A 56885-nucleotide genomic window follows, 5' to 3' on the forward strand; every position below is an offset into this window, starting at 1 on the left:
CGACGCCGATGACGCCAGCGCGCGCACCACCACCCTGGACTCGGTCAACGTCCAGGCCGCGCAGGCCACCGTGCCGGGCTCATTGGACGAACAGCGCCTGTCCAACGGCGTCAACAGCGTGATGAGCAAGCAGCAGATCGACGCGATTCCCTCCGCCGGCATCGCCGACGTGGTCGCGCACCTGCCCGGGCTGTCCGCCTACAGCGACATGCACCTGGGCCAGGCCACCACCGGCGAAAATGCCTACGTCAGCATCCGCGGCCTGGATGCCAGCTACAACAGCTACCGTCTCAACGGCTTCGGCATGCCCGAGACCGATTCGTCCACGCGTGCGATCTCGCTGAACATGCTGGCGCCGTTCGGCATCCAGTCGGTCAAGGTCTCCAAGTCGCCGACCCCGGACCTGCCGGGCGACGCGATCGGCGGCGCGATCGACATGCGCACACCCAGCGCGTTCGACTTCGATGGCGACTTCTACGGCAAGACCACCGCGCAAGGCCAGTTCAACGCGCTCGCTTCCGACCTCGGCGGCAAGCACACCGGCGGCACGCTGCAACAGGAGCTGGCCTGGAAGTTCGGCGACGACCACGCATTCGGCGTCTATGCCTCGGCCTACTACGGCAAGAACAACAACATGGCGCAGGCGCCGGCGCCCAATAGCGCCTACTTCCCGGCGGATCCGGCGCAGGCCAAGGCAGTGGATCTGCGCGATGTCGGCCCGCTGCTCAGCGCCCGCTACAAGTACAGCGTCTACACCAGCCAGATCGAGCGCTACGGCGGCAACCTCGCCTTCGACTGGCAGGGCGAGCACACCACCCTTTTCGCGCGCGCCATCTACGGCAGCTACAACGTCACCGGCCAGCAGGACCAATCCAGCGCACGCCTGGAAACCGTCAACAGTCAGCCGACCGCGGTGCGTGGCGGCTACTTCAACACTCACGACATCAAGGAAACCCTGGCCACGCTGCAGTTGGGCGGTCAGACCACGCTGGATCGTCTGCGCTTCGATTACGGCAGTTCCTTCGGACGCGGCACGCGCAGCCGCCCGGACTACGTCGCCGCAAGCCTGTACGGCTTCACCCCGGGCAGCTTTGCGTTCGACCTGAGCGACCCGACCTATCCGAGCATCGGCCCGAGCTCGCCGGCCCTGAAGAACTTCTTCTACAGCCTGGATTCGGCGCTGTTCTGGAAGACCCAGGGCCACGATGCCGGCAGCCACGACAACCGCGCCAGCGCGCATGCCGACATCAGCTACCGCGTGGACGGCGACGTGCTCGACGAGGTCAAGACCGGCCTGTCGCTCGACCACGCCGACCGCGGCTCCTACGATCACCCGTTCTTCCACAAGGACGGCAATTTCGTCTACAACGGCCCGTATTTCGGCGGCACCAACTACGTGTTCCCCAACGCCGGCGGCCCGCCGCTGAGCGCCCTGCCCGGCCGCCTCACCTACGCCGCCTTCGATGGCCACTACGCCGGCCCGTTCAAGATCCTCGACCGCGACTGGGTGCGTGCGCAGGCGGTGCCGTACAAGTACGTCAACGATCCCAATGGCGCCGGCATCTATACCGCCAACGACTACAACGCCAACACCACCTCCAGTACCGAGGCGATCTACGCCGGCTACGCGATGGCCACGCTGCATGTCGGCGCGGTGACCATCCTGCCCGGCGTGCGCTACGAACTGACCCGCTACTCCGCCGATGCCTGGCAATCGAACGGCGACGGCATCAACGGCCGCTTCGTCGGCAGCGGCCGCAGCTATGGCGAAGTATTGCCGGGCATCAGCCTCAACTACCGTCCGGACGAGCTGACCGTCTACCGCGCCTCGCTGCGGCGCAGCTTCAGCCGCCCGGCGTTCGGGCTGATCTCCGGCGAGACCGTGTACACGGTCGACCCCACCCAGAAGGTCATCGGCATCTCCAAACCCAATCCCGACCTGCAGCCGAGCAAAGCCGACAACGCCGACCTGTCCGCGGAGTTCTACGACCGCAACGGCGGCGTGCTCAGCGCCTCGACCTACTACAAGCGCATCACCGGCTTCATCTACACCTCGCAGTCGGCGACCAGCAACGACAACACGCTCGGCGGCCTGGTGCCGACCGGTACCACCTTCGAGGACGGCGTGCCGGTGACCATGCCGCAGAACGGCGGTACCGCGACGCTGTACGGCGTGGAACTGGCCGGCAGCAAGCGCCTGCAGGATCTGCCTGGGTTCTGGAGCAACTTCGGCGTTGCCGCCAACCTGACCCTGCAACACAGTTCCGCCGACAGCAAGCGCACCGACCAGCCCGAAAAGACCTGGCTGCCGCGTGCGCCCGAGCGCATCTACAACCTGGACCTGTTCTACGACGACAGCCGCCTGCGCGCCGACCTGAGCTACAACTACACCGGCCTGCAACTGCTCGGCCTGACCAGCGACCGGCTCAACTACTACCTGCAGCCGGTCAAGTCGCTGGACTTCACCGCCACCTACCACCTGCCGCACGGCATCGACGTCGGCATCGCTGCCAAGAACTTGCTGAATTCGGCCACGTTCTACGAGACACAGGGCAAGTCCACCCGCTACATGGCCTACGACCCCGGTGCCGACGGCGCCTACGTGGAAACCGGGCGCGTGTACATGCTCACGCTGAGCTATACCTACTGACGCTGCCCTGCCTCCGCCGCTGCGGCGAGTGCCTTGCGTGCAGACAGCACGCAAGGCATTGGGCAGGATGCACCAGCGCCGCGCCCCGCCGTCAGAAGCCACTCCTGGCGCCGAAGCATCGAGGGGTGCGGCAATCCTCCGCAAGCTGCATCGCGCTTCCTCGGGCTGAAGGCCCGGGCATCTAGGGACATTTCCCGATCCCGCACATATCGGCACGCAGCGACAGTGGCTGCGCGACGACCATGTCTGCATGGCGCGCAAGCCGACCATCCATCCCATTGCGACCAAGGATTCCCTTCGATGAACATGCGCCCATCGCTCCGCGCTCTTCTGCTCGTGCTGTCGACACTCCTGCCCTTTGCTGCGCTGGCCGCTCCGCCCGCCACCGTCGCCAGTTGCGCGGGCATCGCCGCCGCCTATCCGACGGACCTCGGTCCGCGTTGCAACAGCAACTACGCGAAGATCAATCACCAGCCGCAAGACGCCGCACAGCGCCTGCAGACCTACTATGCGCGCGTTGAAGTGCTGAAGATCTTCAGGAAAGCCCTGCTGTGCAATGGCCTGTATGGCGCCAAGGCTTCGGAACAGCAGCGTTTCGGCAGCGGCGAAGACGGCCATCTGCAGGCACTGGCCAATCTCTACCAGAACATGCAGAACGACCCGAACCGCCCCGCGGCGCTGTATACGGCTGCCGATCTGAAAGACATCAAGATGAACAAGCCGCAATGCAAATGAGGCAACGCATTCGCACCGAACGCCAGGCGCGCTGAGGTCGCTGGCGTCCCCTTGCGGTTCGGCATCGGCCGCCTCCGGGCAGCCGATGTCATTCGCGTGTAAAATTGCGGGTTTTTGACCACTCACATGGCGAAAGCCCCTCCACGGGCGCCCGTCCCGGGCCCGGCCTTCATTCGCCTGCTGGCGCGCCTGAGCGATGCGCCGATGCCCGCGTCCAGCCCCGCGCTCGCCGACCGGCTCGGCCAATGGATCGACTGGAACCGCGCGGTGGCGGTGTCACGGGCGTTGGACGGCAAACTGCCCGAGCCTGCCGAGGACACCCCCGAGGCGCCGGAACCGTCGGCCCTGGAGGCCGAATGCGGCCGCGTGCGCGCTGCGCTGGAAGAGAGCATCGCCCTGGACATCGCCAAGGAAACCGGCAAGCCCGTGGGCAAGCGCCAGCACGACCCCGACGCACCGATCGACTACGCGCCGTTCCGCCAGCGCTACCAGGCGCTGCAGCGCGCGATACTGACCGCGACCGGGCGCCTGCGCGGCCTGCTGCGCGATGCTCTCGTTCCGCTCTCGCCGGACATGGCCCGGCTTGCCGAGGTCGATGCGGTGATGGAACTGACCCTGAGCCCGCGCGAGCAGACCCTGCTGGCGACGGTGCCCAACCTGCTGGAAGCGCATTTCCAGCGCCTGCGCGCCGCCGCGGCGACGCCCGCCCCCGATCCATCCCTCACCGACGTTCCGCCAGCGCCTGCCGACACGGCCTGGCTGGACCTGTTCCGCCAGGACCTGCACAGCGTGTTGCGCGCCGAGCTGGACGTCCGTTTCCATCCCATCGAAGCGCTGCTCGCCGCGCTTCGCAGCCGTTGATCCGATCCTCATGCCCAAGACCCTGCTCCATTCCGTCCTGTTCCTCGCCGGCCTCGCCGTGGTCTGCTGGATCGGCGTCGGCTATCTCGGCTCCAACCCGCTGGGCGCCAGCTTCGCCGCGCTGATCGGCCTGTGCTACCTGGCCGGCATCGCCGAGCTGTACCGCTATCGCCAGGCCACGGCGACCCTGCGCACCGCGCTGAGCGACGCCGAGACCGCGCGCAGCGATCTGGGCGGCTGGCTGCAACGGCTGCACCCGAGCCTGCGCAACGCGGTGCGCCTGCGTATCGAAGGCGAACGCGCGGCCCTGCCGGTGCCGGCGCTGACCCCGTACCTGGTCGGCCTGCTGGTGCTGCTGGGCATGCTCGGCACCTTCCTGGGCATGATGGCCACCCTGCGCGGCACCGGCCTGGCACTGGACAGCGCCACCGATCTGAATGCCATCCGCGCCTCGCTGGCGGCGCCGCTGAAGGGCCTGGGCTTCGCCTTCGGCACCTCCATCGCCGGCGTCGCCGCCTCGGCGATGCTCGGCCTGCTCGCCGCGCTGTGCCGGCGCGAGCGCCTGCAGGCGGTGCAGCACCTGGACCTGCATGCGGCCACCGCGCTGCGCACGCATTCGCTGGCCTACCAGCGCAACGAGGCGTTCAAGCTGCTGCAGGCACAAGCCACACTGATGCCGAGCCTGATCGAACGCATGCAGACGATGATGGCGGCGCTGGAACAGCACAGCGCGGTCAGCGGCGAACGCCTGGCCAGCAGCCAGGACGCCTTCCACAGCCGCACCGAGGCCGCCTACACGCGCCTGGCCGGCGCGGTCGAACACGCCCTGCAGGCCGGCGTGGCCGCGCACGCGCGGGCGTTCGGCGACGCGCTGGAACCGGTGGTGCAACGCACGCTCGACGGCGTGGCACGCGAGACCGCCGCGCTGCAGGACAGCGTCGGCCAGGCGGTGCAGCAGCAGCTGGACGGCCTGGCCAATGGCTTCGCCCAGGCCGCCGAACAGGCCACGCAGCGCTGGGACAGCGCGCTGGCCGAGCAGCAACGCGTCAATGGCGCGCTGCTGCAGGAACTCGGCAGCGCGCTGCAACGCGCCGGCGACGGCATGGAGCAACGTGCCACCACGCTGGTGGAGGCGACCGCGGCACGCCTGCAGGGCGCCAGCGACGACGCCAGGCAGGCCTGGAGCGAGGCGATGGCGCAGCAACGCGAAGCGAACGACGGCCTCGCTGCACGCCAGGCACAGGCACTGGACGCAGTGGCCAGCCGCCTGGATGCCACCGCCGAAGCTGCCCAGCAAGCCTGGAGCACGGCACTGGAACAGCAGCGCGAGGCCAACGCGGCCCTGGTCGCACGCAACGCGCAGGCACTGGACACCGTGGCGACGCGGCTGGACGCCACCGCCGAAGCCGCACAGCAGGGCTGGGACGCTGCGATGGCACAGCAGCGCGCGATCAACGACACCTTCGCCACGCACACGACGCAGGCGCTGGAGACGGTGGCGACCCGCCTGGACGCCACCGTCGAGGCCGTGCAACAGGCGTGGAGCGCGGCGCTGGCGCAGCAACGCGAGGTCAACGAGGCCCTGGCCACGCGCAACGCGCAGGCGTTGGACACCGCCGCGGCCAGCCTGGAACACCGTGCCGCCGCCCTCGCCGAGACGCTGCAGCAGGCCCATGCCGACCTGCAGGAGGCACTGGAAGCGCGCGACCAGGCGCGTCTGCGTGCCTGGACCGACAGTTTCGCCAGCATGGCCGCGACCCTCGGCGGACAGTGGGAGCACCATGGCGAGCGCATCGCACAGCGCCAGCAGGAGATCTGCAGCACCCTGCAGGAAACCGCGGCGGCGATGTCCGAGCAGGGCCAGGCACAGGCGCGCGACACCATCGCCGAGATCGAACGGCTGGTGCAGGTGGCCTCGGAAGCGCCGAAGGCCGCGGCCGACGTGGTCGCGGAACTGCGCCAGAAGCTGTCCGACAGCATGGTCCGCGACACCGCCATGCTCGACGAGCGCAACCGCCTGCTGGCCACGCTGCAGACCCTGCTGGAGGCGGTCAACCACGCGTCCACCGAACAGCGCAGCGCGGTGGACGCCCTGGTCGCGACGTCGGCCGATCTACTGGAGCGCGTCGGCAGCCGCTTCACCGACCAGATCGACGCCCAGACCGGCAAGCTCGACGACGCTGCCGCGCAGGTCGTCGCCGGCGTCACCGAGGTGGTCAGCCTGGGCGACGCGTTCTCCGGCGCGGTGCAGGCCTTCGGCGAATCCAACGCCGCCCTGCTGGAACGCCTGCAGGGCATCGAGCAGGCGCTGGACAAGTCGCTGACGCGCAGCGACGAGCAACTGGCCTACTACGTGGCGCAGGCGCGTGAGGTGATCGACCTGAGCATGCTCTCGCAGCAGCAGATCACCGAGGAATTGCGTCAGCTCGCCGCGCGCCAGGCGCCCGACCAGGCCGACGCGGCATGAGCGACGAACTGGAACTGGACGCCGACAACGGCGCCCCGGTCTGGGCGGTGTTCGGCGACCTGATGTCGGTACTGCTCGGCGCCTTCGTGCTGATCCTGATCGGCGTGATCGGCGTGCAACTGCAGCTGTCGAACAAGCTGGATGCGGAGATGCGCCAGCGCCAGCTTGAAGCGCAGCAGCGCAAGACGCTGGAACAGGCGCTGGCGGCACCGCTGGCAGCCGGCCGGGTGACCTTGGTCGACGGCCGCATCGGTATCCGCGGCAACGTGCTGTTCGCGCTGAACTCCGACCAGTTGCAGCCGGAAGGCCGCGACCTGCTGAAGAGCCTGGCCGCGCCGCTGGCCGGCTACCTCAAGGCGCGCGACGAGATCCTGATGGTCAGCGGCTTCACCGACGATCGCCAGGTGCGCGAGAGCAATCGCCAGTTCGCCGACAACTGGGAACTGTCGGCCGAGCGCGCATTGACCGTGACCCGCGCGCTGATCGAGGCCGGCGTACCGGCCGATGCGGTCTTCGCCGCCGCCTTCGGCGCGCAGCAGCCGGTGGCGCCGAACGTGGACGAGGCCGGACGCGCCAGCAACCGCCGCGTGGAGATGGCGCCGCTGCCGCGCATGCGCAAGAGCACAGCGACACCGCATGCGCCCTGATCGGATCGCCGCCGCCGATCGCCTCGCCGCCTGGCGTGCTGAGCATGCCGAGCGGCTGGACCCGCTGCGCTTCCGCTTCCTCGAAGCGCTGGCGCGCCGCACCGAGGCGCAGCAGGGCAAGGCGCGGGAACTGCTGGAGCAGAAGCTGTCCGCGTTGCTCGACGCGTACGCCGCGGCGCTGGCCGCGGCGCCGCAAGGTGCTGGCGATGCCGAGGCCGACGCCGCGGTGCGCGCGATGCAACCAGGCCCGCTCGGTGCCTTGCTGGCGCAGTACCGGCCTGCGACTGCGGCGACCACCGCCTGCAGCGGCCAGGACACCGACGTCGGCGCCCATGAGGATGCCGACACCGAGACGTCCAAGGCGACCGGCGCAATCGATGCAGACGCCGCTGCGCCGTCGCACGCGCCGGCAGCAAGCGCCGCAGCGCGCCTCGCCGCACCACAGTTGCCCGCGGTCGAAGACGCACGTCGGCTGTGGACAGAACTGCGCAGCCGCAGCCAATTGCGGCAGTCGCTGCAACCGGCCCCCGCCGACGCCGGCCCGCTCAACTCCGGCGTGCTGGTGCATCGCGCATTGGCGTTGATGCGCACGCTCTCGCCCGGCTACCTGCAGCACTTCCTGTCCTACGTCGACGCGCTGTCCTGGTTGCAGCAACTGCAGGAGGCGGGCGCACTGGCGACGCCGCAGAAATCCGGCAGCGCCGCCGGCAAGCCTGCGACGCCGCGCAGCAAGCCGCGCAAGCGCGGTTGATCGCATCACCGATGCGCATCGCGCCGATTGCGTGGTCGTAGAAGCGTCCCTTTCCTCATCCGACACACCCACACAGGCAAGAAAAAGGCCGGCATGCGCCGGCCTTTTTCGTCACCATCGTGGCTCTCGGCTTACAACGCCTTCGCCGCCGCCACCACGTGTTCGGCGGTGATCTGGAAGTGCTTGTACAGCACGTTCGCCGGCGCCGAGGCGCCGAAGCTGTCGATGCCGACCACGGCGCCGTCCAGGCCCACGTAGGCGCGCCAGAAGGCGGTGACCCCGGCTTCCACCGCCACGCGCTTGCGCACCGCCGACGGCAGCACCGACTCGCGGTAGGCGGCGTCCTGGCGATCGAACACGTCGGTGCAGGGCATCGACACCACGCGGGTCTTCAGGCCCGCGGCATCCAGCGCCTGCTTGGCTTCCACCGCCAGGCCCACCTCCGAACCGGTGCCGATCAGGATCACGTCGGGCGTGCCGCCTTCGGCATCGGCCAGCACGTAGCCGCCGCGCTCGATCAGCTTGATCTGCGCCTCAGTGCGAGCCTGGAACGGCAGGTTCTGGCGGCTGAACACCAGGCAGCTCGGGCCGTCCTTGCGGGTGATCGCGGCCTTCCAGCTCACCGCCGACTCCACCGTGTCGCAGGGGCGCCACACGTCGTTGTTGGGGATGTAGCGCAGCGACGCCAGATGCTCCACCGGCTGGTGGGTCGGGCCGTCCTCGCCCAGGCCGATCGAGTCGTGGGTGTAGACGTGGATCGCATGCGCCGGGATCAGCGCGCTCATGCGTACGCCGTTGCGTGCGTAGTCGCTGAACACCAGGAAGGTGGCGTCGAACGGAATGAAGCCGCCGTGCAACGCCAGGCCGTTGGCGATGGCGGTCATGCCGAACTCGCGCACGCCGTAGTACACGTAGTTGGCGTTCGGGTCGTCGCTAGCGACCGACTTGCTGGCCTTCCACAGGGTCAGGTTGGAATGCGCCAGGTCGGCCGACCCGCCGACCAGTTCCGGCAGCAGCGGCGCGAACGCCTCGATCGCCATCTGCGAGGCCTTGCGCGAGGCGATGGTCTGGCCTTCGGCGGCCTGCTTGGCGATGTAGGCGTCGGCCTGGGCGAGGAAGTCTTCCGGCAGCTCGCCGTGCGAACGGCGGGTCAGTTCCGCGGCTTCGGCCGGGTACTGCTTGGCATACTTGTCGAAGGCCTGCTCCCACTCGGCCTGGCGCAGCGTGCCGGCACCACCGGCGCGCCAGCCGTCGTAGATCGCCTGCGGGATCTCGAACGGCGCATACGGCCAGTTCAGCGCCTTGCGCGCGCCTTCCAGCTCTTCCTTGCCCAGTGCGGCGCCGTGCGAGGATTCCTTGCCGGCCTTTGTCGGCGCACCGAAGCCGATGGTGGTGCGGCAGCAGATCAGGGTCGGCTTCTCGCTCTCGGCGATCGCCGCCTCGATCGCGGCCTTGACCGCATCGGCATCCTGGCCGTCGACATCGCGGATCACGTGCCAGTGATAGGCCTCGAACCGGGCGGGGGTGTCGTCGCTGAACCAGCCGGCGGTGTTGCCGTCGATGGAGATATGGTTGTTGTCCCAGAACGCCACCAGCTTGCCCAGGCCCCAGGTGCCGGCCAGCGAGGCGGCTTCGTGGGACACGCCTTCCATCATGCAGCCGTCGCCCATGAACACCCAGGTGCGGTGGTCGACGATCTGGTGCTCGGGGCGGTTGTAGCGCTGCGCCAGCAACTTCTCGGCCAGCGCGAAACCGACCGCGTTGGCGAAACCCTGGCCGAGCGGACCGGTGGTGGTCTCCACCCCGGGGGTCTCGCTGCGCTCCGGGTGGCCGGCGGTCTTGCTGTGCAGCTGGCGGAAGCGCTTGAGCTCCTCGATCGGCAGGTCGTAGCCGGACAGGTGCAGCAGCGCGTACTGCAGCATCGAGCCGTGGCCGTTGGACAGCACGAAGCGGTCGCGGTTGAACCAGTGCGGATTGTTCGGGTTGTGGCTGAGGAAGTCGTTCCACAGCACTTCGGCGATGTCGGCCATGCCCATCGGCATGCCGGGATGGCCGGAATTGGCGGCCTCGACCGCATCGGCGGCAAGGAAACGGATCGCGTTGGCGAGTTCGCGGCGGGTAGGCGTCGTCATGAGGGATCTGTCGGAAGCGGGCGCGTGGCGTCGGGCCCACTATTGTCCCACAGGCGGGGATTGGGGATTGGTAGCGTCACCGGCTGGACGCCTGAGATGACGCAGGAGCGGCTTCAGCTGCGACAGGCGTTCACCGCAAGGCCAATCGCGGCTGAAGCCGGTCCAACGCCTGGCCCGTCAGGCCGCGACGCTGCCGCCTTCATCAATCCCGAATCCCGACTCCCGAATCCCCGCCATCCTCCCCCTTGGCCACCATCGTGGTCAGGGCCAGATCGCCGGTCACGTTCAGTGCGGTGCGGCACATGTCCAGGAAATGGTTGACGCCCAGGATCATGCCGATGCCGACCGGGTCCACCCCGACCATCGCGCAGATCAGCGCCACCACCGGCAGCGAGCCGGACGGGACGCCGGCGGTGCCGATGCCGCCGAGAATACAGACCAGCATCACCATGCACTGCTGCGCGATGCTCAGCTCCACGCCGAAGAACTGCGCCAGGAAGATCACCGTCACGCCCTCGAACAGCGCGGTGCCGTTCTGGTTGGCGGTGGCGCCGACGGTGAGCACGAAACGCGAGACCTTGTGCGGCAGCCCCATCTGGTCGGCCACGCGCAGCGCGGTCGGCAGCGTGGCGTTGCTGGACGCGGTGGAAAACGCCATCACCGTCGCCTCGCGGGTGGCGCGGAAGAACCACAGCGGCGAGCGCCCGGCCAGGCGCACCGCCACGCCGTAACTCACCACCATGTGCAGGCCCAGCGCCAGCACCACCACGCCCACGTAGGCGCCCAGCCGCACCAGCAGCTCGAAGCCGAACAGCGCCGCCAGGTTGAACATGAAGCAGGCCACCGCATACGGCGCCAGGCGGATCACCAGCCCGATCAGGGTCATCGAGATCTCGAACACGCCCTCGATGCCGCGCCGCAGCGTCGCCACCTTGGCGTCTTCGCTGAGCACCATGCCCACGCCGAACATCACCGCGAAGAACATCAGCGACAGGATCGCGCCGTTGCTGGACGCGGCAGCGACCACGTTGTCGGGCACGATCGACAGCAGCATGTCCATGCCGTGCGGCTGGTGCCTGCTCTGGTCGACGATCTGCGCGGTGCGCTCCACGTTCTGCTGCAGCAGTTGCTGCGCCAGCTCGCGATCCACGCCGATGCCCGGCTTGAGCACGTTCACCAGCACCAGACCCAGCAGCACCGCCACACCCGACAACACCACGGTGTAGCCCAGCGTCTTCCAGCCGATCCGGCCGAGCGCGCGGATGTCGCCCATCTCCGAAATGCCCATCACCAGCGCCGAGAACAGCAGCGGCACGATCAGCATGAAGATCAGGTTGAGGAACAGCTTGGAGAACGGCGTGGTGAGGTACTTGGTCAGCGCCTGCACCCAGGCCGCATCGCCGCCTACGCTCATGTGCACCGCCAGCCCCAGCACCAGCCCCAGGACGAAGCCGATCGCCATTTTCCAATGCAACGGCATGCCGGTTTCGGCCTTCACGGGGGTGTCGGTCATGAGTACGCCTTGCGAAAAGGAGCGCTCAGCTTAACAAACCATGAGCAGACATCGACCATCACACGATGGCACAGGTTGCGCGATGCGCGCATCGGCTTGCCGCGTCTCACCTGCAACGTCGGATGGCGCTACCCAAGACTGGCGAGTCACGATCCCGCGATCGCAAGGTCGAGCCTGGCTGCACGCCCCCCGCTCAAGCCTTGCGGGTCGGGTACAACGGCGGCAGATCGTCTTCCGCCGCGCCGCGCGAGGCGACGCGCCAGCGCGGCCCCGACGCGAACGCCGCGCGCAACGCGGCGCGCGCCCCGGTCACATCGCCGCCACCGCCCCAGCGTGCGTGCTGCATGCGCAGCACCGCGTCGCGCTGCGCCGGATCGTCCAGACGCTGCACCACCGTATCCAGGTCGGCGACGCCGGCCTGCGCGCACAGGATCGCGGCGACCTCGTCCAGACCGCCGCTGTCCAGGGCCTTGCGCAATTCCGGCAATGCGGCGCGCGCCGTCGCGGGTGCCGATGTCGCACCCGGCGCAGCGTTGGCCGCCGAGCCCGGCAGCGCTGCAACGCCGCGTGCACGGCGCAAGCGACGCCAGGCCCAGACCAGGGTCGCCAGCCACAGCACCGCAAAGCCCGCGGCCAGCGCCATCCACAGCGGCGACGAGGCGAGCCATCCCCGCAGGGTATGCGTCGGCGCCACCGCATTGTCGGCGGGAACCGCGCTCAGCGTCGGCGCCGCGGGGGTGACCGGGGCGGGGGCCGGCGCAGGCACGCCTTGTCCGGGCTGCACCTGCAGGGTCAGATCCGGCAGGCTGGCCTCGCGCGCAGCGCCAGCGCCCACGTCCCACCACGGCATGCGCAGGCCGCGCACCAGCAATGGGCCCGCCGCCTGCGGCACGATCGAGTAGCGACGGCTGACGGTCACCTGCGGCCCGCCGTCGACGAAGCGTTCCTGCACCTGCGGCGGCTCGGCGAACACCTGCGCGCCATCGACACTGGGCGTGGGCAGTTCGGGGAACTGCGCCTGGGTCGCGCCGCGTGCCGTGGCCTCGACCACGATGTCGGCAGCCTCGCCGGCCTTGGCACGCTGCGGCGTGGCGGTGTAGCGCAGGCGCAGTTCGTGCAGCGGCAGCCACGGCTGCGGCGCATTGGCCGGCTGCGCGCGCACCTGCAGGGTCTGCGCGGTACCGCGCGCATTGAGTTCGCCGCCGCGGCCGAAGTAGTCGTCGAAGAAGCCGGTGGGGCCGCGGCCGCTGAAACGCGCGCCCGGCAACAGCAGCGAGCCGCTGCGCTCGGGCACCAGCAGGTAGTGCCGCTCGACCACCGTGTACATGCGCCCGTCGATCTGACGGCGGTTCTGGATGTCGTCGCCGACGCGCTGCAGCGACGCGCCGGCCGGCGCGTCCAGGTCCAGTTCGCCCGAGCTCAGCGGCACACCGAGATACAGCCGCACCACCACGCCCACGCTCTGCTGCACGTAGGGCCGCGCGTCGTCGACGACGGTCTGCACGAAGACGTCGGCGTTGCCCACCTGCGCGGGCACGTCGGCATTGGCGGTGGCCGGCACCGCGGCGCTGGCCGCGGCCACCTCCAGCCGCAAGGGCGCGGTGCGTTCGTTGCCGACCTGCAGCGACGGAATCTCCAGCGTGCCGGTGCTGCGCGGCGTCAGCATCACGCCGAACAAGGACTTCGACGAGACCGCGCCGTTGACGATCTGCATCTGCCGGCTCTTGACCTCGTTGCTGAGCGCGAAATCCGCGCGCAGCGGCGCGTAGTCCGGCGTGGCCGCCGCCTGGTCGGTCTCGATGTTGAGGGTCACGCCCTCGCCGGCGCCGACGTTGTCGCGATCCAGCCACGCGCGCGTGGCGGCAGCCGCCGGCAGCGCCAGCAGCAGCGCGGCCAACACCATCAGCACCGCGCAGGCACGGGCCCCCTGGCCGAGTCGCTTGAAGTGGATCATGGTTCTTGTTCCCGCTGCCTGCGTTCGTGTTCCAGCCTGAATTTGGCGCGCAGCAGATTGCCCGGATCGTCCGGCACCCGCCGTAGCCACGCCTCGACCGCCTGACGCTGCTCGCGTTGCTGCGGCGTCTCGTTCGCGGCGGCAGCGGCGCGCTCGGCGGCCTGTTTGTCGGTGCCGCCCTGCTGTGCCATCGCCTGCTGCATCTGCTGGCGCTGCGCCGCATCGGCCTGCTGTTGCGCCTGTGCATCGCCCGGCTTCGGCGGCGCCTGCCGCGCGTCCTTGGCGCCATCGCGTCCCTGCTGGCCGTCGCGCTGCTGGCCGTTTTGCTGCTGGTTCTTCTGCTGCTGGTTCTTCTGCTGCGGGTTCTGCTGGGCGCCGTTCTGCTGCTGACCCGCCTGCTGTTGACCGTTTTGCTGTTGACCGTTCTGTTGCTGGCCGTTCTGCGACTGCCCGCTCTTCTGCTGCTTGCCGTCCTTGCCCTGCTGGCCGGACTTGGAGTCCTGCGACGACTGGCGCTTGCGCGCGGCCTCCACCGCGGCGCGGTTGGCGATCGCATCGGCCATGCGCGGATGCAGTTTCAGCGCCTTGTCGTAGGCGTCGATCGCCTCGTCGTAACGGCCCTGCCGTGCCAGCGCATTGCCGAGGTTGTACCAGCCGGCGTCGCTGTCGATGCCTTCGAACTGCTGTTGCGCGGCGGCGAAATCGCCCTTGCGGTAGGCCTGCACGCCTGCATCGAGCCGTTGCTGGCGGACCTGGTCGGCACGTTCCCACCACCCGCCTGCGACAGGACCAGGTGCCGGTGCCGGCGCTGGCACCTGAGCCTGCGCATGCACCCGTAGCGGCATCGCCAGCGGCGCCAACACCAGCAGCAGCACCGCGGCGCCACCGCGACGGCGGAACGCGAGCAAGGCCAGCAGCATCAGCGGCGGCAGCAACCAATAGCCTTGATCGAGCCACACGCGGCCATGGCTTTCGTCGGCCGCCGTGGCGTCCGCTTCCTGCGGCCGCAGCACGCCCAGCGCGCGCAGATCCGTATCGTCTGGCATCAACGCCGCGTAGCGGCCCGCGCCCGCTTCCGCCAGCGCGCGCAGCGCGCCCGCATCCAATTGCGCGTGCGACAGCCGACCCTGGTCGTCGCGGTAGGCCGCGCCCTGCGCCGTGCCCAGCCCAAGCGCGGACACGTGATAGCCCTGCCTGGCCGCGCGCGCCGCGGCCTGCTGCGCCTGCGCGTCGGCCTGGTCGCTGAGCACCAGGATGTCGCCGCGGGAGAAGCCGGCCTGGCGCAGCAACTGCGCCGCCCAATCGATCGCCAGGTCGGTGCGCTGCCCCGCCACCGGCATCACCTGCGGCGACAGCGCGTCGAGGAACAGGGCCACGTTCGCCGCATCGTCGGTCAGCGGCGCCACCGTGTACGGCTCGCCAGCGTAGGCCACAAGCGCCACTTCGCCGCCGGCGCGCTCGTGCAGCAGCCGCGCCAGCTTGGCCCGCGCCTGCAGCAGCCGCGACGGCGGCAGGTCGCGCGCGTCGATCTGCGCGGACAGGTCCAGCGCGATCACCAACGGCGTGCGCGCCTGCCACAGCGGCTGCTGTTCCTGGCGCCAGCTCGGTCCGGCCAGCGCCAGCACCGCCAGCGCATAGCCCAGCGCGCCCAGCAACAGGCCAGCGCTGCCCTTGGCATCGCCACGCGCGAGCAGATGCGGCAACAGATGCGGGTCCACCGTGCGCCGCCAGATGTCATGGCGCCGCCGCCGGCGCCACCAGCTCCAGCCGAGCAACGGCAGCAACAGCAGCGCCCACAGCCATTCGGGGCGCAACAGGTGCAATGCCTGGAGGAACTCCATCGCGCGGGTCATTGCCGCCTCCAGGGCCAGATGAAGGACAGCAACGCCAGCGCCAGCGCCGCCGCCAGCGGCCAGGCGTAGCGCTCGATCCGCGGCCGCACCGCCGGACCGGCCGAACGTACCGGCTCGAGCCGGTCCAGTTCGGCATAGATCGAGGCCAGCTCGGCGGTGTCGCGGGCGCGGAAGAAGCGCCCGCCGGTGTCCTGCGCGATCTTGCGCAGCGTGTCCTCGTCGACCTGGTCGTCGCCGCCGCTGCCGGGGATCGGCAGGCCGAACAGGGACATGCCGCCATCGCCACCGAAGGCGATGGTGTACACACGCACGTGTTCGGCCTTGGCCAGTTCGGCGGCCTTCAGCGGGTCGAGCACGCCGGCGGTGTTGACGCCGTCGGTGAGCACGATCAGCACGCGCTCGCCCTGCTTCTGCTCGCGCAGGCGCTTGACCGCCAGCGCGATCGCGTCGCCCAGCGCGGTCTCGCGCCCGGCCAGGCCGACCACGCTGTCGCGCAACTGGTCGCGCACCGTGGCCAGATCCGCAGTCAACGGAGTCAGCGCATACGCCTGCTGGCCGAACACCAGCAGGCCGATGCGGTCGCCATCGCGGCGATCGAGAAAGTCGGCCAGCACAGCCTTGGCCGCGGTCAGCCGATCGACCACGCGCCCGCCCAGGGTCATGTCGGGCTCGCTCATGCTGCCGGACAGATCCACCGCCAGCATCAGCTGCCGCGCCTGCTGCGGTGGCGCGATGGGTTCGCCCAATTGCAGCGGCCGCGCCGCCGCCGCGCACAGGCAGAACCAGGCCAGCCAGGCCAGCCACACGCTGGCGCGCCACAGCCCGCCGCGTGCCGGCGCGGCGGCCACGGCCTGCAGGCGTTCGCCATAGGGCACGCGCAAGGCCGGCGCATTGCCGCGCCGTGCCGGCAGCAGCAGATTGGCCAGCAGGGGCAGCGGCATCGCCAGCCACATCCACGGCCAGGCGAAGCCGGCCAGCAGGTCGCTGAGGCTCTGCCACGACGACGACACCAGGCTCATCGCCGTCCTCCACGCCGCGCCGCCATCAACGCCAGGAAGCGGCGCCGCGCCAGCGGCAGGAGCGCCTGCACCTGCGCCGGGTCCACGCTGGGCCGGTAGCCGCCATCGAGCAGCACACGGCCAGGGCCGGTGGAGAAATCCTGACGCTTGTCACCACCGTCCAGGAAGCGCAGCCAGTCCTCGCCCTGCAGCGTCGCAGCGGCCGGATCGCGGCGTTGCGCCGCACGCCGCAACAACTCAGAGACCGCGGCCACCTGCGCCGGCGGTTCGCCCGTACGCGTCGCCGCATCGAACTGACGCTGCCAGCGCTGCTCGCGCCGGCGCCGGCGCATCCATACCAACAGCGCCACGCCGAGCGTCAGCAGCAGCACCGCCGCCAGCATCCACCAGCCCGGTGCGGGCGGCCACCAGGCCGGTGCCGGCGGCAGATGCACATCGCGCAGGGGCAATTGCTGCGGGCTCATGCCGACGCCCCCCGTTGCACCGGCAGCAACCACGACTCGCTGGGTGCGTCGCTCAGCAACACCCGCACCTGCACGCCGCGGCCCGGCAGTTCCGCCGCCAGGGTTTCCAACGGCTGCACGAATTGCGCACGCCAGCGCTGTTGCGCGGTACTCGCCAGCAGATCCACCTCCACGCGGCGGCCGCTTGCCCAGAACGGCAGGGCGGCACGTGGCGGATGCACTTCCAGCGGATCGGCGAGCAGCAGCAACTCCACTTCGTTGTGCAGCGCCAGCCCGGCCCAGCGCGCTGCGGGCACGGCCTGCGCACTGGCCGGATCGGCCAGCACGGTCAGGCGCGATCCCGGGCGCAGCAGCTTGGCCGCGTGATCCAGCGCCATGCTCAGGCCGGCATCGTCCTGCGGCGGCTGCGCATACCAGCGCGCCAGCGCATCCAGCACGCGCAGCACGCCGCGCGGCCCGGCAGCGGGCGGCACCGGCGCTTCGCTGCGGCTGCCGCGCAAGGCGGCCAGGCGATCGCCCTGGCGCTGCGCCGCCCACGCTGCCACCGCCCCGGCACGCGCCGCCTGCACCGACTTGAAGCGCACGCGCGTGCCGAAGTACAGCGACGGCGCGGTGTCGGCGACGATCAGACTGAGCCGTTCGCGCTCGGCCTGGAACAATTTGGTGTGGGTGCGGCCGCTGCGCGCAGTCAGCCGCCAGTCGATGTGCCGCACGTCGTCGCCGGCCACGTACTCGCGCGACTCGGCGTACTCCATGCCGCGCCCGCGCATCGGCGACGGGGCGGCGCCACTGAGGCCATGGCGGCCTCGGCGCGGCGGCGGCATGCGTGCGACCGCGGCGCGCAGGGCGACCAGCTCGGCCAGGCTGGGACGGATCCCCGCCTCGGCCGGCGCGGCAGCGTGCGGCATGCCCGGCGCAGTCGGCTGCGGTGCCATCGTCGTTACTCCGCGCGGAGGCGGGCGGCGGGCAACAGCCGTACCTGGCGACGTCCGCTCACGGCGGCGGCACCTTGTCCAGCAGGGCGGCGACCAGACGATCGCCGTCCCAGCCTTCGGCGGTGGCTTCGTAGCTGGGCAGCACGCGGTGGCGCAGCACATCGGCGGCGACCGCGCGCACGTCGTCGGGCGTAACGAAGTCGCGTCCGGCCAGCCAGGCGCGGGCGCGGGCGCACCGCTCCAATGCGATCGAACCGCGCGGACTCGCGCCCCAGGCGATGCGCCGCGCCAACGCGGCGTCGTAGCCGCTGGCATCGCGCGAGGCCAGCACCAGTTCGATCAGATAGCGCTCCAGCGGCGGTGCCATGTGCAGCGCCAGCACCGCACGGCGTGCCGCGAATACGTCTTCCAGCGGCATGCGCGGCGGCGGCGCCTCGCCGGCCTCCAGCGTCTCGCGGGCGCGCTCGCGCGCCAGGCGCAGGATCTCCGCCTCCGCGGCCGCTTCCGGGTAGCCGATCCGCACATGCATGAGGAAGCGGTCCAGCTGCGCCTCCGGCAGCGGGAAGGTGCCCTCCTGCTCGATCGGGTTCTGTGTCGCCATCACCAGGAACAGCTTCGGCAGCGCATAGGTGTGCCGGCCGACGGTGACCTGGCGCTCGCCCATCGCCTCGAGCAGGGCCGATTGCACCTTGGCCGGCGCACGGTTGATTTCGTCGGCGAGCAGGATCGGGTGGAAGATCGGCCCGGGCAGGAACTCGAAGCGGCTCTCCTGCGGGCGCCACACCTCGGTGCCGGTAAGGTCGGCCGGGAGCAGGTCGGGGGTGAACTGGACGCGGGCGAAATCCGCTTCCAGGCGCGAGGCCAGGGCGCGGATCGCGGTGGTCTTGGCCAGGCCGGGCGCGCCTTCGACCAGCAGATGGCCATCGGCGAGCAGCGCAATCAGCAGGCGCTCCACCAGCGCCGACTGGCCGACGATGGTCTGGGACAGGCCGTCGCGCAGGGCGACGAACGCGGCATGCAGGCGCTGCTGCTCGGGCGCGGCCGGCGGGGAATCGAGGGTCGGGGATGGAGTGTTCATTTGTGCAGTCTGACCGATCGCCGGTGAAAATGGTTCCGCGCACGGCGGACGCCGCGTGCTGCGAATTCAGGATTTCCTCATCGATGGGCATAAACGCCGACGGGAGAGGCTTGCGCCTCTCCCGTCGAAGAATCCAACCTGCTTGAGGCAGCTCAGGCTGGCGCGCGCTTGGCCACGTGCATCACCTTCGGGGTCACGAAGATCAGCAATTCGGCCTTGGTCTTGTTGCGGCCACGCTTCTTGAACAGATTGCCCAAGAACGGCACGTCGCCCAGGAACGGCACCTTGGAGATGCTGCTGCGGTCGTTGAACTCGTAGACACCGCCGATGACCACCGTCTGCCCATCGTCGACCAGCACCGCGGTGTTGATCTCGCGGCGGTTGATCTCGGGAATGGTGCCGTAGCCCTGCAGGACCACGAAACGCTCGACTTCGTCCTTCTTGACGCTCATGTTCAAGAACACACGATTGTCGTCGGTGATGGTCGGGGTCACCTTCAGCTCCAGCAACACTTCCTTGAACTGCACGTTCGGCGTGGGGGCAGCGCCAGCGGTGCCGCCGGTGATGGTGACGTAGCCGATCTCCTTGCCCTGCTTGATCACCGCCTCGCGCTGGTTGGATGTCACGATGCGCGGATTGGAAATGACTTCGCCCCGCCCCTCTTCCTGCAATGCCGACAGCTGCAGGTCCAGATTGAAGTTCTTGCCGAGCAGGGTGTAGGCAAGACTGGGCAGGGTCTGCGCGCTGGTGAAGGTCGGACCGCTCAGATCGACGTTGAGACCACGCGTATTGACGCCGCCGCCAGCCGCGTTGCTTCCGACCGTAGCGACATTGTCCCCATAGGTGCGCGTCGCGCCGACACCGAACTTGGCACCCAGATCGCGGGCGAAGGTATCGGTGGCGATGACGATGCGGCCCTCGATCAGCACCTGGTCGACCGGGCGGTCGATCACGTTGATCAGCTCGCGCATCTGCGCGACCTTCTTCGGGATGTCGCTGATCATCAGCGTGTTGGTGCGCTCGTCGGCGACGAGGCGCCCGCGCGGCGACAGGAAGCCATTGTCGTTCTGGCTGTTGCCGCTGCCACCCGCGCCGCCACTGCCACCACCGCTACCGCCGCCGATCCCCTTGGCCTCGGTCAGCGCCTTGAAGATCGCCGTGGCGCTGTGATAGTTGATCTGCACGTAGTCGGTGATCAGGTCCTCGCGGTTCTCGATCGCGATGCGCGCGTCTTCCTTGTCCTGCTCGAACTTGGCCAGCTCCTGCTGCGGTGCGACCCAGATCACCTTGCCGTCGCGGCGCTTGTCCAGGCCCTTGGCGCGCAACACGATGTCCAGCGCCTGGTCCCAGGGCACATTGACCAGGCGCAGGGTGACGCTGCCCTGCACAGTGTCGGAGGCGACGATATTGAGATTGGACTCCTCGGCGATCAACTGCAGCACCGTGCGCACCGGCACGTCCTGGAAGTTGAAGGTCACCGGCTTGCCGCTGTAGCCGCGGGCGGCCACCTGCGCGGCGGCCTGGCTGACCGTGGTCGCGGTGACCGCGCCCACCGCCGGCGCGGCGGCGCGCGGAGTGATCTCGACCACGTACTCGTTGCCCGACTGATAAGCCAGCGATTCGAACGCGCCATTGGTGTTCAGCACCAGCTCGGCGCCGCCCGCATAGGGCTTGGCATCGATGCGCTGCACCGGCGTGGCGAAGTCGGTGACGTTGAGCGGACGCTGCAACTCCGGCGGCAGCGTGGCGTCGCCGACATCGACCACCACGCTGTTGCCCTGGGTGCGCAGGTCCGGGCTGGCGCCGGTGCCGTTGAAGGACAGGATCAGCCGCCCCGCACCGCCGTCGCCGCGCTTGAAGTCGATCTTCGACACCGTGAGCTTGGCCGACGCCGCCGCAGGTGCGGGAGACGCGGCAACAGGCGCGGCGGGCGGCGCCGCGCTGGCGACGACCGCATTCCCGAGCATCGCCGCCAACCCCAACGCGCATAGCCGCATCGTCGCGTGGCGCCGGATGGGGCGCAGGCTCAGGGCTTTGGAAAAAGTCATCGTGCTATCCCCATAATCAATCATTGATCGTCCAGCGCGACGGAGGCGGGACGTTCCAGCCAGCCGCCGGCGCCATCCGGCACCAGTTCAATCAAATCGATGCGATCCTCGTGCACCCCGGTCACGCGGCCATCGCTCTGCCCCATGTACACGCCCGGACGCACGCGGTAGGTCACCTTGTCCGGCGCCATCACCAGCGCCACCTGGCCCGCGCCGCTGCCCAGCGTGCCGACCATGTTGAGGCTGTCCAGCGGGAACTGTTCCAGCGGTTCCTTGCGGCGGTTCGGATCCGGGCGCAGGCCGCTGCTGCCGTCGGGACTGGCCCAGGCATCGCTGAACGGATCGCGCAGGCCCTGCGCCGCATACTCGAAGGTTTCGAACTGCTGCATCACCGGCAACGGCTCCAGCGGCTGCGCCGGTCGCGCGCGCACTTCCTTCACCCAGTTCTCCAGATTCGGCGCATCGCCCGGCGTGCTGGTGATGGTGCGGCCGCAAGCGCCAAGCACCAGCGCCAGCGCGCCCGCAACGAGAATCCTGACCACCCGATGCTGCCGGCTCATGCGCCACCGCCTTGCTTGCCGGCCTTCTTCGCGGCCGCCGCGGCCTGTTCCTGGTCGGCCATTTCCTTGTCGTCCAGGTAGCGATAGGTCTTGACCGTACCGGACAGCTCCAGCTCGCCGCGCGCGGTGATGCCGTTGCTCTTGTCGCGCGGCTTCAGGTTGATGTCGTGCATGGTCAGGATCACCACCCGCGGCAGCGAGGCCACGCCACTGACGAAGGCGCCGAACTGGTGGTAGCTGCCGACCATGCGCAGGGCGATCGGCTTCTCCGCGTAGAACTCCTTCGGCGACTCCGGGCCCGGCTGGAACAACTCGTTGGTCAGGCCGCTGGACAGCGCGGTCTGCGAGATGTCGATGATCAGATCGGGCATCTCGGTCTTGCTCGGCAGCTGCCGCAGCATCTGCTGCAGCACCTGCTCCATCTGCACCAGTTGCTGCTTCAGCGGCTGCAGGTTCACCGCACGGCTCTGCTCCTTCTCGAAGGAGGCGCGCAGTTCGGTTTCCTTCTGCTCCAGCGCCTGCAACTCGTCGCTCTTGCTGCTGATCAGCAGGAACCAGGACAGGGTCAGGATGAACAGGGTCACCAGCACGCAGAACACGATCTTGGCCTGCTGCGGCCAATTGCCGATGTTGTTGAAATCCAGCTCTTTGATGTTGAATTTCTTGCTCATGACGCCGGTCCCTGTTTCGCTGGCGTGGCGGCGGGTGCCGGCGCGGTGACCGGCGCCGGTGCGGCAGGACTGCCCGCGGCAGGTGCAGGCGCAGGAGCGCCCGGGGCCTGCGCCGGCGGCGTGCCAGGCGCGCCGCCCGCGGGGGCTGCGCCGGGTGTTCCGGGCGCAGCGGAACCCGCAGGTGCCGTCCCGGCGGCGGCCGGATCGGTGCTCTCGCCCGGCACCGGCAGCTTGACCCGCAGCGTGAACACGTACGGCAGCGCCTTGGTATCGACGATCGGCCCCTTGGCTTCCTTCTCCTGGGCCTTGGCCTCGATCACCGTCAGCTCCGGATTGGTCATCCAGCCAGAGCCCTCGAGGTTGCGCATGTAGGTACTGACCCGCGCGTTGGACTGCGAGCGGCCCTCCAGGGTCAGCATGTCGCCTTCCTGCTTCACCGAGGTCAGCACCACGCCGTCGGGAATGGTCCGCACCAGCGAGTCGAACAGGTGCACCATCTGCGAGCGCTTGGCCTGCAGTTCCTCGATCACCTGCTTGCGCGCCAGCAGGCGGCGCTTCTTCTCGTCGAGGGTGTCGATTTCCTTGTTCTGCGCCTGGACCTTCTCGATCTCGGCCTGCAGATACGCGTTGCGCTCGTTCTGGCCGCTGATCTGCAAGTCGTAGTAGAACCAGATCAGCCCCGCCAGCAGCACCCCGGCGAACGCGGCCAGGCCAAGCATCGAATAGAACTCGCGTTCGCGCTGCTTGCGCCGTTCCGCCCGCCAGGGCAGCAGATTGATCTTCGCCATCAGTCGAAGCTCCTCAGCGCCAGGCCGGTGGCGATCATCAGCGCCGGCGCGTCCTGGGCCAGCGCATGCGCCTGCACCTTCGGCCCCAGGGTCATCTGCGCCAACGGGTTGGCGACCACCGTGGCCACGCCCAGTTGCTCCTCCACCATCTCCGGCAATCCGGCCAGGGCGGCGCAGCCGCCGGCCAGCACGATATGGTCGACGCGGTTGAATTCGCTGCCGGCATAGAAGAACTGCAGCAGGCGGCTGATCTGCTGCACCGTGGCTTCCTTGAACGGCTCCAGCACCTCGACCTCGTAGCTTTCCGGCAGCCCGCCCTGGCGCTTGGCCATGCCGGCTTCCTCGTAGGTCAGGCCGTAGCGGCGCATCACTTCGTCGGTCAGCTGCTTGCCGCCGAACACCTGCTCGCGGCTGTACAGGCTGCGCCCGCCACGCAGGACATTGAGGGTGGTCATGGTGGCGCCGATGTCGACCAGGGCGACGATGCCGTCGGCGGCCACCGGCAACTCGCTGGCCACCAGCGCGAAGGCGTTCTCGACCGCGAAGGCCTCCACGTCCATCACCTTGGCCACCAGCCCGCCCAGTTCCAGGGCCGACTGGCGCAGTTCCACGTTCTCCGAGCGCGAGGCGGCCAGCAGTACCTGCACCATCTCGGGGTTGTTGGGGATGACGCCCAGCACCTCGAAATCCAGGTTCACTTCGTCGATCGGGTACGGGATGTAGTTCACCGCCTCCAGCTCGACCTGGGCTTCCAGCTCGCTCTCGTCCAGCTCGGCCGGCATCGGGATCACCTTGGTGATCACCGCCGAACCGGCCACGGCGGCCGCGGCATGCTTGGCGCGGGTACCGGAACGGGTCACGGCGCGGCGGATCGCCTCGCCCACCGCCTCGACCTCGACGATGTTCTTCTCGACCACGGCATTGGGCGGCAAGGGTTCGACGGCGTAATGCTCGACCCGGAACCGGTTGCCGTTACGCGAAAGCTGCAGCAGCTTGACCGCGGTCGAGCTGATGTCGATGCCGATCAGCGGCTGCTGACTCTTTGGGATAAGCCCCACGGATTTTCCCCTGCCGGCGGGCACTTGGACGCCAATGTTGCGCCAGCGCATTAATAACAAATTTTTTGCAATTGGCAACCGCCCGGTTGCATGTCGCGATCCGTGTCACGGCATGACCTGCGGCAGCAAACCCGTCGCATCCCCGGAACCGGCCCCAGCCGTTCCCCGGCGTACTCTATACTCTGCGCCCAAGAAATCTGCAATCGGAATCTCTCGCGATGCCCCGTTTTCGTCGTTGGCTGCGCTGGGCGCTGGTCTTGTTCGTCCTCCTTGGCCTGGTCGGCGCCGCCGTGGCAGGCGGGCTGTACTACGTCGTCTCCTCCAAGCTCCCGGACGTGCAGACCCTGCGCAAGGTCGAACTGCAGGAGCCGATGTACGTCTACTCCAGCGACGGCAAGCTGATGGCGCTGTTCGGCGAGACCCGGCGCTACCCCATCACCATGAAGGACGTGCCGGAGCGGCTGAAGCAGGCCTTCCTGGCCACCGAGGATGCCCGGTTCTACGAGCATGGCGGGGTCGACTACAAGGGCATCGCCCGCGCGGTGTGGCTGCTGGCCACCACCAACGACAAGCGCGTACCGGGCGGCTCCACCATCACCCAGCAGGTGGCCCGCCAGTTCTTCCTGAGCTCGGAATACAGCTACACCCGCAAGCTGGCGGAGATCCTGCTGGCGCGCAAGATCGAGGCCGAGCTGACCAAGGACGAGATCTTCGAGCTGTATCTCAACAAGAGCTTCTTCGGCAACCGCGCCTACGGCGTCGCCGCCGCCGCCGAGTACTACTACGGCAAGAAGCTCAACGAGCTGAGCCTGGACGAGATGGCCTCGCTGGCCGGCATCCCCAAGTTCCCCTCCAGCGGCAACCCGATCAGCAACCCCGAGCGCGCCAAGCAGCGCCGCGACAACTATGTGCTCAGCCGCATGGCCGCGCTGGGCTTCATCACCCCGGCCGAGGCCGAGGCGGCCAAGGCGGTGCCGATGCACGCCGCGCCGCACGAGCGCCCGGTCGAGGTCGAGGCCCCGTACGTGGCCGAGCTGGTGCGCCAGGAAATGATCGCGCGCTTCGGCGGCGACGTGCTGGACAAGGGCTACCACGTCTACACCAGCATCGATGCGACCCTGCAGGCCGCCGCCAACCATGCCGTGCGCCAGGGCCTGGTCGTCTACGATCGCCGCCACGGCTGGCATGGAGTGGAAAAGCATTTCGACGTCCCGGCCACTGCCGATGCGGCGGCCCTGGCCAGCCACCTGAGCGGCGTCTACGCGCAAGGCGGGATGCTGCCCAGCATCGTCGCCGGCACCGGCAGCGACGGCAGCGCCACCGTGGTGCTCGCCAACAAGACCGAGCTGGTGCTGCCGGTGGCCGCCAGCCGCTGGACCGGGCGCAGCCCCGCCACCCTGCTCAAGCGCGGCGACCTGGTGCGCATCCAGGAAGGCGACAAGCCGGGCGAATGGGAGATCACCCAGATCCCGCGCGGCCAGGCCGCGCTGGTGTCGCTGGACGCCAACAACGGCGCGCTGCGCGCCATGGTCGGCGGCTTCAGCTACGCCGGCAACAAGTTCAACCGCGCCACCCAGGCGCGCCGCCAGCCCGGCTCCAGCTTCAAGCCGTTCCTGTACGCGGCCTCGTTCGAGAAGGGCTTCAACCCGGCCTCGATCGTGCTCGACGCACCGGTGGTGTTCCGCGACCGCCGCGGCAAGACCTGGTCGCCGCAGAACGACGGCGGCGGCTTCCGCGGCCCGATGCGCCTGCGCGAGGCGCTGGTGCAGTCGCGCAACCTGGTCTCGGTGCGCCTGCTGGACGCCATCGGCGTGGACTTCGCGCGCAAGTACATCAGCCAGTTCGGCTTCCAGGAAGCCGAGTTGCCGCCGAACCTGTCGATGTCGCTGGGCACCGCCTCGCTGACTCCGCTGTCGGTGGCGCGCGGGTACACCGTGTTCGCCAACGGCGGCTCGCTGGTCAACACCTGGATCATCGACAAGGTCACCGACCGCGACGGCAATGTCCTGTTCCAGGAACATCCGCTGACCGCCTGCCGCAGTTGCGGCAGCGTCGGCGGCAACGCCGCACCGGTCAGCCAGGTCGTCGACGGCTTCAACTTCGGCGCGGCCACGCCGCCGCCGGCGGCCAAGCCGGCAGAGCCCGCGGCCACGGCGGCTGCCGCCGAGAAGCCCGCCGACCCCGAGGCCAAGGTGGCGCCGCGCGCCATCGACGAGCGCACCGCCTATCAATTGGTGTCGATGATGCGCGACGTGGTCCAGCGCGGCACCGGCACCGCCGCCAAGGTGCTCGGCCGCGAGGACGTGGGCGGCAAGACCGGCTCGACCAACGACCATCGCGACGCCTGGTTCTCCGGCTTCGGCGGCCCGTACGTGACCACCGTGTGGGTCGGTCGCGACGACTACCGCTCGCTCGGCTACCGCGAATACGGCGGCAAGGCGGCGCTGCCGATCTGGATCGACTACATGCGGGTCGCGCTGAAGGATCAGCCGATCGCCCGCAACGATCCGCCGGGCGGCATGGTCCAGGTCAGCCTCAACGGCGCCACGGAATGGGTCAAGACCGAGGACATGGACCGCATCCAGCAGTTCGACGAAAGCCTGCAGGACCAGAAGACCGACGACGCGGCATTCGACATCTTCTGATCGCGTCGCGTTCCCCCGCCCCGGCGCTCGCCGGGGCAGTTCCCGCCGGGCGCGCCTCGCCCGGCGGACGCCGCCTCAGGCAGCGGCGCCGGCTACACCCGAATTTCGCAAGGCTGCGGTACAGTCGGGGCAGGCTTTGAGGGGAGGCGCACCATGCACCACGCTCGGCAACACGCCCGGACCCGCACGCACGAACGCCGCCGCCGGCTTGCGCATGAAGCCGCCCGGCTGATGGCCGAAGGCGGCATCCGCGATTTCCACCAGGCCAAGCTCAAGGCCGCCGACCGGCTCGGCATCCACGACGACGCCTCGCTGCCGCGCAACAGCGAGATCGAGGACGCCCTGCGCGAATACCAGCGGCTGTTCGCCGGCCCCGACCATGCCGGCGAACTGCGCCGGCGCCGCGAGGCGGCGCTGCGCGCGATGGACTTCCTGCACGCCTTCGCGCCACGCCTGGCCGGACCGGTGCACGACGGTACCGCCGACGCCAACAGTCCGGTGCAACTGCACCTGCACAGCGACGACACCGAGGCGGTGGCACGTTTTCTCGAAGAACACCGGATCCCGGCCGAACTGCGCAGCCGCCGCCTGCGCCTGGACCGCGAGCGCAGCGAGGACTTCCCTGTGTGGCTGTTCACCGCCGAGGAACTGACCTTCGACCTGACCGTGCTGCCCTACGACGCGCTGCGCCAGGCGCCGCTGTCGCAGGTGGACGAAAAGCCGATGCGCCGCGCCTCGATGCCGCAACTGCGACAACTGCTGACCGAGCAGGACATCGCCGACTACCGGTACGGCTGAGCGGCAACGCACAGCGCGTCGGCTGCGGCGGGCGCCGTGCCACCTCGCATGCGCGTGGCGCGCGCGAGGAGGCGGATGTCAGCCATTCCCCGCTTCGACCGCGCAAACAAAAACGCCCCGCGAAGCGGGGCGTTCCTGATGCCATGAGGCGATCGATCAGCGCTTGTCGGCGCTGGTGTAGTCGCGCTTGTCGTAGCCGGTGTAGATCTGGCGCGGACGGCCGATCTTCATTTCCGGGTCGACCTGCTGCTCCAGCCAATGCGAGACCCAGCCGGCGGTACGGGCGATGGCGAACATCACGGTGAACATCTCCACCGGAATGTTCAGCGCCTTGTAGATGATGCCCGAGTAGAAGTCGACGTTCGGGTACAGCTTGCGCTGCACGAAGTAGTCGTCCTTCAGCGCGGCCTCTTCCAGCTTCAGCGCCACTTCCAGCAGCGGGTCGTTGACGCCCAGCTCGCCCAGCACCTTGTGGGTCATCTCGCGGATGATCTTCGCGCGCGGGTCGAAGTTCTTGTACACGCGGTGGCCGAAGCCCATCAGGCGGAAGCTCGAGTTCTTGTCCTTGGCCTTGGCCACGGCGCTCTCGACGTTGTCGGCGGTGCCGATCTCTTCCAGCATCTTCAGCACGGCTTCGTTGGCGCCGCCGTGCGCCGGGCCCCACAGCGCGGTGATGCCCGCGGCGACCGAGGCGTACGGATTGGCGCCGGTGGAACCGACCAGACGCACGGTCGAGGTCGAGGCGTTCTGCTCGTGGTCGGCGTGCAGGATGAACAGCAGGTCCAGAGCCTTGGCCACGACCGGGTTCATCTGCAGTTGCTCGCTCGGCACCTCGAACATCATGTGCAGGAAGCGCTCGACGTAGCCGAGGTTGTTGCGTGGGTAGCGGATCGGCCAACCGATGGAGTAGCGGTAGGCGGCGGCGGCGATGGTCGGCACCTTGGCGATCAGACGGATCGCGGCCAGGCGGCGCTGCTCCGGATCGTTGAGGTCGAGGGTGTCGTGGTAGAACGCCGACAGCGAGGCCACGGTACCGGCCATCATCGCCATCGGGTGCGCGTCGTGGCGGAAGCCGCCGAGGAAGTTCTTCAGCGACTCGTGCATCATCGTGTGATGCGTCACTTCGTGGTCGAACTTCTTGAATTCGTCGGCGGTGGGCAGCTCGCCGTTCATCAGCAGATAGGCCACTTCGAGGAAGTTGGACTTCTCGGCCAGCTGCTCGATCGGGTAGCCGCGGTACAGCAGCACGCCGTTGTCGCCGTCGATGTAGGTGATCGCCGACTTGCAGCTGGCGGTCGCGGTGAAGCCCGAGTCGTAGGTGAAGAGACCGGTCTCCTTGGTCAACTTGGAAATGTCGACGCAATCGTTGCCCAGGGTGGGCTTGAGTACCGGAAGAACGACCGACTTGTCGCCGGCGTTCAACGTGACCTGATCAAGATCGGACACAGTGTGCGCTCCTCGATGGAAGGCGCCTGTCCGATTACGTTGCGAACAGACGCGTGAAGGAAGTCCACGGCAATCGCCACGGATCGCGCCATTATCGCACAGCAGCATTTGCGTCGTCGCTCACCCCTCATGCTGCACGATGGCGACAGGAAAGCGACACAGCGTTGCATCCTCGCCGCACTTTCACGGAAGGATGACACCGGCGCGTCAACGCCGGGAAGACAGGATGTGGCGGATAGCAAAACGGCCGCGCAAGCGGCCGTCGCTTTACATCCGTTAGACGGTTCCGATCAGCGCGCGTAGCGCTTCTGGAACTTGTCGATGCGGCCGCTGGTGTCGATGACCTTGTGCTTGCCCGTGTAGAACGGGTGCGAAGCCGAGGAGATTTCGACCTTGATCAGCGGATACTCTTCGCCGTCCTCCCACTTGACCGTCTCTTTCGAGGACATGGTCGAACGGGTCAGGATCTTGAAATCGGAGGTGACATCGTGGAACACGACGTCGCGGTACTGGGGATGGATGTCGGCCTTCATGGGCTCGCACCGTAGGTGGCTGCTGGACAAGAGGGAAACTATAACAGCCCTGCCGCCCTGCACGCAACGTTTACGTGAAGGCAAGTGAGGTGACGGCTCGCGGCTGTTCTACCACTGGGGTCCCGCCCGGAGCCGGGCGGGACCGCCAGGCTCAGCCGGCGCCGACCGCCGCGCGGGCCAGGCCCAGGAAACGGGCGTGGTCGTAGCGGATGAGCATGGTCGCGTTGTCCGGCAGGCCCAGCTGGCGGTTCCAGTCGACCAGGGTGGCGCCGCGGGTATGCACCCCGGACAGCTCGATCTGCATCGGCCGCGACTGCACCTCCTCGGCGCCGTCGGGCTGCAGCGCCCAGGCCATCGCCAGCGCGTCGGCGGCATACCAGTGCTCGCCGCGGGCGTCCTCCGACCACAGCCGGGTCTTGCGCGAGATCAGCTCGTAGAAGCGCGCCTTGGGCGCATCCACCGCCAGCCACTGCTCGACCTCGCGGTGCGGCAGGCCGTGCGCCACGGTCGCCTCCCAATCCGCCACTTCGATGTGCGGGAACGCCTTGAACACGATGTGCGCGGCTTCCGGGTCGAAGGCGATGTTGAACTCGGCGGCCGGGGTGATGTTGCCGTGGCAGGTGATCGCCCCGCCCATCACCAGGAAGCGGCCGACGCGCTGCGGCAGGGTCGGGTCCAGCTTCAGCGCCAGCGCGATGTTGGTCAGCGGCCCCAGCGCGACCAGCAGCAGGCGCCCGGCGTACTGGTGCGACAGGCGCAGGATCGCCAGCGCGGCATGCTCGGCCTCGGCGCCGCGCGCGGCCGGCGGCAGGTCGACGTCGCCGAAACCGTCCTGACCGTGCACGTGCCCGGCGTCCACCGACGGGTGCAGCAGCGGATCGGCGCAGCCGGCGAACACCGGCACATCCTCGCGCCCGGCCACCTCGCACAGCTTCAGCGCATTGCGCACGGTGTGGCGCAGGCCGACGTTGCCGGCGGCGATGGTCAGCCCGACCACCTCGTGGCGCGGATCGGCGAAGGCCATCAGCAGCGCCAGCGCGTCGTCCACGCCGGGGTCGGTATCGATCAACAGGGGAATCTTGTCGCTCATGCGTCGCTTCGCTCATCCATTCGGCCGCCGAGTCTGGCACTGCCGGGCAGGCATGGGAAGGCGCGGGGATTGGGGAGTCGGGATGACCAGCCATTCGGCTGTTGAAAGCGGGGATTCGCAAAGGCGACACCACCACGTTTCTCCCCGAAGGAGCGGCCGCTTTTACGAATCCCCAATTCCCAATGCCGAATCCCAGCCCCTCAGGCCCCGGCAAACCGCACCGCCCCACCGACCCAGCGCGCGACGATGCGGTCGGCCAGGACCGGCGCTTCCTCCAGCAGCCGGTCGGCCAGCGCGTGCACGCGCGGCAGCAGGCCAGCGTCGCGGGCCAGGTCGGCCACGCGGAACGCGGCCAGGCCGGTCTGGCGGGTGCCGAGCAGTTCGCCGGGACCGCGCAGTTCCAGATCCTTCTCGGCGATGACGAAGCCGTCGTTGGTCTGGCGCATGGTTTCCAGACGCTGCCGCGCCATCGCCGACAGCGGCGCCTGGTACATGAGCACGCAGCTCGACGCCGCCGCGCCGCGCCCGACCCGCCCGCGCAACTGGTGCAGCTGCGCCAGCCCCAGGCGTTCGGCGTTCTCGATGATCATCAGCGAGGCGTTGGGCACGTCCACGCCGACCTCGATGACCGTGGTGGCGACCAGCAGGTCGATCTCGCCCTGCTTGAACGCGCGCATCGCCACCTGCTTCTCCGCCGGCTTCATGCGTCCGTGGACCAGGCCCACGCGCAGTTCCGGCAACTGCGCCGACAACGCTTCGAAGGTGGCCTGCGCGGCGCTGGCCTCGAGCCGGTTGCCGGCGCCGCCGCCCTGCGCGGATTTCTCGTTGTCCTCGGCCTCTTCGATCAGGGTGCAGACCCAGTAGGCCTGGCGGCCTTCGGCGCAGGCCACACGGATGCGCTGCACCAGCTCGGGACGGCGCTCGGCGTTGAGCACGATGGTCTGCACCGGCGTGCGTCCCGGCGGCAGTTCGTCGATCGAGGAGACGTCCAGATCGGCATAGGCGGCCATCGCCAGGGTGCGCGGGATCGGCGTGGCGGTCATCACCAGTTGATGCGGCACGCCCGCACCGGAAGCGCCCTTGTCGCGCAGCGCCAGGCGCTGGTGCACGCCGAAGCGGTGCTGCTCGTCGACGATGGCCAGGGCCAGGTCGTGGAAGCGCACCGCCTCCTGCATCAGCGCGTGCGTGCCGACCACCACCTGCGCCTCGCCCGAGGCGATCTGCGCCAGGGTCGCGCTGCGCGCCTTTCCGGTGACCTTGCCGGCCAGCCAGGCCACACGCACGCCCAGCGGCTCCAGCCAACCGCGCAGGTTGGCCAGATGCTGTTCGGCGAGCAGTTCGGTGGGCGCCGCCAGCGCCGCCTGCTTGCGCTTGTCCACCGCCAGCATCGCCGCCAGCGCGGCGACCACAGTCTTGCCGCTGCCGACGTCGCCCTGCACCAGCCGCAGCATCGGCGTCGGCCGCTCCAGGTCGGCGCGGATCTGCGCGAACACGCGTTGCTGCGCACCGGTCAGTTGGAACGGCAGCGACTGCTGCAGGCGCTTGGCCAGCAGCCCGCGGCCGCGCAGCGACGGCGCCGGCTGGCACTGCATGGCGATGCGCTGGCGGCGCAGGCTCAGGTGATGCGCGAGCAGTTCCTCCAGCGCCAGGCGCTGCTGCGCCGGATGCAGGCCGGCGGCGAGCGCGGCCAGGTCGGCCTGCGGCGGCGGCCGGTGCGCGACCAGCAACGCACTGCGCAGCGACGGCAGACCAAGTTCGCTCAGCAGCGACGCCGGCAGCAGCTCCAGTGCCGCCTCCTCCGGCAGCCGGTCCAGCGCCTGGCCGATCAGCCGGCGCACGGTCGCCGGACCGACGCCCTCCACCGCCGGGTACACCGGATCCAGGCGATCGCCCAGCGCCGCATCGTCGCCCTCGCCGAGGATCTGGTAGCTGGGATGCACGAACTCCAGCCCGTGCTGGCCCGGCTTGGGCGTGCCGAAGGCGCGCAAGCGCGCGCCGACCGCGAACTGCGCCGCCTGCGCGGCACGGAACTGGAAGAAGCGCAGCACCAGGGTGCCGCGCGACTCGTCGGCCACCGCCACGCGCAGCATCGGCCGGTAGCGGAAGCCGCGGTCCACCGCCTGCACCCGCCCCTCGATCTGGGCGGGCACGCCCGGCTGCAGCGCCGCCACCGTGGTCAGGCGGGTGCGGTCCTCATAGCGCAGCGGCAGGTGCAGCCACAGGTCCTGCAGGGTGGACAGACCGCGCGCGGCGAATTTCTCCGCCAGCTTGGGACCGACGCCGGGCAGCGTGGTCAGCGGCGCCTCGCCTGCCGCCGACAGCGCCGGCGCCGGAACCTGCACGCGCGGCACGGCGGGGGATCAGTCCAGCACCATCACCGCGTCCACTTCGAAGCCCGCGCCCTTGGGCAGCGCCGAGACTTCGATGGTGGAACGCGCGGGGAACGGCGCCTGGAAGTAGTCCTGCATGACCGCATTGACCTGCGCGAACTGCGCCAGGTCGGTGAGGTACAGCCCCAGGCGCACGATGCGGTCCAGCGAGCCGCCGGCCGCCTCGGCCACCGCCTGCAGGTTGTCGAAGGCGCGCCGCGCCTGCGCGGCGATGTCGCCGGCGACGATCTCGCCGGTGGCCGGATCCAGCGGGATCTGCCCGGAGAAGTACACGGTGTTGCCGGCGCGCACGGCCTGCGAATACGGGCCGATCGCGGCCGGTGCACGGTCGGTATGGATGATCTGGCGGGACATGGCGACTCCGTTGGAAGAATGTCCGCCTAGTTTAGCTGGCGTGCGTGGTTGGGGATTGGGGATTTGGGAGCATGACCGTGACAGGATCGCGACCAAGCGTTTTTCGCAGGCGTCGACTGTCATGCAGCCGCGTTGGCAGGCGGCGCGGACGATGCCCGATCACGTGCACTGGCACGAAGCCCCAGTCCATTCCTTGTGGGAGCGGCTTCAGCCACGACGAGTGAAGCAGAAAGCCGCCTGACACCATCACGCGTCGGGACTGAAGTCCCTCCCACAAGAACTCCCGACCCATTCCGCCCGGCACCGCCTACTGGCGGCGCACGCTCTGCACCGCATTCAAGCGCCGCAGCCGGCGCATCACTTCGGCCAGGTGGTTGCGGTCGCGCACCTGGATGTTGAAGCGCAGCACCGCGGCGTTGAAGTCGCGGTCCAGGTAGTCGACGCGCTCGATGTTGGACTGGCTCTGCGCGATCGCCGCGGCCAGTTGCGCGAGCACGCCGGTGCGGTTCTCCACGTCCACCACCAGCGCGGTGTCGTAGTCGCCGATGACGCTGGTATCCCAGCCGATCGGCACCCAGCGCTCGGGCGACTTGCGCAGTTCGGCCAGGTTCGGACAGTCCAGGCGATGCACCACGATGCCCTTGCCGGCGGTGTGGTAGCCCATGATCTCGTCGCCGGGAATCGGCTGGCAGCAATTGGCGAAGCTGACCACGCCGCGCTCGGTGCCGTTGATCAGGATCTTTTCCTGCGAGTGCTTGGAATGGCCGCCGCCGCGCAGTTCGGCATACGCCATCAGCGCCTGCGCGGCCTGGTTGGGCATCCAGTTGCCCAGGGCGACATCGGCCAGCAGCGCCTCCAGACGCGGGTAGCGGTGTTCGCTGAGGAAGGAATCCAGGCGCCCCTTGGGCAGCCGCTCCAGCGAGCTGTCCATCGCCTCCAGCGCGCGATCGAGCATGCGATGGCCGAGCTGCACCGCGTCCTCGTGTTCGAGCTGCTTGAGCTGGTGGCGGATCGCGGTGCGCGCCTTGCTGCTGACCACGAACTCCAGCCACTGCGGCTTGGGCGTGGCCGAGCGCGCGGTGATCACTTCCACCGTCTGTCCGCTGACCAGCTTGGTGCGCAGCGGCACCAGCTTCTTGTCCACGCGCGAGGCCACCGCGCGGTTGCCGACGTCGGTGTGCACCGCATAGGCGAAGTCCAGCGCAGTGGAATTGCGCGGCAGCGCCAGGATCTTGCCCTTGGGCGTGAACAGGTAGACCTCGTCCGGGAACAGGTCGACCTTGACGTTGTCCAGGAACTCCAGCGAGGAGCCGGCGGCGCGCTGCGATTCGATCAGTTCGACGATCCACGCATGCGCGCGGCTCTGCGCGCTGTTGGGCGAGTCGCCGCCGAACTTGTAGGTCCAGTGCGCGGCCACGCCGCGTTCGGCGATCAGATCCATTTCCTCGGTGCGGATCTGCACCTCGATCGGCGAGCCGTAAGGCCCGAACAGCACCGTGTGCAGCGACTGGTAGCCGTTGGCCTTGGGAATGGCGATGAAGTCGCGGAAGCGCGCGTCCAGCGGCTTGAAGGTGGCGTGCACCGCGCCGAGGGCGTGGTAGCAGTCGGGCACGCCGCGCACCACCAGGCGGAAGCCGAACACATCCATCACCTGGTCGAAGGATTTGTTCTCGTCGCGCATCTTGTTGTAGATGCTCCACGGCGTCTTGATCCGGCTCACCAGCCGGTGCTCCAGTCCTTCCTTGGCCAGACGCTGCGACAACTGCACTTCCACCTGCGCCATCGATTCGCGGCGCACCACCGGCTGGCTGCGGATGTGTTTTTCGATGATCGCGTGGCGCCACGGATGCAGCGCGCGGAAGCCGAGGTTCTGCAGCTCGGACTTCATCAGGCTCATGCCCAGGCGCTGAGCGATCGGCGCGTAGATCTCCAGGGTCTCGCGGGCGATGCGGCTGCGCGCCTCGGCGCTCTGCGCGCCCAGCGTGCGCATGTTGTGCAGGCGATCGGCGAGCTTGATCATGATCACGCGCAGGTCGCGCGACATCGCTAGCAGCATCTTGCGGAAACTTTCGGCGGCCGCTTCCTGGCGGTCGCGGAACTTGAGCTTGTCCAGCTTGGTGACGCCGTCGACCAGTTCCGCCACCGCCTCGCCGAACTCGGCGGCCAGCTCGGCGCGGGTCAGCGGCGTGTCTTCGATGGTGTCGTGCAGGATCGCCGCGATCAGTGCCTCCACGTCCAGGCCCAGTTCGGCCAGCACCCCGGCCACCGCCACCGGATGGGTGATGTAGGGCTCGCCGGACTTGCGGGTCTGCCCCGCGTGCGCGGCCGCACCGACCTCCCAGGCGCGGCGCAGCAGCGGGATCTGCTCGGGCGGCAGATAGCTGGCGCTGCGTTCGAGCTGCAGGACGTAGTCGGGGACCGCCTCGTCGGCCGACGATGGCGCGGCGTGGGCGACCTGGGCAGAAGGGCCTGGGTTCATGCGGAAAGACTATGCCAGCGGCGCGTGGACGGCAAACCCGCAAAACGAAACAGCCCGCGGATGCGGGCTGTTCGCAGGACGATCGCGACGCAGGACGCGATCAGTCGTCGTTCTTGGACATGTCCTCGTCGGCGACGACCTCGGCCGCGGCCCATTCCAGGGCTTCGCGCTCGGCGCGCTCGCGTTCGGCCTTCTCGACCTCGTCGATCAGCGCGTTGTCGATCTTGCGCGCGGCGATCTCGCGCAGCGCCAGCACGGTCGGCTTGTCGGCCGACTCGGTGTTGTCGAGGGTGGCCTGCACGCCGTTGGCGAGCTGGCGGGCGCGCTTGGACGCCATCATGACCAGTTCGAAACGGTTGTTAACGACTTCCAGGCAATCTTCTACGGTGATGCGGGCCATGCGGGCTCCCGGCGGGCCGGCGGCGGCCACGCGTTCGAATGAGGGAAAGGGCGGGGATTGTAGGGCGGCAACCGCCCGAGATCAACCCCACCCCATTCAGTTCCCTTTGGAATCAGCCAGTTGGCTGTTCCTGCAGGAGGGTATCGATCAGTGCGGCATGGCGCTGCTGCTGCTGCGGCCGGCGCAGGCGGCTGGCGACGAAGATCGCGCACATCTCGTCCACCGCGGTGTCGAAATGCTCGTTGACGATCACGTAGTCGAAGTCGGCGTAGTGCGACATCTCCTCGCGCGCGGCGGCCAGCCGCTGCGCGATCACCGCCTCGCTGTCCTGGCCGCGCTTGCGCATGCGCTGCTCCAGGGCCTCGCGCGACGGCGGCAGGATGAACACGCTGACCGCATCCGGCACCTTGGCCCGCACCTGGCGCGCGCCCTGCCAGTCGATCTCCAGCAGCACGTCGTGGCCGGCGGCCAGCTGCGGCTCCACCGACTGCCGCGCGGTACCTTTCCAGTCGCCGTGCACGCGGGCGTACTCGAAGAAGTCGCCGGCATCGATCATCCGCTGGAACTCGTCGGCGGAGACGAAATGGTAGTGCTCGGCATGGCGTTCGCCCGGCCGCGGCGCGCGCGAGGTGAACGAGATCGACAGCGCGATCTGCGGGTCGCGCGCCAGGGTGGCGTTGACGATGCTGCTCTTGCCGGCGCCGGACGGGGCCGCCACGATGTAGAGAGTGCCGCGCATGTTCTTGGGAATGGGGAGTCGGGAATGGGGAATGGGAACAGCGCCAAGCCGGGCTGGGGGTGAATCGTACCCGCTTTGACGATTCCCCATTCCCGATCGCCCATTCCCGGCTATTCGAGGTTCTGCACCTGCTCGCGGATCTGGTCGATCAGCACCTTCAGCTCCACCGCGGCGTTGGAGGTGCGGCTGTCCACCGACTTCGAGCCCAGGGTGTTGGCCTCGCGGTTGAACTCCTGCAGCAGGAAGTCCAGGCGCCGGCCCGCCGGTTCCGGCTGGCGCAGGACGCGGCGCAGTTCCTTGATGTGGCTGCCGAGCCGGTCCAGTTCCTCGTCCACATCGAGCTTCTGCAGCCACAGCACCAGTTCCTGCTCGGCGCGGCCGGGATCGACCGGATGCGGCAGATCGGCCAGGCGCGCGGCCAGCTTGGCGCGCTGGCCGTCGCGGATGGCCGGGATCAGCGTCCGCACCTCGCCGGCGATGCGTTCCACCGCATCGACGCGCTCGACGATGGCCGCGGCCAGCTTGCCGCCCTCGCGCTCGCGCGCGGCGACGAACTCGGCCAGCACCTCGTCCAGCAGTTCCAGTGCCTGCGCCTGCAGCGCCGCCGGATCGACCGTCTGTCCCTGCAGCACGCCGGGCAGCTGCAGCAGGTCGACGAACTGCACCTGCATCTGCGGGAAACGCACTCCCAGCCGTTGCGCAAGCACACCCAGTTGCTCGACCAGGGCCTCGTTCACCGCCAGGGTCTGCGCTGCCTCCGGCGCGCGCAGGCGCAGCATCAGGTCGAGCTTGCCGCGGCTGATCCGCGCGGCCACGCGTTCGCGCAGTTGCGGCTCCAGCGCGCGCAGTTCTTCCGGCAGGCGCACGCCCACCTCCAGGAAACGGTGGTTGACCGAGCGCAGCTCGCATCCCAGCGTGCCCCAGGGAGTGATGCGCTCGGCGCCGGCATAGGCGGTCATGCTGCGGATCATGCGGTGTTCCGGTGCGGACAGGGGGCGAATGTTAACCTAGCGCCCTTTCCTGCCTCACCGACGCGGTCACAGGCCGCGCACGGCCCCGCCCTTCCCGGAACCCCTGCATGTCCTTCTCCCGTCCCAGCGGCCGCACGGCCGATCAGTTGCGCCCGGTCCGCATCGAACGCGCCTTCACCCGCCACGCCGAAGGCTCGGTCCTGGTCAGCTTCGGCGACACCCGCGTGCTGTGCAACGCCAGCGTCGAGAACCGCGTGCCGGGCTTCTTGCGCGGCAAGGGCGAAGGCTGGGTCACCGCCGAATACGGCATGCTGCCGCGCGCCACCCACTCGCGTTCCGATCGCGAAGCCGCGCGCGGCAAGCAGGGCGGACGCACGCTGGAGATCCAGCGTCTGATCGGCCGCGCGCTGCGCGCCTGCGTCGACCGCACGGCGCTGGGCGAGCGCACCATCACCCTGGACTGCGACGTGCTGCAGGCCGACGGCGGTACCCGCACCGCCGCCATCACCGGCGCCTACGTGGCGCTGGTGGATGCGGTGAACTGGCTGCAAAAGCGCGGCGACCTGAAGAAGCCGGTAGTGCTGGGCGCGGTCGCCGCGGTCTCGGTCGGCGTGTACCGCGGCGTGCCGGTGCTGGACCTGGACTACGCCGAGGACAGCGACTGCGACACCGACATGAACGTGGTGATGAACGATGGCGGCGGCTTCATCGAGCTGCAAGGCACCGCCGAGGGCCACGCCTTCCGCCGCGACGAACTGGACGCGCTGCTCGGCCTGGCCGAGCGCGGCATCGGCGAACTGCTGGCGGCACAGCGCGCCGCCCTGGCGCAATGAACCGGCGCCTGGCCCTGGTCACCCTGGTGGTGGCCGACTACGACGAGGCCATCGCCTGGTACACCGGCAAGCTGGGCTTCCAGGTGCTGGAGGACGTGGACCAGGGCCACAAGCGCTGGGTCGTGGTCGGGCCCGGCGATGCGCGCGGCGCGGCGCTGCTGCTGGCGCGCGCCAGCGACGATGCCCAGCGCAGCCGCATCGGCGACCAGACCGGGGGCCGGGTCGGCTTCTTCCTGCACACCGACGACTTCCAGCGCGACCATGCGGCGATGCTGGCCGCCGGTGTGGAATTCCTGGAAGCCCCTCGCCACGAACCCTACGCCACGGTCGCGGTGTTCCGCGATCTGTACGGCAACACCTGGGATCTGCTGGAGCCCATCGCATGAAACTGGTCCTGGCCAGCAGCAACGCCGGCAAGCTCGAAGAACTGCATGCCCTGCTCGACGACGTCGGGGTCGAACTGATCGCGCAATCCACGCTCGGCGTCAGCGATGCCGACGAGACCGGCCTGACCTTCGTCGAGAACGCGCTGCTCAAGGCGCGCCACGCCGCGCGCGTCACTGGGTTGCCGGCGCTGGCCGACGACTCCGGCATCTGCGTGGATGCGCTGCACGGCGCGCCGGGCCTGTATTCGGCGCGTTACGCCGGCGAGCACGGCAATGCGCAGGCCAACATCGACAAGCTGCTGGACGCGCTGGGCGAGGTCCCCGACGCGCAGCGCGGCGCGCATTTCTACTGCGTGCTGGTGCTGCTGCGGCATGCTGAGGATCCGCAGCCGCTGCTGGTGGAAGGCCGCTGGCGCGGCCGCATCGCGCATGCGCGTGCCGGGACCGGCGGGCATGGTTACGACCCGGTGTTCCTGGATCCGGACCACGGCCAGACCGCCGCCGAGATGCCGCTGGCGCTGAAGAACCGCATCAGCCACCGCGCCCTCGCCCTGCAGCAGCTCAAGCAGCGCCTGGCGGACCATCTTGCGGCGCATCCCGCCGAGTGACCGCACCGCGCGCAGGCACCGGGCCAGTCAGGACACCGCGGCGCGCGCAGACTGCCCTGCGCCGCTGCGCCAAGCCCTGAACGCTCCGGCGCCCGCACCGCCCGCATCTCCGTTTCCAGATTCCCGCCCGCCATGCCGCACGCCCACGACCATTGCCAGCATCCGCCCGGCACCGCCTGCCCGGATCCGTCCGCGCACGCCGACACCCCGACGCTGGTGCCGCCACCGCTGTCGCTCTACGTGCACCTGCCGTGGTGCGTGCGCAAATGCCCGTACTGCGATTTCAATTCGCATGCGGCCAAGGGCGCGCTGCCGTTCGACGCCTATGTGGATGCGCTGATCCGCGACCTGGACCAGGACCTGCCGCTGGTCTGGGGCCGCGTAGTCAACAGCGTGTTCTTCGGCGGCGGTACGCCCAGCCTGTTTCCGCCCGAGGCGATCGATCGCTTCCTGCAGGCGGCCAGCGCCCGGCTGCGCTTCGCGCCGGGCCTGGAGATCACCCTGGAGACCAACCCCGGCACCGCCGAGCATGGCCGCTTCGACCGCTACCTGGCGGCCGGGGTGAATCGCCTGAGCTTCGGCATCCAGAGCTTCGACGACGCGGCCCTGCAGCGGCTGGGCCGCATCCACGACGGCGCCGAGGCCGAGCGTGCGGTGAAGCTGGCGCAGGACGCCGGCTATGCCAATGTCAACCTGGACCTGATGTACGCGCTGCCGCAGCAGACCCTGGCCGAGGCCGAGCGCGACATCGCGCAGGCGCTGGCGCTGCAGCCGACCCACCTGAGCCACTACCAGCTCACCCTGGAACCGAACACCGTGTTCGCCGCGCGACCGCCGCAGGGCATCCCCGAAGACGACGACGCCTGGGACATGCAGGAGCGCTGCCAGGCGCTGCTGGCCGAGGCCGGCTTCGCACAGTACGAAGTCAGCGCTTACGCCCGCGCCGGTTACCGCTGCGCGCACAACCTCAACTACTGGACCTTCGGCGACTATCTCGGCATCGGTGCCGGCGCGCACGGCAAGATCAGCTCCGGCGCCGAACAGAACATCCTGCGCCGCTGGAAGCACAAGCATCCACAGGCGTTCCTGGACGCGGCGGGGACGCCGGCGGCGATCGGCGGCGACGAGCGGATCGCGCCTGAGCGGCGCCCGTTCGAGTACATGCTCAACGCCCTGCGCCTCAACGACGGCTTCGCGCTGCGCGACTTCAGCGCCCGCACCGGCCTGCCGCTGCAGGCGATCGCCTCGGCCCTGGCCACCGCGCAGGCCCGCGACTGGTTGCGGGTGGACGCCGGCCTCGCCGTCCCGACCGAGCTGGGACGGCGGTTCACCAACGACGTGATCGCCCTGTTCCTGCCCTGAGCCGCGCCGCCCGCCTTGGTTGCGGCGGCGGATCGTGCTACATACCGCGCAGAAAAGTATAACGGCGATCACAGGATGCCCCTGTCTGCGACCATGTCGGCCCCGCCAGCGACGCTTGCCAGCGCCGCCCTGCCGGCGCGCGTGCGCGACATCCTGCAGGCCTTGAACAGCCTGCTGTGGCAGGCCCTGGAGCTGCCGCTGCAGGCGACCCTGGACGAGCTGGAGCAGGACTTGCTCGAGCAGGCCGGGCGCGCCCGCAACGGCCAGGTGCAACAGGACCTGTTCCAGGAGGCGCAACGCGTGCGCGCGCAGCGCGGGCGCCTGGCGCCGTTCTACCAGGCGCAGCTGGAAGCCGGGCTGGCCAGGATCCGCAGCCCCTTGGCGACGGCCGCCGTGCCGCGCGCAGCCAAGGCAGGTGCCGCGCAGATGCTGACCCTGGTCGCCGATGTGGATATCGACCGCGACATCGTGCTGCACGAGATCGCCCGCCGCGAGGCGATCCGCTGCAATATCCCGCTGCAGTTGCTCGGCCAGCGCTTCGGCGTGCTGGCGGCGCGGCCCGCCTTCGAGATCGAGCAGTTGCCGCTGGGACCGCACGCGCTGTGCCGGCTGCTGCGCGCTGCCGGCGAAACGCTGGGCCTGGGGCTGGACACGCAATTGGCGCTGTATCGCGCCTTCGAACGGCAGGTGCTGGCGCGCTACGGCGAGATGGTGGAACGGGCCAATGTCCTGCTGACCCACGCCGGGGTGCTGCCCGGCCTGATCTATCTGCCCTACGTGGCGCGCAGCACCAATGTCGACCCGGGCACGCGGCGCGCGGCGCGCATGCCCGGCGTCGCGGTGCCGCCCGCTGCCGGCAGCGCCCCCCGCGGGAACGCCAGCGCTCCTGGTCAAGCCGCTCCCGCCATGGGCGTGCCGCCGGGGCCTGCCGCGACGGCACCGCTGCCGCCAGCGGGCGCGGCAGCCGGCGCCGCGGAACCGCCCGCCAGCGGCCCGGACCTGGCCACCCTGCGCCAGTTGCTGACCGCGGCGCGCGCCAAGGCCGTGCCCGCCACGGCGGTGCCCACGACTGAGACTGCCGGTGCCGCCGCGCTCCCGGCGCGGCCGACGAGCGCCGACGGTGCGGCCCCGGTCCCGACCGCCAGCCTGCTGGAGGCCTTGGGCGAACTGCAGGCGCAGCCGCCGGCCCACAGCACCCTGGGCGGGCTGCGCGGACGCCGCCACCTGCGCGACGTGCAGACCGCCCTGCTGCAGGCGCTGCGCGCCACCCACGGCGCGCAGGCGACCCTGGCAGCGCAGCAGGCCGACACCTTCGACCTGCTCGGCCTGCTGTACGGCGAGATCGAGCGCGAGGTACGCCCCGACGCGCCGGCCGCGGCGCTGCTGGAACGCCTGCAGGTGCCGCTGGTGCGCGCCGCGCTGCAGGATCCGGCGTTCTTCGCGCGCAGCCGGCACCCAGCGCGGGAACTGCTCAATGCCGTCGCCGAATCCGGCGCCACCTGGCTGGGCGAAGAGGACAGCGATCCGACGCTGCTGCTCAAGCTCAACCAGGCCGTGGACCGCGTGATCGAGGAGTACGAAGGCGACGAGACCGTCTTCGAGCAGGCCCACCAGGAGATCCAGGCGCAGCAGCGCAGCCTGGCGCACAAGGCCGAGATCGCCGAGCGCCGGCACGTCGAGGCCGCGCGCGGCAAGGAACGGCTGGAGCTGGCCAAGCAGACCGCGACCGCCACCCTGGAGGCGCTGTGCAGCGCCCGGCAACCGCCGGGTTTCGTGCAGACCCTGCTGCAGCAGGCCTGGTCCGACGTGCTGGTGCTGACCCTGCTGCGTCAGGGCGAGGACTCGGAGACCTGGCGCGAGCGCATCGGCCTGGCCGAGCGCATCGCCGAGGTCACCTGCCGCAGCGAGGGCGCCTCCGATGCGGCCCTGGCCGAGCGCGTGGGCCAGGCGCTGCTGCAGGTGGGCTACCACCAGCAGGAAGCCGAGGCCATCGCTCGCCGCCTGTCCACGCCCGGCGGCACCGACGCCGCCACCTCGCGTACCGAACTCAGCGTGCGGCTGAAAGCGCGCACCCGCCTCGGCGAGCAGGGCGAGGACGGCGAGCGCCCCTCGCTGCCGCCGCGCAACGAAGCCGAACAGGCCGCGTATGCGCGGTTGCGCACGCTGCCGTTCGGCACCTGGTTCGAATTCGTCGTCAACCAGCAAGGCGACCTGAAGCGGCAACGCCTGTCCTGGTACAGCCCGATCACCGAGCGTGCGTTGTTCGTCAACCAACGCGGGCAGAAGGCCGCCGAACACACGCTCGACGGACTGGCGCGGCTGCTGGCGCAGGGACAGGCGCGCATCGTCAGCGAGGACCGCGCCCGCCTGATCGACCGCGCCTGGCAGGCCGCGGTGCGCGCGCTGCGCACCCTGGCCGGCGTTCCCGCCGCCGACGACGCCATGGAGGGCGCATGAGCGCAGACGCTCGCCGATCGCCGCGCCTTCAGGTTCCGGACATGGTGCCGGTGCTGGACCTGATGGAAGACGCCGTGGTCGGCCGCCTCGGCAACGTCTCCGAACACGGCATGCTGTTGCTCGCCTCGGCACCGCTGCACGAGGACGCGCTGTACCAGTTGCGCTTCGCGATACCGCACGCCGACCGCGACGTGCAGATCGATATCGGCGCGCACCTGTTGTGGAGCGAACCCTCGCACGCACCGGGCCAGGCCTGGGCCGGCTTCCGCTTCCTGACCATTTCCCCCGCGCATCGCGACCTGTTGCGGCAGTGGATCAACGCTGCGACCGGCGGCTAGCGGCATCAACCTCGCAGGTGTGGCTACTGGTCCCTGTGACGGGATCAGCCGCGACCGGCATTCCCGGGAACGCCTCGGTCGCGGCCGAAGCCGCTCCTGCGGCGGCCATCCGCGACCGTTGCGCGATCGGCCGCAAAGAGTCTCCGGCGGATCGACAAAGCCCCGCGTCGCCGGCGTAGCTTCGGCATCGCACGCCATGCATAGGCCGTCCGTGCGCGTCCACACGCCTGCACCGTTTCCGGCACACTTGGCGCCCCCGTTTCCGCATCGCCGAACGAGTACGCCGCCATGCCCCAGCACGATCCAAGCGCCCTGTATCCCGACCACCTGCGCACCCTGACCCGACGCGCCGACGAAGCGCTGGCGCGCGGTGGCTTCGACCACCTGGTGGTCCCGAGCGGCACCCTGCACTACCAGGTGTTCGACGATCGCGACTATCCGTTCGCGGTGAACCCGCAGTTCAAGGCCTGGCTGCCGCTGACGCGGGTGCCGCACAGTTGGCTGGTGTACACGCCGGGGCGCCGTCCGCAGGTGATCTTCCACCAACCGCGCGACTACTGGCACGTGGTGCCGGATGCGCCCAGCGGCTGGTGGGTGGACCACTGCGACATCCATCTGATCCGCTCCCCGGACGAGGCGCTGGCGCTGCTGCCGGATGCCGCGCGCAGCGCGATCCTCGGCGAGCCGCAGAGCGCGCTGGGCGCTTACGTGCCGAACAACCCGCCGGCGGTGCTGGACTACCTGGAATACCACCGCGCCTACAAGACGCCGTACGAGCTGGCACTGATGCGCCAGGCGCAGCACTCGGCCGTGCGCGGCCATCGCGCCGCCGAGGCCGCGTTCCGCGACGGCCGCAGCGAGTTCGAGATCCACATGGCCTACTGCGCCGCGGTCGGCCAGGAAGCGAACGAACTGCCGTACGGCAACATCGTGGCATTGAACGAACACGGCGCCGTGCTGCACTACACCGAACTGCAGCGGCAGGCGCCGACGCCGCTGCGCAGCTTCCTGATCGACGCCGGCGCCTCGGCACACGGCTACGCCAGCGACATCACCCGCACCTACGCCGCCGATCGCGACAGCGAGTTCCAGGCGCTGATCGACGCGGTGGACGCCGCGCAGCAGCGCATGGGCCAGCACGTGCGCGCCGGCGTCGACTACCGGCAACTGCACCTGGACGCGCACCTGGCGCTGATGGGCGTGCTGAAGGACGCCGGCGTGCTCACCGTGTCGCCGGAAACCGCGGTGGCCACCGGCGTCAGCGCCGCGTTCTTCCCGCACGGCCTGGGCCACCCGATCGGCCTGCAGGTGCACGACGTCGCCGGTTTCGCCGCCAGCGACCGCGGCGGCCGCATCGAACGCCCCGACGGCCATCCCTACCTGCGCATGACCCGCACCCTGGAACCGGGCATGGTGGTGACGATCGAGCCGGGCCTGTACTTCATCGACATGCTGCTCGACGACCTCAAGCAGGCCGGCCATGGCGGCAGCGTCGACTGGGCGCGGGTGGCGCAGTTCAAGCCCTACGGCGGCATCCGCATCGAGGACGAAGTGGTGTGCACCGAGGACGCACCCGAGAACCTGACGCGGCCGGTGTTTGCGGCGGCGGCCTGAGCCGCCACCTCGATCACTTGCCGGTCAACGCGTACGGGCCGCGATTGAAGCTCATCGGGATCAGGTCGTAGCGGCGCTGCCCGGCGGCGGCCGGATACGGCGCGGTCTTGAAATCGCGTGCCAGCGCTTCGAGTCCACGTGCCGCGTTCGGCGAAGGCAGCGCCTCCAGCACCAGGGCGGACTCGGGACGTCCGCCCTGCGGATCGCCGCGCATCAGGAACAGGCTCAACGCTGGCGTGACCGGCAGGTCCATCGGGCTGTCCAGCACGGTCTTGCGTCGTTGATTCTCGGCACGCGCAGTCAGCCCGCCAGCCTCCTCGCCATCCTGCGCCTGCAGCGCATCGAGCTGCGCGAACAGCATCCGGTCCAGGACCCGGCCCCACTGCACGCGGAACGCGTTGAACCAGGCCAGGCCGATCGCGTCGCGGTCGCCGCTCGGCATCGCCGCATAGCAGCGCTCCAGGAGGTAGGCATGGTAGGCGGTATCGCGATTGCGCTGGCTGGGCCGCACACGGCGGCCTTCGATCGCGCGCGCCCGCGTGGTGAACTCGCGGTCCAGCGCCACCCAGCCCTGCGCCCATTGCAGCGCCGGCTTGGCATTGCCGGCGGACAACTCCAGCTCGGCCAGCGACGCCAACGCGAGTAGCGGGCAGCGCGGCATGCCCAGGCAGCGCTCCAGCCAGTAGCGGGCCGTGTCCAGGTCGCGCGGCACCAGATGCGCCGGATGCGCCTCGCCATTGCGGTAGAGCACGCCCAACACGTACGCCGAGGCGCCATCGCCCTTACCCGCCAGCGCGACGACCTGCGCCAGCATCTGCGCGCGGGCCTCCGGCGCAGCGCGCAGCGACAGCAACGTCTCTAGATCGTCCAGCGCCAGCGTGGGCACCGCAGCAGGCACAGGTGCCTGCGTCGCCGCGGGCGCAGCATCGGCTGGCGCCGCCGGCGCGGCCACTTGCTGCGCGTGCGCCTGCGCTGCGACGGCCACGCACAGTCCTGCCGCCAGCAGGCATCGCATCCACATCTTCATGAATCCCCCTTGTTCAGCCGGTCACTGTGCGCAACCGGCCGCCTGCACGCAAGGGGGCGGCGTCAGGCTGTCGCGGCGGCCTGACGGCCGCCGCCGGGATTGGGGATTCGCAACGGCAAACGCGCCAGGTCTGCTAGCCGACCTTTCCGCGCGCGGCGACCGCTTTTCCCATTCCCGTTTCCCTATTCCCCATTCCCAGCCATCCACTCCTCGATCTCCTCGGCGCTGCGCGCCAGGGCATCGGTAAGCACGCGATGGCCGTCGTCGGTGATCAGCACGTCGTCCTCGGTGCGGATGCCGATGCCCCGCCACTTCGGGTCCACGTCCTTGTCGTCCGGCGACACGTACAGGCCGGGTTCGATGGTGAACACCATGCCCGGCTCGAGCAGGCGCGATTCGCCGGCCAGCCGGTAGTCGCCGACATCGTGCACGTCCAGGCCCAGCCAGTGCCCGGTCTTGTGCCGGTAGAAGCGCCGGTAGTCGCCGCTGGCCAGGTTCTGCTCGACGCTGCCCTTGAGCAGGCCTAGCCGCAGCAGGCCTTCGGTCAGGGTCTGCACCGCGGCCAGGTGTCCGGCCTCGTAGGCCACGCCCGGGCGCGCCTGCGCCAGCGCGGCGGCATGCGCGGCACCGACCAGGTCGTGCAGCGCGCGTTGTTCGGCGCTGAAGCGGCCGTTGGCCGGGAAAGTACGGGTGATGTCGGCGGCATAGCCGCGGTATTCGGCGCCCGCATCGACCAGCACCAGGTCGCCGTCGCGCAGGCGCGCGGCGTTGGCGCGGTAATGCAGCACGCAGGCGTTGTGGCCGCTGCCGACGATGCTGCCGTAGGCCGGCCAGGCGTCACCGGCGCGGAATTCGCGCTCGATCTCGGCCTGCAGTTGGTATTCGTGCACGCCCGGCCGCGCCAGCCGCATCGCCGCGCGGTGCCCGGCCACGCTCAGGTCCGCAGCGACCTGCATCAGCGCGATCTCGTCGCGCGACTTGAACAGGCGCTGTTCGTGCAGCAGATGGCCCAGTTCCAGGAACTCGTGCGGCGGCTGCGCGCCGTGCCGCACCTGCTCGCGCACGCGCTTGACCCAGCCGATCAGCTTCAGGTCGAAATCGACGTCGCGGCCGAAGTGGTAATACACCCGCGAGCGGCCTTCCAGCAGCCCGGGCAGGATCTCGTCGAGGTCGTCGATCGGATAGGCATCGTCCATGCCGTAGCGCTCGACCGCGCCTTCCTGGCCCGCCCGCGGGCCGTCCCAGGCTTCGCGCTCGGGGTCGCGTTCGCGACAGAACAGCAGCGCCTCGCCGTGGCGGCGGCCGGGCACCAGCACCAGCACCGCGTCCGGCTCGGCGAACCCGCACAGATACCAGAAGTCCGAATCCTGCCGGTACGGGTAGTGCGTGTCGTGGCTGCGCACACGCTCCGGTGCGCTGGGCAGCACCAGGATGGCCTGCTCGCCGGCCATGTCCATCAAATGACGGCGCCGGCGCACGTACTCGCCGGAGGAAATCCCGGTGAGCCGCTTCATCAGTTCAGGCGCTGCCGGTGGCGCGGGCCGAGCACGCAGTCGCTGTGCAGCAGCAGCACCGCCACGCGCACGAACTCCTCGATCTCGGCCAGCGCGTCCTCGTCCTCGTCGCCGCTGTCGAAATCGTCGGCGCTGGCCTGGGCCAGGCGCGCCACGTCCTGCAGCGCCTCCTGCCCTTCCTCGGACAGTGGCGGCGCAGCCCCTGCGGCCAGGCCGAAGCCGCCGAGGAAGCCGCGGCACCAGTCGAACAGCGCGTCGGCGCGCTCGGGCAGCGGCGCGCCGGCATCGGCCAGCACCAGGTCGAAGCCGAAATCGCGGTCGTTCAGTTGCGCAGTCGTGGCCTCGCGCAGGCGGTCCAGCGCATCGCCGGGGCGCGGCGCGGCGAGGCTTGCGTCGGCGAGCACGGCCGCCGGCCATGCCGGCAATTCGGCGCCGCCGCCGGCCAGCCAGCCGCACAGGCCGCCGTGCAGTTCGGCTGCCGACGCAGCCAGGCCAAGCGTCCGGCTGGCATCGGCGATCTGGTCGGCAGTGGGAAGTTCGGTCATGGAGCAAGCCTGTCGGGCGCTGGCCGCGGGCCTGTCGAGGCCTGCGGCGGAATCGGGACTGCGCAGTGTAGCAACCGCGTATGCGCCGCCGCTTGTGGTGGCTTCCGGCACGCGCCTACACTCCACCACCCGTTCTTTGACAGAAGTCACTTTCCGCCATGCCATTGGAGCACGTTGCTGCAGGAGCTGCGGAAAGAACCGGCCTCGCCTTGTTCGGCGAGACCTTGCTGGCCGCATGGCCGCTGATCGCGCTCGCCGCGCTGGCGGCCGGCGGGGTGGCGGCGCTGTTCGCGCTGCGTTCGCGTCGGCGCCTGCGCGAGCAACTGCAACGGCACGCGCAACTGCAGCAGCGCGACCAGCACCTGAAGCTGGCGCTGTGGGCCTCGGGCGAGCACTTCTGGGATTACGACCTGCAACAGCGCAGGTTGCGGCTGATGCGCGCCGACGAGGCCACGCCGCACGCGCAGGACATCGGCCTGGTGATCCGCGAGAACGAGCCGCTGCGGATCCATCCCGACGACGTGCAACAGGCGCGGCAGGTGCTGCAGGAACACCTGCAGGGCCTGACCGCGATCTACACCGCCGAGTACCGGGTGGACCTGGCCGGCGACGGGGTCTGGCACTGGGCGCGGGTGCGCGGCCGCGTGGTCGACTACGACGCCAGCGGCGCGCCGCGCCGCCTCGCCGGCACCGCACGCGACATCACCTCGCACCGCCAGGCCGACCTGGAACGGCGCATCGCCGCCGAAGTGCTGCGCAGCATGGGCGAGGCGGTCGCCGTGCTCGACGAGGACCGCCGCTTCATCTCGGTCAACCCGGCCTTCACCCGCATCACCGGCTACAGCGAGCGCGAGGTACTGGGCCAGCCGATGGCGCTGATCGACCACGCGCCGGAAACGCCGGCGGCCCCGGTGGCCGACCACGGCCGGCATTGGCGCGGCGAGGCCTGGAAGCGGCGCAAAGACGGCCAGGAGATCCTCTGCCACCTGCGCCGCAATACTGTGGTCGACGCCGACGGCCGCCAGAGCTTTCAGGTGGTGGTACTGGAAGACATCACCGAGCAGAAGCGCGCCGAGCAGGAACTGCGCTATCTGGCCAACTACGACACGCTGACCAGCCTGCCCAACCGTGCGCTGCTGTCCGAACGCCTGGCGCGGGCGATCGTGCGGGCGCGGCGCCAGGCCGGCTCGGTGGCGGTGCTGTTCCTGGACCTGGACCGCTTCAAGGACATCAACGATTCGCTCGGCCACGCGGTCGGCGACCGCGTGCTGCGCGCGGTGGCCGAACGCCTGCAGCAGGCGGTGGGACCGCAGCACACGGTGGCGCGCCTGGCCGGCGACGAATTCACCGTGGTGGTCGAGGACATCGTCAGCCAGGGCGAGGCCGAGGCGGTGGCCGCCCGCGTGCTGGCCGCGTTCGAGGCGCCGCTGCGGCTGGACGAACGCCGCGAGGTCGCGGTCTCCACCTCCATCGGCATCTCCCTGTTCCCGCAGCACGCGCTGCTGCCGAGCGAGTTGCTCAAGCACGCCGACACCGCGATGTACCAGGCCAAGGCCGCCGGGCGCCGCAACGCGCAGGTGTACTCGGCGCGCATGGACGAGGCCACCCGTCACCGCGCCACCCTGGCCAGCACGCTGCGCAAGATCCCGCTGGATCAGGAACTGAAGCTGGTCTACCAGCCGCGCTACTCGCTGCGCACGCAGCGGGTGGTCGGCGTGGAAGCGCTGCTGCGCTGGCACAGCGCCGACTTCGGCCCGGTCTCGCCGAGCCAGTTCATCCCGCTGGCCGAGGAGACCGGGCTGATCCTGGAGATCGGCGAATGGGTGCTGCGCCAGGCCTGCGGCGCGCTGCGCGACTGGCGGCGGATGGGGCTGACCGACCTGTGCATGTCGGTGAACGTCTCGGCGATCCAGCTCGAGCGCGGCAACCTGCCGGAACTGATGGCCGGGATCCTCGCCGAAACCGGCGTGCCGGCCGCCAACATCGAACTGGAACTGACCGAGAGCGTGGTGATGTCGCAGGTCGGCAAGAACGCCGAGCTGCTGCGCGCCTGCCGCAAGCTGGGGCTGACCCTGGCCATCGACGACTTCGGCACCGGCTATTCGTCGCTGGCCTACCTGAAGCGGCTGCCGATCAACACCCTGAAGATCGACCAGGAATTCATCGGCGACCTCACCCGCGACCCGGACGACGAGGCGATCACCAGCACCATCATCGCGATGGGCCACTCGCTGGCGCTGAAGGTGGTGGCCGAGGGCGTCGAGGACGCCGGGCAATTGGCGTTCCTGCGCGCGCACGGCTGCGACGAGATCCAGGGCCACCTGGTGGCGCCGGCGCTGGAGCCGGACGCCTGCCTGCGCCTGCTGCAGCAACCGCTGCGGCTGCCTGCCTGAGCGCCGGCCACGGCGCCGCCGCGCGGCGTCTTGACCGCCCCTCGGGCGCATGCCTATCGTGAGCGCCATGGACAGCCCTGACGCCCTCGCCGAGCTTCGCGCCCTTGCCGCACGCGTGGAAACGCTGGTCGAGCGCTGCCAGCGCCTGTCCGACGAGAACCGCAGCCTGCGCCAGCAGCAGGAACACCTGATCGGCGAGCGCTCGCAGTTGCTGACCAAGAACGAACAGGCGCGTTCGCGCGTGGAAGCGATGATCGCCCGACTGAAGTCCCTGGAGCAGCACACGTGAGCGAGCCGGTCAGCGTCCGCATCCTCGACCGCGAATACACCGTCGGCGTCGAGGCCGAAGAACGCGACGGCCTGCTCGCCGCCGCACGCCTGCTCGACGCGAAGATGCGCGAGGTGCGCGGCAGCAACCGCATGGCCGCGGTGGACCGCGTCGCCGTGCTCGCGGCGTTGAACCTGGCGCACGAGTTGCAGCAACTGCGCGACGAACAGGGGCAGCGCGAACGCGAGATGGCGCGCACACTCGCCGATCTCAATCGGCGTCTGGACAGCGTGGTCGATACGACGCGCTGATCCGCACGTGGCGCTGCAATCATCAACGTGAATTGCAACGTACCGAAGGACCGACGAACGGACTAGCCAAGCGCGATCACGGCGCTATACTCCACTTGCGTTCTCTGCTGTGAACGACAGCGTGTGCAAACATTCGCCTTGTCCCTTAATGACGACCACGGGGTGGCGACGGAATCGGGAGTGCAGGTCCGCCTCGTAGCGGGAAGCCCGATGATTCTCCAGCCATCCCACTTGAACCCCGGGTTCAAGGTCGTTTCGCACGCATCGTCACGGCGGAGAATGCAATTTTTCCAGGAAGCGGCGCCGCAAGGCGCCGTTTCCTTTTGTGCGCCTGCAGCGTGTGCCTTCACCACGCCGTCGTCGCCGGCGAATTGCAGGTGCCACGCGTTCTCGCACCGACCGAAACCCGGGATACTGGTCTCCCCATCACGGAGATCCCGGATTGCCGACGCTCGCCCAGATCCTCGACCGCTTCGACCCCGCCGCGGGATTCGACGTCCCCGCCAGCTGGCGGCAAGGCCGCACCGCCTTCGGCGGCCTGTCCGCGGCGCTGGCGCTGCAGACCGCGCTGCGCACGGCGCCGTCCGCGTTGCCGCCGCTGAAGTCGGCGCACATCGGCTTCGTCGGCCCGGCCGACGGCAGCCTGCGCTTCGATGCGCAGGTGTTGCGCCAGGGCAAGTCCGCCACCTCCGTGGGCGTCGATTGCCTGGCCGACGGGCAGGTCGCCCTGCGTGCGGCCTTGCTGTTCGCACAGCCGCGCGCCAGCCGCATCGCCCACGACTTCCTGCCGGCACGGCCGGCGGTGGTTGGCCCCGATGACGCGACGCCGATTGCCGACAGCGCGGCGACCCCCGCCTTCGTCGCCAACTTCGACATGCGCCTGGCCGGCGGCGCGCTGCCGCTGTCCGCCGCGGCCGATCCGGAGTTGCTGGTCTGGGCGCGCCATCGCGACGCCGCCGGCGTGGACCCAAGCGTGGCTCTGGTCGCGCTGGGCGACTGCCTGCCGCCGGCCGCGATGACCTGCTTCAGCGCACCGGCGCCGGTCAGCTCGATGACCTGGAGCCTGGACTTCCCGCAACCGGCCAGCGCCGGCGACTGGTTCCTGCTGCGCTCGGCCAGCCTGCATGCCGAGGACGGCTACTCGCTGCAGGACATGCAGATCTGGGACAGCGCCGGGCGGCTGGTGCTGTGGGGCCGGCAGACGGTGGCGCTCTACGCGTGATCGCCGCAGCGGCGCGCGCCTGCTGGTCAGTGCGCGCGCCGGCGCCGACAATAGCGACCTCTCTCGCCACCCCTGCCAGATGACTGCCGACGACCGCGACTCCCTGCGCCAGGACCTGCGCGCGCGCCGCCGCGCGCTCACCGCGCCCGTGCGCCTGGCCGCCGCCGACGCCTTGGCACAGCGACTGCTGGACCTGCCGTTCGCGCCGCAGTACGGCCATGTCGGCGGCTACTGGGCGATGGACGGGGAGATCGCCCTGCACCGCTGGCAACTGTCGCTGCCGGAGGCGGTGCAGTACTGCCTGCCGGTGCTCAGCGGCGACACACTGCGCTTCGCGCCGTGGCGTCCCGGTCAGCCGCTGCGCGCCAACCGCTACGGCATCCCAGAGCCCGACGTCGACCCGGCCACGACCCTGGCGCCGGCGCAGATGGCGCTGGTGGTGACGCCGCTGGTCGGCTTCGACACCGCCGGCGGCCGCCTGGGCATGGGAGGCGGCTGGTATGATCGCAGCTTCGCTTTCCGCCAGCGGCAGGCTCCGCCGCCCTGGCTGGTCGGGGCCGCCTTCGACGCACAGCAGGTCGCGGCCTTGCCGCTGGCGGCCTGGGACGTGGCGCTGGACGCGGTCTGCACTGAATCCCTCACCCTGTCGACTGCGCACGATTCCTCCGCATGACCGCACGCACCCGCTATTGGCTGATGAAGTCCGAACCGGACGCCTTCTCGATCGACGACCTGCAGCGGGTCGGCACCGAACCCTGGAACGGCGTGCGCAACTACCAGGCGCGCAACTTCATGCGCGACGGCATGAAGGTCGGCGACGGCATCCTGTTCTACCACTCCAACTGCAAGGTGCCGGGCATCGTCGGCGTGGCCCGCGTGGCCAGCCAGGCCTATCCCGACGCCACCCAGTTCGACCCGTCCTCCGACTACCACGACCCCAAGGCCACCCAGGAGCAACCGCGCTGGTACCTGGTGGACGTGGCGTTCGAACGCAAGCTGGCGCACACCATCGCCCTGGACGAGATCAAGCAGCACGCCGACGCGCTGGGCGAGGGCTTCCCGCTGGTCGCCCGCGGCAACCGCCTGTCGGTGTTCCCGGTCAGCGCCGCGCAGTGGAAGCTGCTGCTTTCGCTCGAATAGCCGGGATTCGGGAGTGGGGATTGGGGATTCGCCCGGTCCCATCCGCCGACCCGCTTTTCACGAATCCCCAATCCCGAATCCCCACTCCCGAGCTCCTCCAATGTCAGACGCCAAACGCCTTGCCGCCGAGAAAGCCATCGACTACGTCCAGGACGGGATGATCGTCGGCGTCGGCACCGGCTCCACCGTTGCCTACTTCATCGACGCGCTCGGCCGCATCGGCCACCGCATCAAGGGTGCGGTGTCCAGTTCCGAGCAGAGCACCGCGCGCCTGCGCCAGCACGGCATCGAGGTGCTGGACCTGAACCACACCGGCAACCTGTCGCTGTACGTGGACGGCGCCGACGAATGCGATCCGAACAAGTGCCTGATCAAGGGCGGCGGCGCCGCGCTGACCCGCGAGAAGATCATTGCCGAGGCCAGCGAGCGCTTCATCTGCATCATCGACCCGAGCAAGCAGGTGCAGACCCTCGGCAAGTTCCCGCTGCCGATCGAAGTGATCCCGATGGCGCGCAGCCTGGTCGCCCGCGAGATCCTGGCGCGCACCGGCGGCCAGCCGGTCTGGCGCGACGGCGTGGTCACCGACAACGGCAACGTGGTGCTGGACGTGCACCACCTGTCGATTACCGACCCGGTGGCGCTGGAGCGCGAACTGAACCAGATCCCGGGCGTGGTCTGCGTCGGCCTGTTCGCACGCCGCCCGGCCGACGTGGTGATCGTCGGTGGCGAGCCGCCGCGCGTCTTTTGACGCGCGCTGGCGCGCGCGGGATTCGGGATTAGGGATTCGCAAAGGCAAGGATCTCGGCTTTTACGAATCCCCAATCCCGAATCCCCAATCCCCGCTCTTGACGCCACGCGCACCTTGCAACAAGGTGCGCGCTGTCCTCCCTGCCCTGGTCCGCCCATGTCCCTCTTCCGCGCGCTCTGCGTCCTTCTCCTGCTCGCCCTCAGCGGCTGCGCCAGTGCCGGCGGCGACCATTGGGTGGAACTGGGCGGACATCGCTACGAAGTGGAACTGGCGCAGAACGATGCGACCCGCGCGCGCGGGCTGATGTTTCGCGACCAGATGGAAACCGACCACGGCATGCTGTTCATCCACGACCGCGAGGAACCGCAGGCGTACTGGATGAAGAACACCAAGATCCCGCTGGACATCCTGTACTTCGACAACCAGCGCAAGCTGGTGGCGCAGCAGCGCGACGTGCCGCCGTGCTCGGCCGGCGACGCCTGCCCGCCCTACCCCAGCAACGCGCCGGCGCGCTACGTGCTCGAACTCAACGCCGGCCAGGCCGAGCAGTTGAAGCTGCAGGACGGCACCGAACTGCGTTTCGGCCCGGGAATTCCGCAGGGCCACTGATCCGTCAACGGTGCCGGCGGCGTCGGGAAAAGGCCCCGCGACCACGGCGCTGAACCCGACACCGCTGTCGGGAACGGCCGGACTTGATCGGGCCCGGCTTTGCCGCCAGTCTTGGGCCATGGCCGCCCCATTGACATTGCCGAGCTGGAATACCCTGGCCGCGCTGGATGACGATGCCCTGCCGCTGCTGGCGACCGCGCTGCTGATCGCCCGCGACGAGTATCCGGAGCTGGACGCCGCCCATTACGACACCCTGGCGCAGAGTCATGCCGACCACCTGCGGCACGAGGTGGCGATGATCGAGCAGTGGCCGCTGAAGATGGCGGCGATCAATCGCCACCTGTTCGAAGAACTGGGCTATAGCGGCAACCACGACGAGTATTACGACCCGCGCAACAGCTACATGAACCAGGTGTTCGAGCGGCGCCTGGGCAACCCGATCTCGCTGGCGCTGGTGCAGATGGACGTGGCGCGGCGCCTGGACATCCCGCTCGACGGCGTGTCCTTCCCGGGGCATTTCCTGGTGCGCCTGCCGGTGGACGACGGCCTGCTGGTGATGGACCCGTTCAACGGCGGGCGTCCGCTGGCGGTGGAGGAACTGCGCGAGCGCGCGCGGCCGCACATGGGCGGCGAAAGCCCGGACGACCGCGCCCTGCTGCAGATCCTGGACCCGGCGCCGCACCGCGCGATCCTCGCCCGGGTCCTGCGCAACCTGCATGGCCTGTACGCCGAACGCGACGAGTGGGACCGCGCCGCACGCAGCGCCGACCGCGTGCTCAAGCTGATGCCCGACCAGCCCGAAGCCCTGCGCGACCGCGGCATGGCCTACCTGCAGATGGACTACGTCCCCGGCGCACGGCGCGACCTGGGCCGTTACCTGCAATTGAACCCCGAAGCCTCCGACGCCTTGCCGATCCGCGAGCGCCTGGTGGAACTGAGCGCGCGCGCGCAGCGGATGCATTGACGCTGGGAATGGGGAGAGGGGAATCGGGAATGGGAAAAGCGCATGCCCTGAGGCTCAGAGGTTGCTGACCTGATCAAGCCGTCATGGATAACCGACCGAATCGATCATCGAACGTCGGCGGACATGCGGCTCTCCCGAGTATCGGCCTTGCGATCCGACCACCCGGCCTCGCGATGTCTGCCTGCCAGCCCTGAAACTGGCCGCCGCGTCAAGCCTGCAAGGCACGGGAGTCGCTGTCCCACTCCCGATTCCCCACTCCCCATTCCCAGCGCTCAATCCATCTCCACCATCTCGAAATCGTCCTTGGTCACGCCGCAGTCCGGGCAGGTCCAGGTGACGGGCACGTCGTCCCAGCGGGTGCCGGGGGCGATGCCTTCTTCCGGCAGGCCGTCGGCCTCGTTGTAGATGAACCCGCAGACGACGCACATCCAGGTGCGATAGGTGGTGGCGCTGGCGTCGCTCATTGGATAATCGCAGGTCACAGTCGGAACGGCATTGTCCCATCGCCGCCGACGCA

At 69.6% G+C, this 56885-nt stretch carries 50 protein-coding genes and 1 other RNA gene (1 of these 51 running past the window's edge); 25 read left to right on the forward strand and 26 right to left on the reverse strand.

Going from position 1 to position 56885, the window contains the following annotated elements; genetic code table 11:
- Positions 1-34: 34 nt before the first annotated feature.
- The 6 genes from CEK69_RS18745 (at position 35) to CEK69_RS18770 (ending at position 8111) form a co-directional block, all read left to right on the forward strand.
- On the forward strand, positions 35-2650 hold the full coding sequence (locus CEK69_RS18745) for a TonB-dependent receptor (protein WP_152247371.1): 2616 nt from the start codon (positions 35-37) through the stop codon (positions 2648-2650).
- Between the two features lie 300 nt (positions 2651-2950).
- Positions 2951-3385, forward strand: a complete 435-nt coding sequence (locus CEK69_RS18750; protein ID WP_017909857.1) for a hypothetical protein — start codon at positions 2951-2953, stop codon at positions 3383-3385.
- A gap of 126 nt (positions 3386-3511) precedes the next feature.
- Complete coding sequence (locus CEK69_RS18755; RefSeq protein WP_152247323.1) at positions 3512-4246, forward strand: DUF3348 domain-containing protein; 735 nt, start codon at positions 3512-3514, stop codon at positions 4244-4246.
- 10 nt (positions 4247-4256) lie between these two features.
- The gene (locus CEK69_RS18760; RefSeq protein WP_152247325.1) at positions 4257-6713 is read left to right on the forward strand and encodes a DUF802 domain-containing protein; all 2457 of its coding nucleotides are present in this window, start codon (positions 4257-4259) and stop codon (positions 6711-6713) included.
- Entirely contained in the window at positions 6710-7360 is a 651-nt protein-coding gene (locus tag CEK69_RS18765; protein ID WP_152247327.1) for an OmpA family protein, read from the forward strand. The genes CEK69_RS18760 and CEK69_RS18765 overlap by 4 nt, the downstream gene beginning before the upstream one ends.
- Positions 7350-8111 (forward strand): DUF2894 domain-containing protein, encoded by a 762-nt coding sequence (locus CEK69_RS18770; RefSeq protein WP_152247329.1) that lies wholly within the window; start codon positions 7350-7352, stop codon positions 8109-8111. Before CEK69_RS18765 ends, CEK69_RS18770 begins: the two co-directional genes overlap by 11 nt.
- Positions 8112-8242: 131 nt before the next feature.
- On the opposite strand, the gene tkt is transcribed toward CEK69_RS18770, so the two are convergent.
- From tkt to CEK69_RS18835, 13 genes are all read right to left on the reverse strand, one after another.
- Positions 8243-10243 carry a transketolase gene (gene tkt / locus CEK69_RS18775; protein ID WP_152247331.1) on the reverse strand — a complete coding sequence of 667 codons (2001 nt, stop codon included), beginning with the start codon at positions 10241-10243 and terminating at the stop codon, positions 8243-8245.
- 202 nt (positions 10244-10445) lie between these two features.
- Positions 10446-11756 carry a dicarboxylate/amino acid:cation symporter gene (locus CEK69_RS18780; protein ID WP_152247333.1) on the reverse strand — a complete coding sequence of 437 codons (1311 nt, stop codon included), beginning with the start codon at positions 11754-11756 and terminating at the stop codon, positions 10446-10448.
- Between the two features lie 193 nt (positions 11757-11949).
- Positions 11950-13659, reverse strand: coding sequence for a BatD family protein (locus tag CEK69_RS18785; RefSeq protein WP_193314043.1), 1710 nt, complete (start codon positions 13657-13659; stop codon positions 11950-11952).
- Between the two features lie 47 nt (positions 13660-13706).
- Entirely contained in the window at positions 13707-15563 is a 1857-nt protein-coding gene (locus tag CEK69_RS18790) for a VWA domain-containing protein (protein WP_152247337.1), read from the reverse strand.
- Entirely contained in the window at positions 15560-16582 is a 1023-nt protein-coding gene (locus CEK69_RS18795; RefSeq protein ID WP_148829531.1) for a VWA domain-containing protein, read from the reverse strand. Before CEK69_RS18795 ends, CEK69_RS18790 begins: the two co-directional genes overlap by 4 nt.
- On the reverse strand, positions 16579-17046 hold the full coding sequence (locus CEK69_RS18800; protein ID WP_152181022.1) for a DUF4381 domain-containing protein: 468 nt from the start codon (positions 17044-17046) through the stop codon (positions 16579-16581). The genes CEK69_RS18795 and CEK69_RS18800 overlap by 4 nt, the downstream gene beginning before the upstream one ends.
- Positions 17043-17981: a DUF58 domain-containing protein gene (locus CEK69_RS18805; RefSeq protein ID WP_152247339.1), complete on the reverse strand. Its 939-nt coding sequence runs from the start codon at positions 17979-17981 to the stop codon at positions 17043-17045. Before CEK69_RS18805 ends, CEK69_RS18800 begins: the two co-directional genes overlap by 4 nt.
- 58 nt (positions 17982-18039) lie before the next feature.
- A complete protein-coding gene (locus CEK69_RS18810; RefSeq protein WP_017914104.1) occupies positions 18040-19059 on the reverse strand; it encodes a MoxR family ATPase in 1020 nt (339 codons plus the stop codon).
- Positions 19060-19211: 152 nt separating this feature from the next.
- Positions 19212-21107 (reverse strand): type IV pilus secretin PilQ family protein, encoded by a 1896-nt coding sequence (locus tag CEK69_RS18815; protein ID WP_152247341.1) that lies wholly within the window; start codon positions 21105-21107, stop codon positions 19212-19214.
- Positions 21108-21127: 20 nt separating this feature from the next.
- A complete protein-coding gene (locus tag CEK69_RS18820) occupies positions 21128-21667 on the reverse strand; it encodes a pilus assembly protein PilP (RefSeq protein WP_026143551.1) in 540 nt (179 codons plus the stop codon).
- Positions 21664-22338, reverse strand: coding sequence for a type 4a pilus biogenesis protein PilO (locus tag CEK69_RS18825; protein WP_017914107.1), 675 nt, complete (start codon positions 22336-22338; stop codon positions 21664-21666). The genes CEK69_RS18820 and CEK69_RS18825 overlap by 4 nt, the downstream gene beginning before the upstream one ends.
- Entirely contained in the window at positions 22335-23126 is a 792-nt protein-coding gene (locus CEK69_RS18830) for a PilN domain-containing protein (RefSeq protein ID WP_150411212.1), read from the reverse strand. Before CEK69_RS18830 ends, CEK69_RS18825 begins: the two co-directional genes overlap by 4 nt.
- Positions 23126-24184, reverse strand: coding sequence for a pilus assembly protein PilM (locus tag CEK69_RS18835; RefSeq protein ID WP_017908825.1), 1059 nt, complete (start codon positions 24182-24184; stop codon positions 23126-23128). The genes CEK69_RS18830 and CEK69_RS18835 overlap by 1 nt, the downstream gene beginning before the upstream one ends.
- 218 nt (positions 24185-24402) lie before the next feature.
- On the opposite strand from CEK69_RS18835, the gene CEK69_RS18840 reads away from it, so the two are divergent.
- A complete protein-coding gene (locus tag CEK69_RS18840) occupies positions 24403-26829 on the forward strand; it encodes a penicillin-binding protein 1A (RefSeq protein ID WP_148830004.1) in 2427 nt (808 codons plus the stop codon).
- A gap of 153 nt (positions 26830-26982) precedes the next feature.
- On the forward strand, positions 26983-27627 hold the full coding sequence (locus CEK69_RS18845) for a hypothetical protein (RefSeq protein ID WP_152236124.1): 645 nt from the start codon (positions 26983-26985) through the stop codon (positions 27625-27627).
- 156 nt (positions 27628-27783) lie between these two features.
- Here the strand turns inward: CEK69_RS18845 and CEK69_RS18850 are convergent, their stop codons facing one another.
- From CEK69_RS18850 to CEK69_RS18890, 9 genes are all read right to left on the reverse strand, one after another.
- Positions 27784-29073, reverse strand: a complete 1290-nt coding sequence (locus tag CEK69_RS18850) for a citrate synthase (RefSeq protein ID WP_026143410.1) — start codon at positions 29071-29073, stop codon at positions 27784-27786.
- Between the two features lie 290 nt (positions 29074-29363).
- Positions 29364-29606: a type B 50S ribosomal protein L31 gene (locus tag CEK69_RS18855; protein ID WP_010341537.1), complete on the reverse strand. Its 243-nt coding sequence runs from the start codon at positions 29604-29606 to the stop codon at positions 29364-29366.
- 151 nt (positions 29607-29757) lie between these two features.
- Positions 29758-30696: a nucleoside hydrolase gene (locus tag CEK69_RS18860; RefSeq protein WP_017914112.1), complete on the reverse strand. Its 939-nt coding sequence runs from the start codon at positions 30694-30696 to the stop codon at positions 29758-29760.
- Positions 30697-30896: 200 nt separating this feature from the next.
- Positions 30897-33047 (reverse strand): ATP-dependent DNA helicase RecG, encoded by a 2151-nt coding sequence (recG, locus tag CEK69_RS18865; RefSeq protein ID WP_152247343.1) that lies wholly within the window; start codon positions 33045-33047, stop codon positions 30897-30899.
- Between the two features lie 9 nt (positions 33048-33056).
- A complete protein-coding gene (locus CEK69_RS18870; RefSeq protein ID WP_010341827.1) occupies positions 33057-33440 on the reverse strand; it encodes a RidA family protein in 384 nt (127 codons plus the stop codon).
- Positions 33441-33747: 307 nt separating this feature from the next.
- On the reverse strand, positions 33748-35919 hold the full coding sequence (locus CEK69_RS18875; RefSeq protein WP_017909851.1) for a bifunctional (p)ppGpp synthetase/guanosine-3',5'-bis(diphosphate) 3'-pyrophosphohydrolase: 2172 nt from the start codon (positions 35917-35919) through the stop codon (positions 33748-33750).
- A 100-nt stretch (positions 35920-36019) separates the two neighbouring features.
- The gene (gene rpoZ / locus CEK69_RS18880) at positions 36020-36319 is read right to left on the reverse strand and encodes a DNA-directed RNA polymerase subunit omega (RefSeq protein WP_010343101.1); all 300 of its coding nucleotides are present in this window, start codon (positions 36317-36319) and stop codon (positions 36020-36022) included.
- A gap of 112 nt (positions 36320-36431) precedes the next feature.
- A complete protein-coding gene (gene gmk / locus CEK69_RS18885) occupies positions 36432-37058 on the reverse strand; it encodes a guanylate kinase (RefSeq protein ID WP_017909850.1) in 627 nt (208 codons plus the stop codon).
- Between the two features lie 110 nt (positions 37059-37168).
- Positions 37169-38029 carry a YicC/YloC family endoribonuclease gene (locus CEK69_RS18890; RefSeq protein ID WP_152247345.1) on the reverse strand — a complete coding sequence of 287 codons (861 nt, stop codon included), beginning with the start codon at positions 38027-38029 and terminating at the stop codon, positions 37169-37171.
- A gap of 107 nt (positions 38030-38136) precedes the next feature.
- Between CEK69_RS18890 and rph the strand changes: the two genes are divergently transcribed.
- From rph to pepQ, 7 genes are all read left to right on the forward strand, one after another.
- Complete coding sequence (rph, locus tag CEK69_RS18895) at positions 38137-38862, forward strand: ribonuclease PH (RefSeq protein WP_010343098.1); 726 nt, start codon at positions 38137-38139, stop codon at positions 38860-38862.
- Positions 38859-39248 (forward strand): VOC family protein, encoded by a 390-nt coding sequence (locus tag CEK69_RS18900; protein ID WP_017907633.1) that lies wholly within the window; start codon positions 38859-38861, stop codon positions 39246-39248. The genes rph and CEK69_RS18900 overlap by 4 nt, the downstream gene beginning before the upstream one ends.
- Positions 39245-39856, forward strand: a complete 612-nt coding sequence (gene rdgB, locus CEK69_RS18905; RefSeq protein WP_152247347.1) for an RdgB/HAM1 family non-canonical purine NTP pyrophosphatase — start codon at positions 39245-39247, stop codon at positions 39854-39856. The genes CEK69_RS18900 and rdgB overlap by 4 nt, the downstream gene beginning before the upstream one ends.
- Before the next feature lie 132 nt (positions 39857-39988).
- Entirely contained in the window at positions 39989-41218 is a 1230-nt protein-coding gene (gene hemW / locus CEK69_RS18910; RefSeq protein WP_152247349.1) for a radical SAM family heme chaperone HemW, read from the forward strand.
- Positions 41219-41293: 75 nt separating this feature from the next.
- Entirely contained in the window at positions 41294-43675 is a 2382-nt protein-coding gene (locus CEK69_RS18915; protein ID WP_152247351.1) for a DUF1631 domain-containing protein, read from the forward strand.
- Positions 43672-44013, forward strand: coding sequence for a PilZ domain-containing protein (locus CEK69_RS18920; RefSeq protein ID WP_026143711.1), 342 nt, complete (start codon positions 43672-43674; stop codon positions 44011-44013). Before CEK69_RS18915 ends, CEK69_RS18920 begins: the two co-directional genes overlap by 4 nt.
- Positions 44014-44301: 288 nt before the next feature.
- Positions 44302-45627, forward strand: a complete 1326-nt coding sequence (gene pepQ, locus CEK69_RS18925) for a Xaa-Pro dipeptidase (RefSeq protein ID WP_152247353.1) — start codon at positions 44302-44304, stop codon at positions 45625-45627.
- 13 nt (positions 45628-45640) lie between these two features.
- Here the strand turns inward: pepQ and CEK69_RS18930 are convergent, their stop codons facing one another.
- From CEK69_RS18930 to CEK69_RS18940, 3 genes are all read right to left on the reverse strand, one after another.
- Entirely contained in the window at positions 45641-46654 is a 1014-nt protein-coding gene (locus tag CEK69_RS18930; protein ID WP_193314041.1) for a hypothetical protein, read from the reverse strand.
- 182 nt (positions 46655-46836) lie between these two features.
- Positions 46837-48168 carry an aminopeptidase P N-terminal domain-containing protein gene (locus CEK69_RS18935; RefSeq protein ID WP_150410953.1) on the reverse strand — a complete coding sequence of 444 codons (1332 nt, stop codon included), beginning with the start codon at positions 48166-48168 and terminating at the stop codon, positions 46837-46839.
- A complete protein-coding gene (locus CEK69_RS18940; RefSeq protein WP_043094872.1) occupies positions 48168-48713 on the reverse strand; it encodes a YecA family protein in 546 nt (181 codons plus the stop codon). The genes CEK69_RS18935 and CEK69_RS18940 overlap by 1 nt, the downstream gene beginning before the upstream one ends.
- Before the next feature lie 209 nt (positions 48714-48922).
- Between CEK69_RS18940 and CEK69_RS18945 the strand changes: the two genes are divergently transcribed.
- The 10 genes from CEK69_RS18945 (at position 48923) to CEK69_RS18990 (ending at position 56368) form a co-directional block, all read left to right on the forward strand.
- Complete coding sequence (locus CEK69_RS18945) at positions 48923-51106, forward strand: GGDEF and EAL domain-containing protein (protein WP_193314042.1); 2184 nt, start codon at positions 48923-48925, stop codon at positions 51104-51106.
- Between the two features lie 67 nt (positions 51107-51173).
- Positions 51174-51395, forward strand: a complete 222-nt coding sequence (locus CEK69_RS18950) for a TIGR02449 family protein (RefSeq protein ID WP_017910437.1) — start codon at positions 51174-51176, stop codon at positions 51393-51395.
- Positions 51392-51685, forward strand: a complete 294-nt coding sequence (locus CEK69_RS18955) for a cell division protein ZapA (RefSeq protein ID WP_017910438.1) — start codon at positions 51392-51394, stop codon at positions 51683-51685. Before CEK69_RS18950 ends, CEK69_RS18955 begins: the two co-directional genes overlap by 4 nt.
- Before the next feature lie 98 nt (positions 51686-51783).
- Positions 51784-51968, forward strand: a non-coding RNA gene (gene ssrS / locus CEK69_RS18960) — 6S RNA.
- A gap of 159 nt (positions 51969-52127) precedes the next feature.
- Positions 52128-52907, forward strand: a complete 780-nt coding sequence (locus CEK69_RS18965; RefSeq protein WP_152247359.1) for a thioesterase family protein — start codon at positions 52128-52130, stop codon at positions 52905-52907.
- A 79-nt stretch (positions 52908-52986) separates the two neighbouring features.
- The gene (locus tag CEK69_RS18970; protein ID WP_152247361.1) at positions 52987-53580 is read left to right on the forward strand and encodes a 5-formyltetrahydrofolate cyclo-ligase; all 594 of its coding nucleotides are present in this window, start codon (positions 52987-52989) and stop codon (positions 53578-53580) included.
- Positions 53577-54047: an EVE domain-containing protein gene (locus tag CEK69_RS18975; protein WP_152247363.1), complete on the forward strand. Its 471-nt coding sequence runs from the start codon at positions 53577-53579 to the stop codon at positions 54045-54047. The genes CEK69_RS18970 and CEK69_RS18975 overlap by 4 nt, the downstream gene beginning before the upstream one ends.
- Positions 54048-54147: 100 nt before the next feature.
- On the forward strand, positions 54148-54795 hold the full coding sequence (rpiA, locus tag CEK69_RS18980) for a ribose-5-phosphate isomerase RpiA (protein WP_152247365.1): 648 nt from the start codon (positions 54148-54150) through the stop codon (positions 54793-54795).
- 156 nt (positions 54796-54951) lie between these two features.
- The gene (locus CEK69_RS18985; RefSeq protein ID WP_017910443.1) at positions 54952-55404 is read left to right on the forward strand and encodes a DUF192 domain-containing protein; all 453 of its coding nucleotides are present in this window, start codon (positions 54952-54954) and stop codon (positions 55402-55404) included.
- A gap of 118 nt (positions 55405-55522) precedes the next feature.
- A complete protein-coding gene (locus tag CEK69_RS18990) occupies positions 55523-56368 on the forward strand; it encodes a SirB1 family protein (RefSeq protein ID WP_026143558.1) in 846 nt (281 codons plus the stop codon).
- 272 nt (positions 56369-56640) lie between these two features.
- Here CEK69_RS18990 and CEK69_RS18995 read toward each other — a convergent pair whose 3' ends face one another.
- Positions 56641-56885: the 3' portion of a rubredoxin gene (locus tag CEK69_RS18995; RefSeq protein WP_226975231.1), read on the reverse strand. Its footprint extends 1 nt past the window's final position; the window shows 245 of its 246 coding nt (coding positions 2-246); only part of the start codon is in view: it crosses the right edge, with 2 bases visible at positions 56884-56885; it ends in the stop codon at positions 56641-56643.

The sequence above is a fragment of the Xanthomonas sp. LMG 12462 genome (genome assembly GCF_009192885.1).
GTDB classification, from domain to species: Bacteria; Pseudomonadota; Gammaproteobacteria; order Xanthomonadales; family Xanthomonadaceae; genus Xanthomonas_A; species Xanthomonas_A sontii.

What these genes read in the sequence shown, in the direction of transcription:
- CEK69_RS18820 (WP_026143551.1), bottom strand. Translation starts at nt 21,667, where the DNA reads ATGAGCCGGCAGCATCGGGTGGTCAGGATTCTCGTTGCGGGCGCGCTG.
- CEK69_RS18940 (WP_043094872.1), bottom strand. Translation starts at nt 48,713, where the DNA reads ATGACCGAACTTCCCACTGCCGACCAGATCGCCGATGCCAGCCGGACG.
- CEK69_RS18930 (WP_193314041.1), bottom strand. Translation starts at nt 46,654, where the DNA reads ATGAAGATGTGGATGCGATGCCTGCTGGCGGCAGGACTGTGCGTGGCC.
- CEK69_RS18860 (WP_017914112.1), bottom strand. Translation starts at nt 30,696, where the DNA reads ATGAGCGACAAGATTCCCCTGTTGATCGATACCGACCCCGGCGTGGAC.
- CEK69_RS18845 (WP_152236124.1), top strand. Translation starts at nt 26,983, where the DNA reads ATGCACCACGCTCGGCAACACGCCCGGACCCGCACGCACGAACGCCGC.
- CEK69_RS18785 (WP_193314043.1), bottom strand. Translation starts at nt 13,659, where the DNA reads ATGGTGTTGGCCGCGCTGCTGCTGGCGCTGCCGGCGGCTGCCGCCACG.
- CEK69_RS18795 (WP_148829531.1), bottom strand. Translation starts at nt 16,582, where the DNA reads ATGAGCCTGGTGTCGTCGTCGTGGCAGAGCCTCAGCGACCTGCTGGCC.
- CEK69_RS18765 (WP_152247327.1), top strand. Translation starts at nt 6,710, where the DNA reads ATGAGCGACGAACTGGAACTGGACGCCGACAACGGCGCCCCGGTCTGG.
- CEK69_RS18990 (WP_026143558.1), top strand. Translation starts at nt 55,523, where the DNA reads ATGGCCGCCCCATTGACATTGCCGAGCTGGAATACCCTGGCCGCGCTG.
- CEK69_RS18780 (WP_152247333.1), bottom strand. Translation starts at nt 11,756, where the DNA reads ATGACCGACACCCCCGTGAAGGCCGAAACCGGCATGCCGTTGCATTGG.
- CEK69_RS18875 (WP_017909851.1), bottom strand. Translation starts at nt 35,919, where the DNA reads ATGAACCCAGGCCCTTCTGCCCAGGTCGCCCACGCCGCGCCATCGTCG.
- CEK69_RS18805 (WP_152247339.1), bottom strand. Translation starts at nt 17,981, where the DNA reads ATGGCACCGCAGCCGACTGCGCCGGGCATGCCGCACGCTGCCGCGCCG.
- CEK69_RS18985 (WP_017910443.1), top strand. Translation starts at nt 54,952, where the DNA reads ATGTCCCTCTTCCGCGCGCTCTGCGTCCTTCTCCTGCTCGCCCTCAGC.
- CEK69_RS18750 (WP_017909857.1), top strand. Translation starts at nt 2,951, where the DNA reads ATGAACATGCGCCCATCGCTCCGCGCTCTTCTGCTCGTGCTGTCGACA.
- CEK69_RS18900 (WP_017907633.1), top strand. Translation starts at nt 38,859, where the DNA reads ATGAACCGGCGCCTGGCCCTGGTCACCCTGGTGGTGGCCGACTACGAC.
- CEK69_RS18800 (WP_152181022.1), bottom strand. Translation starts at nt 17,046, where the DNA reads ATGAGCCCGCAGCAATTGCCCCTGCGCGATGTGCATCTGCCGCCGGCA.
- CEK69_RS18970 (WP_152247361.1), top strand. Translation starts at nt 52,987, where the DNA reads ATGACTGCCGACGACCGCGACTCCCTGCGCCAGGACCTGCGCGCGCGC.
- CEK69_RS18815 (WP_152247341.1), bottom strand. Translation starts at nt 21,107, where the DNA reads ATGACTTTTTCCAAAGCCCTGAGCCTGCGCCCCATCCGGCGCCACGCG.
- CEK69_RS18760 (WP_152247325.1), top strand. Translation starts at nt 4,257, where the DNA reads ATGCCCAAGACCCTGCTCCATTCCGTCCTGTTCCTCGCCGGCCTCGCC.
- CEK69_RS18790 (WP_152247337.1), bottom strand. Translation starts at nt 15,563, where the DNA reads ATGACCCGCGCGATGGAGTTCCTCCAGGCATTGCACCTGTTGCGCCCC.
- CEK69_RS18755 (WP_152247323.1), top strand. Translation starts at nt 3,512, where the DNA reads ATGGCGAAAGCCCCTCCACGGGCGCCCGTCCCGGGCCCGGCCTTCATT.
- CEK69_RS18915 (WP_152247351.1), top strand. Translation starts at nt 41,294, where the DNA reads ATGCCCCTGTCTGCGACCATGTCGGCCCCGCCAGCGACGCTTGCCAGC.
- rpiA (WP_152247365.1), top strand. Translation starts at nt 54,148, where the DNA reads ATGTCAGACGCCAAACGCCTTGCCGCCGAGAAAGCCATCGACTACGTC.
- CEK69_RS18975 (WP_152247363.1), top strand. Translation starts at nt 53,577, where the DNA reads ATGACCGCACGCACCCGCTATTGGCTGATGAAGTCCGAACCGGACGCC.
- CEK69_RS18920 (WP_026143711.1), top strand. Translation starts at nt 43,672, where the DNA reads ATGAGCGCAGACGCTCGCCGATCGCCGCGCCTTCAGGTTCCGGACATG.
- rdgB (WP_152247347.1), top strand. Translation starts at nt 39,245, where the DNA reads ATGAAACTGGTCCTGGCCAGCAGCAACGCCGGCAAGCTCGAAGAACTG.
- gmk (WP_017909850.1), bottom strand. Translation starts at nt 37,058, where the DNA reads ATGCGCGGCACTCTCTACATCGTGGCGGCCCCGTCCGGCGCCGGCAAG.
- CEK69_RS18870 (WP_010341827.1), bottom strand. Translation starts at nt 33,440, where the DNA reads ATGTCCCGCCAGATCATCCATACCGACCGTGCACCGGCCGCGATCGGC.
- CEK69_RS18770 (WP_152247329.1), top strand. Translation starts at nt 7,350, where the DNA reads ATGCGCCCTGATCGGATCGCCGCCGCCGATCGCCTCGCCGCCTGGCGT.
- CEK69_RS18855 (WP_010341537.1), bottom strand. Translation starts at nt 29,606, where the DNA reads ATGAAGGCCGACATCCATCCCCAGTACCGCGACGTCGTGTTCCACGAT.
- CEK69_RS18890 (WP_152247345.1), bottom strand. Translation starts at nt 38,029, where the DNA reads ATGATCCGCAGCATGACCGCCTATGCCGGCGCCGAGCGCATCACTCCC.
- rpoZ (WP_010343101.1), bottom strand. Translation starts at nt 36,319, where the DNA reads ATGGCCCGCATCACCGTAGAAGATTGCCTGGAAGTCGTTAACAACCGT.
- CEK69_RS18830 (WP_150411212.1), bottom strand. Translation starts at nt 23,126, where the DNA reads ATGGCGAAGATCAATCTGCTGCCCTGGCGGGCGGAACGGCGCAAGCAG.
- tkt (WP_152247331.1), bottom strand. Translation starts at nt 10,243, where the DNA reads ATGACGACGCCTACCCGCCGCGAACTCGCCAACGCGATCCGTTTCCTT.
- pepQ (WP_152247353.1), top strand. Translation starts at nt 44,302, where the DNA reads ATGCCCCAGCACGATCCAAGCGCCCTGTATCCCGACCACCTGCGCACC.
- CEK69_RS18840 (WP_148830004.1), top strand. Translation starts at nt 24,403, where the DNA reads ATGCCCCGTTTTCGTCGTTGGCTGCGCTGGGCGCTGGTCTTGTTCGTC.
- CEK69_RS18825 (WP_017914107.1), bottom strand. Translation starts at nt 22,338, where the DNA reads ATGAGCAAGAAATTCAACATCAAAGAGCTGGATTTCAACAACATCGGC.
- CEK69_RS18950 (WP_017910437.1), top strand. Translation starts at nt 51,174, where the DNA reads ATGGACAGCCCTGACGCCCTCGCCGAGCTTCGCGCCCTTGCCGCACGC.
- CEK69_RS18810 (WP_017914104.1), bottom strand. Translation starts at nt 19,059, where the DNA reads ATGAACACTCCATCCCCGACCCTCGATTCCCCGCCGGCCGCGCCCGAG.
- CEK69_RS18935 (WP_150410953.1), bottom strand. Translation starts at nt 48,168, where the DNA reads ATGAAGCGGCTCACCGGGATTTCCTCCGGCGAGTACGTGCGCCGGCGC.
- hemW (WP_152247349.1), top strand. Translation starts at nt 39,989, where the DNA reads ATGCCGCACGCCCACGACCATTGCCAGCATCCGCCCGGCACCGCCTGC.
- rph (WP_010343098.1), top strand. Translation starts at nt 38,137, where the DNA reads ATGTCCTTCTCCCGTCCCAGCGGCCGCACGGCCGATCAGTTGCGCCCG.